At 74.5% G+C, this 56026-nt stretch carries 49 protein-coding genes (1 of these 49 only partly in view); 28 read left to right on the top strand and 21 right to left on the bottom strand.

Features of this window, described 5'->3' with window-relative positions:
• A protein-coding gene (locus ACFY00_RS17725; RefSeq protein ID WP_388032409.1) for a glycoside hydrolase family 11 protein crosses the window boundary here: on the top strand, positions 1-645 show its 3' portion. 453 nt of this gene lie to the left of the window's left edge; 645 of the gene's 1098 nt are visible here — the last part of the coding sequence; its start codon lies beyond the left edge, outside the window; it ends in the stop codon at positions 643-645.
• Positions 646-768: 123 nt separating this feature from the next.
• On the opposite strand, the gene ACFY00_RS17720 is transcribed toward ACFY00_RS17725, so the two are convergent.
• From ACFY00_RS17720 to ACFY00_RS17710, 3 genes are all read right to left on the bottom strand, one after another.
• On the bottom strand, positions 769-1935 hold the full coding sequence (locus ACFY00_RS17720; RefSeq protein ID WP_388032408.1) for a hypothetical protein: 1167 nt from the start codon (positions 1933-1935) through the stop codon (positions 769-771).
• A 14-nt stretch (positions 1936-1949) separates the two neighbouring features.
• Positions 1950-2552, bottom strand: a complete 603-nt coding sequence (locus ACFY00_RS17715; RefSeq protein WP_388032407.1) for a hypothetical protein — start codon at positions 2550-2552, stop codon at positions 1950-1952.
• A 443-nt stretch (positions 2553-2995) separates the two neighbouring features.
• Positions 2996-3385, bottom strand: a complete 390-nt coding sequence (locus ACFY00_RS17710; protein ID WP_388032406.1) for an ArsR/SmtB family transcription factor — start codon at positions 3383-3385, stop codon at positions 2996-2998.
• Between the two features lie 104 nt (positions 3386-3489).
• On the opposite strand from ACFY00_RS17710, the gene ACFY00_RS17705 reads away from it, so the two are divergent.
• The 3 genes from ACFY00_RS17705 (at position 3490) to ACFY00_RS17695 (ending at position 6684) form a co-directional block, all read left to right on the top strand.
• Positions 3490-5526, top strand: coding sequence for a heavy metal translocating P-type ATPase (locus ACFY00_RS17705; protein ID WP_388032405.1), 2037 nt, complete (start codon positions 3490-3492; stop codon positions 5524-5526).
• A gap of 190 nt (positions 5527-5716) precedes the next feature.
• Positions 5717-6136 carry a (2Fe-2S) ferredoxin domain-containing protein gene (locus tag ACFY00_RS17700; protein ID WP_388032404.1) on the top strand — a complete coding sequence of 140 codons (420 nt, stop codon included), beginning with the start codon at positions 5717-5719 and terminating at the stop codon, positions 6134-6136.
• Between the two features lie 56 nt (positions 6137-6192).
• Positions 6193-6684 carry an RrF2 family transcriptional regulator gene (locus ACFY00_RS17695; protein ID WP_388032403.1) on the top strand — a complete coding sequence of 164 codons (492 nt, stop codon included), beginning with the start codon at positions 6193-6195 and terminating at the stop codon, positions 6682-6684.
• Between the two features lie 55 nt (positions 6685-6739).
• Here the strand turns inward: ACFY00_RS17695 and ACFY00_RS17690 are convergent, their stop codons facing one another.
• Positions 6740-7525 carry a hypothetical protein gene (locus ACFY00_RS17690; RefSeq protein WP_388032402.1) on the bottom strand — a complete coding sequence of 262 codons (786 nt, stop codon included), beginning with the start codon at positions 7523-7525 and terminating at the stop codon, positions 6740-6742.
• A 262-nt stretch (positions 7526-7787) separates the two neighbouring features.
• Here ACFY00_RS17690 and bioB point away from each other — a divergent pair, with 262 nt between their 5' ends.
• The 4 genes from bioB to ACFY00_RS17670 all read left to right on the top strand — a co-directional run bounded on the left by bioB (position 7788) and on the right by ACFY00_RS17670 (position 12034).
• A complete protein-coding gene (gene bioB / locus ACFY00_RS17685; protein WP_388032401.1) occupies positions 7788-9014 on the top strand; it encodes a biotin synthase BioB in 1227 nt (408 codons plus the stop codon).
• The gene (locus tag ACFY00_RS17680; RefSeq protein ID WP_388032400.1) at positions 9014-10357 is read left to right on the top strand and encodes an adenosylmethionine--8-amino-7-oxononanoate transaminase; all 1344 of its coding nucleotides are present in this window, start codon (positions 9014-9016) and stop codon (positions 10355-10357) included. Before bioB ends, ACFY00_RS17680 begins: the two co-directional genes overlap by 1 nt.
• Before the next feature lie 217 nt (positions 10358-10574).
• The gene (gene bioD, locus ACFY00_RS17675) at positions 10575-11303 is read left to right on the top strand and encodes a dethiobiotin synthase (protein ID WP_388032399.1); all 729 of its coding nucleotides are present in this window, start codon (positions 10575-10577) and stop codon (positions 11301-11303) included.
• On the top strand, positions 11303-12034 hold the full coding sequence (locus ACFY00_RS17670) for an SMI1/KNR4 family protein (protein WP_388032398.1): 732 nt from the start codon (positions 11303-11305) through the stop codon (positions 12032-12034). Before bioD ends, ACFY00_RS17670 begins: the two co-directional genes overlap by 1 nt.
• 44 nt (positions 12035-12078) lie before the next feature.
• Here the strand turns inward: ACFY00_RS17670 and ACFY00_RS17665 are convergent, their stop codons facing one another.
• Positions 12079-12672 carry a Dps family protein gene (locus tag ACFY00_RS17665; RefSeq protein ID WP_388032397.1) on the bottom strand — a complete coding sequence of 198 codons (594 nt, stop codon included), beginning with the start codon at positions 12670-12672 and terminating at the stop codon, positions 12079-12081.
• Positions 12673-12865: 193 nt separating this feature from the next.
• Complete coding sequence (locus ACFY00_RS17660; RefSeq protein ID WP_388032395.1) at positions 12866-14260, bottom strand: glucose-6-phosphate dehydrogenase; 1395 nt, start codon at positions 14258-14260, stop codon at positions 12866-12868.
• 165 nt (positions 14261-14425) lie between these two features.
• Between ACFY00_RS17660 and ligA the strand changes: the two genes are divergently transcribed.
• Entirely contained in the window at positions 14426-16501 is a 2076-nt protein-coding gene (gene ligA, locus ACFY00_RS17655) for an NAD-dependent DNA ligase LigA (protein ID WP_388032394.1), read from the top strand.
• Positions 16502-16680: 179 nt separating this feature from the next.
• Positions 16681-18540, top strand: a complete 1860-nt coding sequence (locus ACFY00_RS17650; RefSeq protein ID WP_388032392.1) for an ATP-binding protein — start codon at positions 16681-16683, stop codon at positions 18538-18540.
• A gap of 24 nt (positions 18541-18564) precedes the next feature.
• Here ACFY00_RS17650 and ACFY00_RS17645 read toward each other — a convergent pair whose 3' ends face one another.
• The gene (locus ACFY00_RS17645) at positions 18565-19158 is read right to left on the bottom strand and encodes a TetR/AcrR family transcriptional regulator (RefSeq protein WP_388032390.1); all 594 of its coding nucleotides are present in this window, start codon (positions 19156-19158) and stop codon (positions 18565-18567) included.
• A 93-nt stretch (positions 19159-19251) separates the two neighbouring features.
• Between ACFY00_RS17645 and ACFY00_RS17640 the strand changes: the two genes are divergently transcribed.
• Both ACFY00_RS17640 and ACFY00_RS17635 read left to right on the top strand, forming a co-directional pair.
• Positions 19252-19830, top strand: a complete 579-nt coding sequence (locus ACFY00_RS17640; protein WP_285735543.1) for a dihydrofolate reductase family protein — start codon at positions 19252-19254, stop codon at positions 19828-19830.
• Positions 19831-19887: 57 nt separating this feature from the next.
• Positions 19888-20670, top strand: a complete 783-nt coding sequence (locus ACFY00_RS17635) for a dienelactone hydrolase family protein (protein ID WP_388032388.1) — start codon at positions 19888-19890, stop codon at positions 20668-20670.
• A 44-nt stretch (positions 20671-20714) separates the two neighbouring features.
• Here ACFY00_RS17635 and ACFY00_RS17630 read toward each other — a convergent pair whose 3' ends face one another.
• Positions 20715-21110, bottom strand: coding sequence for a hypothetical protein (locus ACFY00_RS17630; protein ID WP_388032386.1), 396 nt, complete (start codon positions 21108-21110; stop codon positions 20715-20717).
• 143 nt (positions 21111-21253) lie between these two features.
• Here ACFY00_RS17630 and ACFY00_RS17625 point away from each other — a divergent pair, with 143 nt between their 5' ends.
• The gene (locus tag ACFY00_RS17625) at positions 21254-21448 is read left to right on the top strand and encodes a hypothetical protein (RefSeq protein WP_388032384.1); all 195 of its coding nucleotides are present in this window, start codon (positions 21254-21256) and stop codon (positions 21446-21448) included.
• A gap of 7 nt (positions 21449-21455) precedes the next feature.
• Here ACFY00_RS17625 and ACFY00_RS17620 read toward each other — a convergent pair whose 3' ends face one another.
• Together ACFY00_RS17620 and ACFY00_RS17615 are read right to left on the bottom strand one after the other, a co-directional pair.
• Entirely contained in the window at positions 21456-21626 is a 171-nt protein-coding gene (locus ACFY00_RS17620) for a hypothetical protein (RefSeq protein WP_388032382.1), read from the bottom strand.
• A gap of 95 nt (positions 21627-21721) precedes the next feature.
• Positions 21722-24019 (bottom strand): SpaA isopeptide-forming pilin-related protein, encoded by a 2298-nt coding sequence (locus tag ACFY00_RS17615; protein ID WP_388032381.1) that lies wholly within the window; start codon positions 24017-24019, stop codon positions 21722-21724.
• Between the two features lie 935 nt (positions 24020-24954).
• On the opposite strand from ACFY00_RS17615, the gene ACFY00_RS17610 reads away from it, so the two are divergent.
• The 9 genes from ACFY00_RS17610 (at position 24955) to ACFY00_RS17570 (ending at position 36317) form a co-directional block, all read left to right on the top strand.
• Entirely contained in the window at positions 24955-25956 is a 1002-nt protein-coding gene (locus ACFY00_RS17610) for a TauD/TfdA dioxygenase family protein (protein ID WP_388032379.1), read from the top strand.
• A 54-nt stretch (positions 25957-26010) separates the two neighbouring features.
• Positions 26011-27270: an ROK family protein gene (locus ACFY00_RS17605; RefSeq protein WP_388032377.1), complete on the top strand. Its 1260-nt coding sequence runs from the start codon at positions 26011-26013 to the stop codon at positions 27268-27270.
• Positions 27271-27323: 53 nt separating this feature from the next.
• Positions 27324-28931 (top strand): ABC transporter substrate-binding protein, encoded by a 1608-nt coding sequence (locus ACFY00_RS17600; RefSeq protein ID WP_388032375.1) that lies wholly within the window; start codon positions 27324-27326, stop codon positions 28929-28931.
• Positions 28932-28934: 3 nt separating this feature from the next.
• Positions 28935-29879, top strand: coding sequence for an ABC transporter permease (locus tag ACFY00_RS17595; RefSeq protein WP_388032373.1), 945 nt, complete (start codon positions 28935-28937; stop codon positions 29877-29879).
• A gap of 7 nt (positions 29880-29886) precedes the next feature.
• A complete protein-coding gene (locus tag ACFY00_RS17590) occupies positions 29887-30738 on the top strand; it encodes an ABC transporter permease (protein ID WP_388032371.1) in 852 nt (283 codons plus the stop codon).
• 59 nt (positions 30739-30797) lie between these two features.
• Positions 30798-32435, top strand: a complete 1638-nt coding sequence (locus ACFY00_RS17585; RefSeq protein WP_388032370.1) for a dipeptide ABC transporter ATP-binding protein — start codon at positions 30798-30800, stop codon at positions 32433-32435.
• The gene (locus ACFY00_RS17580; protein ID WP_388032368.1) at positions 32432-34768 is read left to right on the top strand and encodes a sulfatase-like hydrolase/transferase; all 2337 of its coding nucleotides are present in this window, start codon (positions 32432-32434) and stop codon (positions 34766-34768) included. Before ACFY00_RS17585 ends, ACFY00_RS17580 begins: the two co-directional genes overlap by 4 nt.
• Before the next feature lie 101 nt (positions 34769-34869).
• Positions 34870-35445: a TetR/AcrR family transcriptional regulator gene (locus ACFY00_RS17575; RefSeq protein ID WP_388032366.1), complete on the top strand. Its 576-nt coding sequence runs from the start codon at positions 34870-34872 to the stop codon at positions 35443-35445.
• Between the two features lie 83 nt (positions 35446-35528).
• The gene (locus ACFY00_RS17570; RefSeq protein WP_388032364.1) at positions 35529-36317 is read left to right on the top strand and encodes an SDR family oxidoreductase; all 789 of its coding nucleotides are present in this window, start codon (positions 35529-35531) and stop codon (positions 36315-36317) included.
• Positions 36318-36361: 44 nt separating this feature from the next.
• Here the strand turns inward: ACFY00_RS17570 and ACFY00_RS17565 are convergent, their stop codons facing one another.
• From ACFY00_RS17565 to ACFY00_RS17555, 3 genes are all read right to left on the bottom strand, one after another.
• Positions 36362-36991: a DUF6000 family protein gene (locus tag ACFY00_RS17565; RefSeq protein ID WP_388032362.1), complete on the bottom strand. Its 630-nt coding sequence runs from the start codon at positions 36989-36991 to the stop codon at positions 36362-36364.
• Between the two features lie 114 nt (positions 36992-37105).
• Positions 37106-37852, bottom strand: coding sequence for a phosphotransferase family protein (locus ACFY00_RS17560; RefSeq protein ID WP_388032360.1), 747 nt, complete (start codon positions 37850-37852; stop codon positions 37106-37108).
• A 96-nt stretch (positions 37853-37948) separates the two neighbouring features.
• On the bottom strand, positions 37949-38395 hold the full coding sequence (locus tag ACFY00_RS17555; RefSeq protein ID WP_388032358.1) for a GNAT family N-acetyltransferase: 447 nt from the start codon (positions 38393-38395) through the stop codon (positions 37949-37951).
• A gap of 505 nt (positions 38396-38900) precedes the next feature.
• Between ACFY00_RS17555 and ACFY00_RS17550 the strand changes: the two genes are divergently transcribed.
• Positions 38901-39665, top strand: coding sequence for a hypothetical protein (locus tag ACFY00_RS17550; RefSeq protein ID WP_388032356.1), 765 nt, complete (start codon positions 38901-38903; stop codon positions 39663-39665).
• Positions 39666-39672: 7 nt separating this feature from the next.
• Here the strand turns inward: ACFY00_RS17550 and ACFY00_RS17545 are convergent, their stop codons facing one another.
• The gene (locus tag ACFY00_RS17545; protein ID WP_388032354.1) at positions 39673-40353 is read right to left on the bottom strand and encodes a class I SAM-dependent methyltransferase; all 681 of its coding nucleotides are present in this window, start codon (positions 40351-40353) and stop codon (positions 39673-39675) included.
• A gap of 351 nt (positions 40354-40704) precedes the next feature.
• On the opposite strand from ACFY00_RS17545, the gene ACFY00_RS17540 reads away from it, so the two are divergent.
• Complete coding sequence (locus ACFY00_RS17540; protein WP_388032352.1) at positions 40705-41859, top strand: ROK family protein; 1155 nt, start codon at positions 40705-40707, stop codon at positions 41857-41859.
• Positions 41860-41874: 15 nt separating this feature from the next.
• On the opposite strand, the gene ACFY00_RS17535 is transcribed toward ACFY00_RS17540, so the two are convergent.
• On the bottom strand, positions 41875-42561 hold the full coding sequence (locus ACFY00_RS17535; protein ID WP_388032350.1) for a hypothetical protein: 687 nt from the start codon (positions 42559-42561) through the stop codon (positions 41875-41877).
• A gap of 77 nt (positions 42562-42638) precedes the next feature.
• Positions 42639-43406 (bottom strand): GntR family transcriptional regulator, encoded by a 768-nt coding sequence (locus ACFY00_RS17530; protein ID WP_388032348.1) that lies wholly within the window; start codon positions 43404-43406, stop codon positions 42639-42641.
• A gap of 250 nt (positions 43407-43656) precedes the next feature.
• Between ACFY00_RS17530 and ACFY00_RS17525 the strand changes: the two genes are divergently transcribed.
• Entirely contained in the window at positions 43657-44448 is a 792-nt protein-coding gene (locus ACFY00_RS17525; RefSeq protein ID WP_388032501.1) for an exodeoxyribonuclease III, read from the top strand.
• A gap of 62 nt (positions 44449-44510) precedes the next feature.
• Here the strand turns inward: ACFY00_RS17525 and ACFY00_RS17520 are convergent, their stop codons facing one another.
• The 5 genes from ACFY00_RS17520 to ACFY00_RS17500 form a co-directional block, all read right to left on the bottom strand.
• On the bottom strand, positions 44511-45386 hold the full coding sequence (locus tag ACFY00_RS17520) for a geranyl diphosphate 2-C-methyltransferase (protein WP_388032346.1): 876 nt from the start codon (positions 45384-45386) through the stop codon (positions 44511-44513).
• A gap of 27 nt (positions 45387-45413) precedes the next feature.
• Positions 45414-46733, bottom strand: coding sequence for a family 2 encapsulin nanocompartment cargo protein terpene cyclase (locus tag ACFY00_RS17515; protein ID WP_388032344.1), 1320 nt, complete (start codon positions 46731-46733; stop codon positions 45414-45416).
• A gap of 342 nt (positions 46734-47075) precedes the next feature.
• Positions 47076-49532 (bottom strand): glycoside hydrolase family 9 protein, encoded by a 2457-nt coding sequence (locus ACFY00_RS17510; protein ID WP_388032342.1) that lies wholly within the window; start codon positions 49530-49532, stop codon positions 47076-47078.
• A 422-nt stretch (positions 49533-49954) separates the two neighbouring features.
• Entirely contained in the window at positions 49955-51037 is a 1083-nt protein-coding gene (locus tag ACFY00_RS17505; protein ID WP_388032341.1) for an LLM class flavin-dependent oxidoreductase, read from the bottom strand.
• Positions 51034-51786 carry a GNAT family N-acetyltransferase gene (locus ACFY00_RS17500; RefSeq protein ID WP_388032340.1) on the bottom strand — a complete coding sequence of 251 codons (753 nt, stop codon included), beginning with the start codon at positions 51784-51786 and terminating at the stop codon, positions 51034-51036. The genes ACFY00_RS17505 and ACFY00_RS17500 overlap by 4 nt, the downstream gene beginning before the upstream one ends.
• A 599-nt stretch (positions 51787-52385) precedes the next feature.
• On the opposite strand from ACFY00_RS17500, the gene ACFY00_RS17495 reads away from it, so the two are divergent.
• Genes ACFY00_RS17495 through ACFY00_RS17485 form a run of 3 tightly spaced genes read left to right on the top strand, consistent with a single transcriptional unit; the run spans position 52386 to position 55913 of the window.
• Positions 52386-53651 carry an LLM class flavin-dependent oxidoreductase gene (locus ACFY00_RS17495; protein ID WP_388032339.1) on the top strand — a complete coding sequence of 422 codons (1266 nt, stop codon included), beginning with the start codon at positions 52386-52388 and terminating at the stop codon, positions 53649-53651.
• Positions 53652-53673: 22 nt separating this feature from the next.
• Complete coding sequence (locus ACFY00_RS17490; RefSeq protein ID WP_388032338.1) at positions 53674-55083, top strand: NtaA/DmoA family FMN-dependent monooxygenase; 1410 nt, start codon at positions 53674-53676, stop codon at positions 55081-55083.
• A complete protein-coding gene (locus ACFY00_RS17485; protein WP_388032336.1) occupies positions 55080-55913 on the top strand; it encodes a DUF1684 domain-containing protein in 834 nt (277 codons plus the stop codon). Before ACFY00_RS17490 ends, ACFY00_RS17485 begins: the two co-directional genes overlap by 4 nt.
• Positions 55914-56026: the final 113 nt, after the last annotated feature.

Raw genomic sequence — 56026 nt, 5'->3', positions numbered from 1 at the left:
AGCACCTACGACCTGTACTCGACGCAGCGCACCAACGCCCCCTCCATCGAGGGCGACCACTCGAACTTCACCCAGTTCTGGGCGGTCCGCCAGTCGAAGCGCACCGGTGGCACCATCACCGTGTCCAACTTCTTCACCGCGTGGGCGAAGGCGGGCCTGAACCTCGGCACCCCGAACTACCAGATCCTGGCCACCGAGGGCTACGGCAGCAGCGGCAGCTCCAACATCACGGTCAGCCACGGGGGCGGCACCACCAGCCCGTCGCCCAGCCCGACCGGCGGCACCAGCCCCTCCCCCAGCCCGTCGTCCAGCCCGTCGTCCAGCCCGACCGGTGGCACCGGCAGCGGCTGCACCGCGACCTTCGCCAACTCGTCCGACTGGGGCGCCGGTTACACCGGCGCGGTGACCGTCAAGAACAACGGGTCGACCACCACCAACGGCTGGAAGGTCACCATGACCTACAGCGGGAACCAGACGGTCACCAACCTCTGGAGCGGCACCTACACCCAGTCCGGCAACGTCGTCACGGTGAACAACGCCGCCTACAACGGCTCCGTCCCGCCCGGCGGCACCACCAACTTCGGCTTCAACGCCAACTACAGCGGCAGCAACGCCGCTCCGGCCCTCACCTGCACCACCAGCTGATCGGGCACCACCGGCCGCCAGGACGGCGGAACGGGACGCACGCCGAACGCGTGCGTCCCGTTCCGTTCCGTCCCGTTCCGTTCGGTCCGTGGGGCCGCTCGGGCCCGTGAGCCCGTGGGCCCGTCAGCCGGTGGTGTGCGGCGGGGTGTTGCCTCCCCCGGTCGGGCTCGGCGAGGCGCTCGGCGACGCGCTCGCGGACGGGCTCGGCGACGCGGACGGGGCCGGGGTCGGGTCGAGCGAGACGTTCAGCCCGCAGACGCTGTTCAGGTCCGCGGTCAGGGAGGCCTGGGCGGCCGCCGCCTGGACCGCGGTGACCGTGGTGTCGCCGTTGTCGTAGGCGGCGAGGGTGGTCGCGTAGCCGACGGCGCTGCCGGTCGCCTTGCCCGCGAGGTCCTGGAGCAGGCTGCCGATCTCGAGACGGGTGAGGACGCTACCGGCGGACCGGTCGAACGGCGCCGCCAGCGAGCAGTAGGTGTCCTGCGGGGCGGTGGTGCCGACGACCGCCGCGAGGCGGGCCACCGGGTCCAGCGCGAAGTTCTGCTGGGCCACCGGGTCGGGTGCGGTCCCGGTGAGCAGCGCGGACACCGAGGTGCCGCCCTGGCCGACCACCTTGTCGAGCACGGTGGCCGGGGCGGTGTCGGCGGACGCGTCGGCGCCGGAACCCGGGTCGGCCGCGGTGGAGTTGGCCCCGGAGGCGGCGATCTTCATCAGCGAGTCCGGGGTGACCGCCGTCCCCTCGTACTCGCCGTTGCCGACCGTGTTGTTGTCGTAGGGCAGGCGGGCGCCGCCGCCGATCGGGGCCCACTCGCCGCTGGCGAAGCGGGCCAGGGTGAGCAGGTAGGTGTGGCCGACCTCCAGCCGCGAGCCCTCGGTCGACAGCGGGGTCCGGACCGAGCCGGTGAAGGCCCAGCCGTCCACCGTCAGGGTCAGGGTGGTGGGCAGCGCGGGGGCTCCGCTGCGGTCCCAGAGGGTCTGCTGGACGGACACGGTGACCGTGCGGCTGACGTAGCCCTCTCCGGAGGCCTGTTCCTCGGCGGACGGTGTGTCGGCGGTCTCGGCGGTGACCTTGGCGACGACGGTGTGGTCGCCGTAGGAGACCCAGTCCCGGGCGGTGCCCGAGGGGAGCCGCTCCTTGGCGTCGGCCAGGATGACCCGGTGCCCGGTGGCGGCGGGGGACGCGGCGGCCGCGGGGGCGTGGTGGGTGGTGGTGCCGAGGGTCACGGCGACGGTGACGGCGGTGACGGCGGTGGCCGCGGCGAGGGCGGCGGCGGTGCGGCGGCGAGTGGTCATGTCCGTGGTCCCCATCAGTACGTCGCGTTGATCTCGGCCCGGTTGTTGGCCCCGAGGTAGTAGGTGTCGATCTCGGTCATGCAGCCGACGATCGTGTTGTTCGGGTCCACCTTGGGGGAGGCGTTGTTGCCGTGGGTGAGGCCGACGGCGTGGCCGGTCTCGTGGCAGGCGTCGGACTTGTTGATGCTGAAGTGCTTGTTGAAGCGGACGTAGTGCTGGTCGCACTTGGTGCTGGTCACCGCGTCGTCGCACCAGGTCATGCCGATGTAGGAGTCCGACAGCGTGCCGGACTGGTAGATGATGTCGGTCTCCGACGAACCGGTGTACACGCCCGAGGACTTGACGGAGACGGCCAGGTCGGTGGGGCTGTAGTAGGAGCTGAGCGCCGACTTGATGGTGCTCTTCGCGCCGGAGCTGAGCGAGCCCTGCATGTAGACCGTCAGGTCGGCGTTGTCGGTCTGGCAGAAGTGTCCCTGCGAGAGGCTGCCGTCGTAGCAGGTCGGGTAGTAGTTGCCGGTCGGGTACATGTTGTCGATGGACTGCGCCTGCGCCACTGTGGGCGTGAGCATGACAGCAGCCGTCGCGAGGACGGCCGCCACCCGGTACGAGCGGGCCAAGGGGGACTCCCTGAGGGCGTGGGGGTGGATTGCGCGGAACCTTGAATGGTCACCGCCAAGCAGAGCCTGATGGAAATCCGACAGGGGGTCAAGCCCCTTTTGTTGTCGCCCTTTTGATGATTCGTGAGCACCTGGAAGGCCTTGGTGCGGACTGCGGCCAAAGACGGTTCGGTGCCACTGTCGGCCGTTCCGGACGGATATGTTCCAACGCCCTCACCAGCAGACCGGCGGAGTCGGCCCCGCCTCCGCGCCGTTCTGCGGCGTCGTGCGCAGTGAAATCAATTCCCTTGCCGCACAAGCACCTTGGCAATATTTCGAGCCCGCACCACGATGAAACCGACGGCCGGTCGGGTCGTTTCCGGCGAACGGGGGCGCGCACGAACGGGGCGGGACGCGCCGACGGGGGCCGTGCCCGACGGGTCCCGCCGGTACGGCCGGGCCGGTCAGGGGGCGTCGAGCTCGTCGGCGGCGGCGTCGGCGTCGGCGTCGGTGAGGCCCAGGCGGAGGTGCTCGGTGTGGTAGACGGCCTGGTCGAGGAGTTCGGCGACGTGGTTGTCGTGGAGGGCGTAGACGACGGAGCGGCCCCGGCGGGTGCCGACGACGAGCCCGAGGTTGCGCAGGAGGCGGAGCTGGTGGGAGCAAGCCGACTGCTCCATGCCGACGGCGGTGGCCAACTCGGTCGCGGCGCAGGGCCCTTCGCGCAGGCGGGCGAGGATCAGCAGGCGGGAGGGCGTGGCGAGGGCCTGGAGGGTGGTGGCAACGCGGGCAGCGTTGTCGGCGTCCAGGCGGATGCGCGGGACGGCGTTCTCGGCGGGGGCGGCTCCATGACCCATGCGGCAATACTACAGATGACGGATGAAGGAATGTTCATGTGTTCCTGTATCGTCGGAAGGGTCGTCCCTCCTGCCCCCGGCCTGCGTGAAGGGTCCCGTTCGCCATGCCCTCTTCCACCCTGATCGAGCGCCCCGTCCAGGCGCCGACCCCGGACGCCGTCGCACCCCGGCGGCGCACCCGGATCCTCGCGCTGCCGGAGGCCCGGTGGGCCGCGGCGTCGCTGGCACTGTTCCTGCTGGCGCTGCCGCTGCAGCTGGTCGGCGCGTCGGCGTGGGCGTGGGGGCCGCTGTACGCGCTGTCCTACGCCACCGGCGGGTGGGAGCCCGGCTGGGCGGGGCTGCAGGCGCTGCGCGAGAAGACCCTCGACGTCGACCTGCTGATGATCGTGGCGGCGCTGGGCGCGGCCGCGGTCGGGCAGGTGATGGACGGCGCGCTGCTGATCGTCATCTTCGCGACCTCGGGCGCGCTGGAGGCGATCGCCACCGCCCGCACCGCCGACTCGGTGCGCGGCCTGCTCGACCTGGCGCCCGCCACGGCGACCCGGCTGCTGGACGACGGCACCGAGGAGAGCGTCCCGACCGGGGAGCTGTCCGTCGGCGACACGGTCCTGGTGCGCCCCGGCGAGCGGATCGGCGCCGACGGCCGGGTGCTGGACGGGGCGAGCGAGGTCGACCAGGCCACCATCACCGGCGAGCCGCTGCCGGTGGCCAAGCGGGTGGGCGACGAGGTGTTCGCCGGGACGCTGAACGGCACCGGTGCGCTGCGGGTGAAGGTCGAGCGGGACGCCTCGGACTCGGTGATCGCCCGGATCGTGAAGATGGTCGAGGAGGCGTCGGAGACCAAGGCCCCGACGCAGCTGTTCATCGAGAAGGTCGAGCAGCGCTACTCGCTGGGCATGGTGGCCGCCACGCTCGCGGTGTTCGCGGTGCCGCTGCTGGTCGGCGCGGCGTTCACGGACTCGCTGCTGCGCGCGATGACGTTCATGATCGTGGCCTCGCCGTGCGCGGTGGTGCTGGCGACGATGCCGCCGCTGCTGTCGGCGATCGCGAACTCCGGGCGGCACGGCGTGCTGGTGAAGTCCGCGGTCGTCATGGAGCGCCTGGGCCAGGTCGACGTCGTGGCGCTGGACAAGACCGGCACCCTCACCGAGGGCACCCCCCGCGTCACCGACGTCCGCCCGCTGACCGGCTCCGGCCTGGACGAGGACGGGCTGCTGGCCCTGGCCGCCGCCGCCGAGCACCCCAGCGAGCACCCGCTGGCCCGCGCCGTCGTCGACGCCGCCCGCACCCGCGGCCTCGGCCTCGCCCCGGCCGAGGACTTCACCTCCACCCCGGGCGTCGGCGTCCGCGCCACCGTCGCGGGCCGCACCGTCGCGGTCGGCACGCCCGCCCGCCTGCTCGACTCCGCCGCTCCGGCCGCCGCTCCGGCGGCCACGACGACCACCGACCCGGCCGCCGCGACGAGCGGCGCCGCCCGCGCCGCCGCGGTGGCCGCCGAACTGGAGGAGGCGGGCCGCACCGCCGTCCTGGTCGAGGCGGACGGGGCGCCGGTGGGCGTGCTGGGCATCGCGGACCGGCTCCGGCCGGACGCCGCCGCCACCGTCGGCGCGCTGGCGGCCCTGACCGGCGCCGCCCCGGTACTGCTGACCGGCGACAACCCGCGCGCCGCGGGGCGCCTGGCCGCCGAGGTCGGCATCACGGACGTCCGGGCCGCCCTGCTGCCGCAGGACAAGGTCGCCGCGGTGCGCGAGCAGGAGGCCGCGGGGCGCAAGGTGCTGGTGGTCGGCGACGGCGTCAACGACGCCCCCGCCCTGGCCGCCGCGCACACCGGCGTCGCGATGGGCCGGGCCGGGTCCGACCTCGCCCTGGAGACCGCCGACGCGGTGATCGTCCGCGACGAGCTCGCCACCGTCCCCGCCGTGGTCGCCCTCTCCCGCCGGGCCCGCTCCCTGGTGGTGCAGAACCTGGTGATCGCGTCGGCGTTCATCACCGTGCTGGTGGTGTGGGACCTCGTCGCGACCCTGCCGCTGCCGCTGGGCGTGCTCGGCCACGAGGGTTCCACCGTCATCGTCGGCCTGAACGGCCTGCGCCTGCTGCGCGACGCCGCGTGGGACCGGGCCGCGGCCGGGGGACGGCGGTGAACGGCCGGGCGGTGAACGGCCGGGCGGCGACCGGGGGGACGGCGATGAGCGGCCCGGGGACGGCGGTGAGCCGCCGGGACGGGAGCGCCCCGGCGCTGCGGGGTAGGGTCACCGCCGTGACCACCATGATCGAACCGGGGGCCGCCCGCCCCGTCCGCGTTGCCCCCGCCGCTGCCGCGGAGGGCGTCCGATGAGCCGCCGTTCCCGTACCAGGGCGGCCAAGGTGCCCGCGCAGGGGGGCGCGGCCGCCCGCTGCACCGTCTCGGTCTGCCGGGGCTGCTGCTGCGGCACCCCGAAGGTGCCGCGGCTGGACCACGCCGCGCAGCTCGCCGAGTTGCGCGCGGGCCTCGCGGAGGTCGCCACCGTCCGCCCGGTGCCCTGCCTGGACTCCTGCGAGCACGCCAACGTGGTCGTCGTCCAGCCCTCGGCGGAGGGTCGGCGGGCGGGCGGGCGACCGGTGTGGCTGGGGCTGGTCAACGACCGCGACGCCTCCGCCGACATCACCGCCTGGATCGCGGCGGGCGGGCCGGGCCTGGCCGAGATGCCCGCCATCCTCGACCTGTACGTCTTCTCGCCCTCCCGCCGCGTCCGGGAGCAGCTCGACTCCTGAGCCCTCCCCCGGGCGGTGTTGGCGCGGCCCGGTCCGGGATGGCTACCATCCCGAATATGCGGACGAGCGAAGGCGTGGAGTGGGGCCTGCACTGCTGCCTCGCCCTGCTCTGGGTGGGCGGCGCGGAGCCGGTGTCCTCGGCCCGGCTGGCCGCGATGTTCGAGCTGTCGCCGACGTACCTGAACAAGGTGCTGCAGCGGCTGACCCGGGCCGGGCTGCTGAGCTCCACCCCCGGGCCGCGCGGCGGGGTGCGGCTGGCCCGGGAGCCGGAGCGGATCACCATGATGGACGTGGTGGCGGCCGTCGAGGGGCCGGACCCGCTGTTCGCCTGCGCCGAGATCCGGCAGCACGGCGCGGGCGCGGAGGGCGCGGCGGCCCGCGAGTTCGCCCGGCCGTGCGGGGTCTCCACCGCGATGCGCCGGGCCGAACTGGCCTGGCGCCGCGAGCTGTCCGGCCGGACGGTCGCCGACCTGGCGGCGGCCACCCCGGCCGCGTCGGTGGCCCGGTTCCGCACCAACTACGCCCGCCTGGCGGGCACTTCCGCCTGAGCCCGGTCCTCCGGTCGGTACGGCGCCGCGCCCGGCGGCGCCGTACCCGGCGGCGCTACATCCACATGAACGGCATGCCCGCGACGGCCGCGGCGGAGCGGTTGCTGAGCGCCAGCACCTCGTCCGCCTTGTCCGCCTTGTCCGGGGAGGCGGCCGCCCGCTGGTCGACGTAGCGCGAGACGGTCAGCGTGATGTGATGGCCGACCAGTTCGACCCGGGTCACCGACATCGGCTTGACGCCCTCGGCGGGGGCGGACTGCCCGTCCGGATAGGTGAATTCGAAGTCCGCGGCCTTCTCCCGGACGGTCTGCAGGGCCTTGGCCGCGGCGCCCGCGTCGAGGAAGCGCAGCACCGTCACGCTGGAGACCACCGGCTGGTCGCCGCGGGTGAGCGCGACCCCGATCCAGCCCTGGCAGCCGAGGTCCGCCAGCACGTTGCGGGTCTTGTCGTTCTGCACGGCCGCGCAGTCCGCGCCCTCCCGGGAGGCCGAGCGGCGGGCCCGGTAGCCGTCGTACTCGTAGGTCCGCTGCGCGGGGAAGTACCGTTCCGCGACGAAGGACTGGGACTCCGTCAGCGGCGGCGCGGGGTGGCCCGCCACGGCCGCGGCGGTCTGGAGCTTGTCCCCGGACGGCACGCCCGTCGCGCTCTCCCCCCGGTGCGGCAAGGTCGCCACCACCCAGACCCCGCCGGTCGCGAGCACCGCGACGACGCTCCACAGCAGGGCCAGCCGCCGCCGCTCGCCGACCGCCCGGTGCCCGGTCGGCGGGTGCTCGTCGTCCGCGCGGTGCCCGGTCGGCTGCTCGTCGTCCGCGCGCGCGGGCGCTCCCCGCTGGATGGTCATGGCGCAGATTGTAAGCAGTTGATCGGACGGTCGTTCCTTCGGGTCGGACGCACGCGCACTTCGGACCGTCCGCGCGCCGTTCCGGACCTCCCCGCTACGCTGTGTGACGCATCTCTCCCCGTGCCCCGGCGTTCGTACGACCGGCCGACGGTCGGCGAAACGGCAGGTCGGGGCCGTGTTGTGACAACCGGCACAGCCTGCGGGCGATCTTCTGGCGGGTTCCCTCTGGCGGACGTCGGGGCGGCCCGGGCAGGATCGGGCCATGGACCTCCTCGACATCCTGACCGACAAGGGCCTTCGCCGGGAACTGCCCACCCGGGAGGAGGCACTGGCCGTGCTGGCCACCACCGACGACCAGTTGCTGGACGTGGTCGCGGCCGCCGGCCGGGTGCGCCGACAGTGGTTCGGCCGCCGGGTGAAGCTCAACTACCTGGTGAACCTGAAGAGCGGGCTGTGTCCGGAGGACTGCTCGTACTGCTCGCAGCGCCTCGGCTCGAAGGCGGAGATCCTCAAGTACACCTGGCTGAAGCCGGACCAGGCCGCCGAGGCGGCGGCCGCGGGCGTCGCGGGCGGGGCCAAGCGGGTCTGCCTGGTGGCGAGCGGGCGCGGCCCGACGGACCGCGACATCGACCGGGTCGCGGACACCATCGCGGCGATCAAGGACGCGGACGCGAACGTCGAGGTCTGCGCCTGCCTGGGCCTGCTCTCCGACAACCAGGCCGAGCGGCTGAAGGCGGCCGGGGCGGACGCGTACAACCACAACCTGAACACCTCCGAGTCCACCTACGGCGACATCACCACCACCCACACCTACGCGGACCGGGTCGACACCGTCACCAAGGCGCACGGCGCGGGCCTGTCCGCCTGCTCGGGCCTGATCGCGGGCATGGGCGAGAGCGACGAGGACCTGGTCGACGTGGTGTTCGCGCTGCGCGAGCTGGACCCGGACTCGGTGCCGGTGAACTTCCTGATCCCGTTCGAGGGCACCCCGCTCGCCGAGGAGTGGAACCTCACCCCGCAGCGCTGCCTGCGGATCCTGGCGATGGTCCGGTTCGTCTGCCCCGACATCGAGGTGCGGATCGCCGGCGGCCGCGAGGTGCACCTGCGCTCGATGCAGCCGCTGGGCCTGCACATCGCCAACTCGATCTTCCTGGGCGACTACCTGACCAGCGAGGGCCAGGCCGGGCAGGCCGACCTCGACATGATCAAGGACGCCGGCTTCGAGGTCGAGGGCGCCGAGCAGACCACCCTCCCCCGCCACCGCGCCCACGCCGCCGCGGGCGGCGGCTGCGGCGGCCACCAGGAGGAGGGCGCCTGCGGGACGGACGCCTGCGGGACGAGTGGCGGCGCCGGTTGCGGCAGCGTCTGCGGCGGCCACGGCGAGGCGCCGGAAGCCGTCCAGACCGAAGGCGTCGAGGACGAGGCGCGCACCGACCTGGTCCGGGTGCGCCGCCGGGGCGCCGGTACCGAGCTGGCGCCGAACGCCTGATGGAACGTCAGCAACTCCTGGACGCCGCGCAGTTGATCGACCTGGACCGGGCGCACGTCTGGCACCCGTACGGTCCGATGCCCGGGACGGCCCGTCCGCTCGTGGTGGAGTCGGCCGCGGGCGTGCGCCTGCGGCTGGCCGAACCCGTGGGCGGGCACCGGGAGTTGGTCGACGGCATGTCGTCCTGGTGGGCGGCGGTCCACGGCTACCGGCACCCGGTGCTGGACGCCGCGGTGCGCACCCAGCTCGACTCGATGAGCCATGTCATGTTCGGCGGGCTGACCCACCGCCCGGCCGTCGAACTGGCGGTCAAACTGGTCGAGTTGACGCCCGAGCCGCTGCAGCACGTGTTCCTCGCCGACTCCGGTTCGGTGTCGGTCGAGGTCGCGCTGAAGATGTGCCTGCAGTACTGGCGCTCGCTCGGCCGCCCGGAGAAGCACCGGGTGCTGACCTGGCGCGGCGGCTACCACGGCGACACCTTCCACCCGATGTCGGTGTGCGACCCCGAGGGCGGGATGCACCACCTGTGGGGCGGGGTGCTGCCCCGGCAACTGTTCGCCGCCGAGCCGCCCGCCGGGTACGACGCCCCCGCCGACCCGGCGTACCTCGCGCACCTGACCGGGCTGATCGAGCAGCACGCGGGCGAACTCGCCGCCGTGATCGTCGAACCGGTCGTCCAGGGTGCGGGCGGGATGCGCTTCCACAGCCCCGAGTACCTGCGCGCGCTGCGGGAGTTGTGCGACGCGCACGACGTGCTGCTGGTCTTCGACGAGATCGCCACCGGCTTCGGCCGCACCGGCGAGCTCTTCGCCGCCGACCACGCGGGCGTCTCCCCCGACGTGATGTGCCTGGGCAAGGCGCTGACCGGCGGCTACCTGACCCTCGCCGCGACGCTGTGCACCGGCCGGGTCGCCGAGGGCATCTCGCGCGGCGAGGTCCCGGTGCTGGCGCACGGCCCGACCTTCATGGGCAACCCGCTGGCCGCGGCCGTCGCCAACGCCTCGATCGACCTGCTGCTGCAGCAGGACTGGCGCGCCGAGGTGCGGCGGATCGAGACCGGCCTGCGCGCCGCGCTCGCCCCGTGCGCAGGACAGCCCGGGGTCGCGGACGTCCGGGTGCTGGGCGCGATCGGCGTGGTCCAACTGGACGCGCCCGTCGACATGGCGGCGGCCACCGCGGCCGCCACCGAACAGGGCGTGTGGCTGCGGCCGTTCCGCGACCTGATCTACACCATGCCGCCGTTCGTCACCGGGGACGAGGACCTGGCCGCGATCGGCCGGGCGGTCGCCGCCGCAGCGGCCGCCTCGACCGCCGCCACCGCCTCGATCGCCGCTACCAGCTAGGCCCCGCGCCCACGCCTGGTGGGCCCGCTGCTCTGACGCCTCACCGGGCCACCGGGCCACCGGGCCACCGGGCCACCGGGCCACCGGGCCACCGGGCCACCGGGCCACCGGGCAGGATGGATCGGGCGGTCCGCCGCTGTCGCCGACCTGCTCCCCCTCCCCCGTCACCCGTCCCCTCCCCCACCACCCACACCACCCCAGCCAGGAGCACCGCACCATGTCACCCGTCCTCTTCGTCACCGGCACCGGCACCGAGGTCGGCAAGACGCTCACCACCGCCGCAGTCGCCGCGCTCCGCTCCGAGCCGGTCGCGGTGCTCAAGCCGGGCCAGACCGGGCTCGGGCCGGACGAGCCGGGGGACGCCGACGAGGTCGCCCGGCTGGCCGGGCCGCTGGTGCGCCCGGTCGAGCTGGCGCGCTACCCGGAGCCGCTCGCCCCGGAGACGGCGGCCCGCCGGGCCGGGCTGCCGCCGCTGGCCCCCGCGGACGTCGCCAAGGCCGTCGCCGGACTCGCCGCCGAGCACCGCACCGTCCTGGTCGAGGGCGCGGGCGGGCTGCTGGTCCGCTACGACGAGCAGGGGCACACCCTCGCCGACTTCGCCCTGGCCTGCCGACTCCTGGGCCTGGACGTCGAGTTCCTGCTGGTCGCGGCGGCGGGCCTGGGCACCCTGAACGCCACCGCGCTCACCGCCGAGGCCCTGCGCCACCGCGGCCTGCCACTGCGCGGCACGGTCATCGGCTGCTGGCCCGCCGACCCCGACCTCGCCACCCGCTGCAACCTCGCCGACCTGCCCACCGCCGCCGGAGCCCCCCTGCTCGGCGCCCTCCCGTCCGGCGCCGCCGCCCACACCCCCGCCACCTTCCGCCCCTTCGCCGCCGCCGCCCTGGCCCCGTCCCTGGGCGGCCGGTGGGACGCCGCGGCCTTCGCCGCCGCCCACCCGGCCTGATGGACGACCCCGCCCCCGACGCCTCCCACGCCCTGCGCGCGGGCCTGCACTCCCCCGCGCAGGCCCTGGACTTCGTCCGCTGGCTGGCCGCCGCCTGGACGGACCGCCCGCTCAGCCCCGCGGACGGCTGCCCCGAAGCCGAACTCGCCGCCGCCGAAGCCCGGTTGGGCTTCCCGCTGCCCGCCGCCCTGCGCTCCGGCTACGCCCTGTTCGGCCGCCGGGACGACCTGACCCGTACCCAGGACGCGCTGCTCCCGCCGTCCGGGCTGTACGTCGACCGCGCCGACGAGGCGGCGGACGGGATGCTCGTCTTCCGCGAGGAGAACCAGAGTTGCGCGTTCTGGGGCCTCCCGCTGTCCGCCCCCGACCGGGACGACCCGCCGGTGCTGGTGGACGCGGGCGACGGCTGGTTCCCCTTCCTGCCGCGGATGTCACTGGCCTGGGTCGAACTCGTCCTCACCGAGTTCCTGCTCGGCTCCCCGCACTACGACGCCTGCGAACTCCCGCCCGCCCTGCTGCCCGCCCTGCACGCCCGGCACGCCCGCCTCCCCCTCCCCGACCACCCGATGTGGGCCAGTTGGGCCGACTCGCCGATCCGCTGGTACGCCGCCCCCGGCCGCCTGCTCCGCCACGACGGCCCCGGCCCGCGCTCCTGGCTGCACGCCACCACCCGCACCCCGGCCGAACTCGCCGCCCTGCACGCCGACTTCCCCACCCGCTGGGTGCGCTGAAGGCCGCCCGGTGGGCCCGGGCGGCCTTCGGCGGGGCGGGGCGGTCAGCCCGCGTTCTTGCTGCTCTTGCGGACGGCCTTCTTCGCGGCCCGCTCCTCGGTGGGGGCGTCCGCCGTGGCGAGGGTGCCGCTGGAGCTCTCCAGGTGGGCGCGGACGAACCACTGGTACTGCTCCAGGTCGCGCAGCTGCTCGATGAGCAGGTCCTCGGTGGCGGGGTCGATCTTCCCGGCCTGCTCGACGGCGTTCCGCAGGTCGGTGATGACGCCGGTGTAGACCAGGTCGAGGGCGCCCAGGTGGGCGATGGCGTCGGCCCGGCCGACGCTGTAGTCGTCCCAGCCGCGCTCGGCGACCAGGCGTCCGGGCGTGCCGTGCGCGACGCCGCCGAGGGTGGCGATCCGCTCGGCGACGTCGTCGGCCATCTCGCGCACCCGGTCGACCTGGGGGTCGAGCATCTCGTGGACGGCGATGAAGTGCGGGCCGACCACGTTCCAGTGGATGTGCTTCAGAGTGAGGTGCAGGTCGTTCAGTGCGTGCAGCCGCCCCTGCAGAGCGACGATCAGCTCCGCTCCCTGCTCGGTGGTCAGACCGGGAACGGTGTAGGCGGGGCGGCGGTCGTCACGGTTGGTGCTGCGGGCCATGGCGGGTTCTCCTCATCACAGGGTCGGTGCTGAACAGTGCTGGACAACGCCTTCCCGATTCCGCACCGACCATGAGCCCCGATCCGCCGAACGGGTGAACGCCTCCCCCGTCCGCCAGGACGGACGGCGGGCGGACGGGCGCCCGGAGCCGAGCACCGGCCCGTCCGCGCCCCCTCCCGGGCGTCGCGCACGCTCAGCCCGTCCGGTCCGGCGCCGGAACCTCCGGCCCGGCCGAGCCCTGCGGGTAGGGCACCGCGGGCGGCGGGTCCGCCAGGACCGGTGCGGCCAGCTCCCAGAGTCGCTCGACCTCGGCGGCCGTGGTGAACACCCGGTGGTCGCCGCTCAGGGCGTGCCGGAAGACCTGCGCGTAGGCGCCGAGGGAGTCGGCGGCGCCGGGCAGCGGCTCCAGGCCGAGCACCCCGTCCACCGTCCCGGGCCGGGGCCCGGGGCGGCTCAGCCGGACGTCGAGCCGGACGTCCGCGGCGGCGCCCAGGCCCACCGCCAGTTCCGGGCCGGGTCCGTCCCCGTCCCGCGCCGGGCGGAAGCGGACGGTGAGCCGGTGGTCGGCCGAGTCCAGGGCCTTGCCGGTGCGCAGCAGGAAGGGGACGCCCTGCCAGCGCGGGTTGTCGATCCGGACCTCGACGGCGGCGAAGGTCTCGGTGGCCGAGTCGGCGGGGACCCCGTCCTCGTCCCGGTAGCCCTCGTACTGGCCGAAGACCGTCCGCGCCGGGTCGAAGGGCCGGGTCTGTTCGAACAGGCGGAGCCGGGCGGCCCGCTCGGCCCCGGGGTCGTCGGAGCCGGGCGGCTCCATCGCCGCGGCCGCCAGGACTTGGCACAGGTGGGTGGGGACCATGTCGCGGAAGGTGCCGGTGTGTTCCATGAAGGAGGCCCGGCCCTCGATGCCGATCTCCTCCGGGACGTCGATCAGCACCGAGGCGACGTGGCGGGCGTCCCAGGACGCGGCGAGCCAGGGGTTGGCGGTGCGCAGCGCCAGCAGGGCCCGGACCGACTCCTTGGCCAGGAAGTGGTCGATCCGCAGGACCCGCTCCTCGGGGGCGAGGGAGGCCAGCAGCGCGTTCAGCGCGCGGGCGGTGTCGACGTCCTCGCCCACGGGTTTCTCCACCATCACGGTGGCCCCCTCGGCGAGGCCCTCGCGCCCGATCATCCGGAGCATGCCCTCCGCCTGCCCCGGAGGCACGGACAGGTAGAGGAGGACCCGGCAGTCCGCGCCGAGCCGGGTGCGCCGCTCCCGCACCGCCGCCGCGAGGCCGGAGCCGTCCTCGGCGGACGCCGTGGTGAAGCCGACCTGCTCGGCGAAGCGCTCCAGCGCCCCGTGGTCGGCGGCGTCGGTGGCGTCGGTGGCGTCGGCGACCGCCTGGACGACCTGGCGGCGGAAGTCCTCGTCCGTGCCGGGCGAGTGGCGGCCCGAGCCGACGACCGCGAACCGTTCGGGCAGCAGGTCGCGTTCCCAGAGTTCGAACAGGGCGGGGAAGAGCATCCGTCGCGCGAGATCACCGGTCGCCCCGAACAGGACGAGGAGGACCGGCGCGTCGTCGGTGCGGGCTGCGGCGGCGGGCGAGGCTGTCACGTCAACGGCTCCGGTGATCGGTGCGGGGATCGGGGTGCGGGGGTCGCTCGCCCTGCCTTCCCCGCTTTCGCGCTCCCACTCTCGCCCGAACGGGTTTCCCGCCCGTCCTGACGTTGCGCCAGGCACCCGGTCGGCAACGGTCGGTTGTCAGTACCGGGCGGAAGGATGACGGTCATGAACAACGCCGCCCTGCTCACTTCCGGCGACTACGCCGACGCCGTCGCCACTGCCACCCGGGCCGCCGCCGCCTACTACGCGGACGGGACGACGACGCTCGGGGACGACGAGTACGACGCGCTGGCGCGGGCGATCGCCGCGTACGAGCAGGCGCACCCGGAGGAGGTGTCGGAGCAGTCGCCGACCGGCAAGGTCGCGGGCGGCGCCGCGGAGGGGGACGTCACGCACTCGGTGCCGATGCTCTCGCTCGACAACGTGTTCTCGGGAGAGGAACTCGCGGACTGGGCGGCCTCGTTGGAGCGGCGGCTGGGCCGGTCCCCGGCCGGGTGGTGCGTGGAACCGAAGCTGGACGGGCTGGCGATCGCAGCCCGGTACGAGGGGGGTGCGCTGCGGCAGGTGCTGACGCGCGGCAACGGCCTCGCGGGCGAGGACATCACGCACACCGCGGGCGACGTGCTGGGCCTGCCGGCCGTCCTGACCGAGCCGATCGACGTCGAGCTGCGCGGTGAAGTCCTGCTGACGCACGCCCAGTTCGAGCTGGCGAACGAGATCCGCACGGCGCACGGCGCGGTGCCGTTCGCCAACCCGCGCAACGGCGCGGCGGGCACGCTGCGGGCCAAGGACCGGCCGTACCGGATCGAGTTGACGTTCTTCGCCTACGACGCGGTCGGCCTGGCCGGGGCGGACGGAGCGCTGGCGCACAGCGCGCTGCTGGAGCGGCTCGCGGCGCTCGGGGCGAACACGGCGGCGTCGACGGCGGCCGCGCCGCAGCGCTGCGAGAGCGTCGAGGAGGTGCAGCGGCGGGTCGAGGAGATCGCGGGGATGCGGGCGGCGCTGCCGTTCGGCATCGACGGCGTGGTGGTGAAGGCGGACGACGCGGCCGACCAGGCGCAGGCCGGTTCCGGTTCGCGGGCGCCGCGCTGGGCGGTGGCCCGCAAGCTCGCCGCCGAGCACAAGGTGACCAGGCTGCTGGCGGTGGAGTGGGCGGTCGGCCGGACGGGCGTCATCGCGCCGCGCGCCGTGCTGGAGCCGGTGGTGATCGACGGCGTGACGGTGTCGTTCGCGACGCTGCACAACCCGGCCGACATCACCCGCCGCGGCCTGATGCTGGGCGACCGGGTCTTCGTCTACCGCGCGGGGGACGTCATCCCGCGGGTGGAGGCGCCCCTGGTGGAGGAGCGCACCGGCGCGGAGCGGCCGATCGTCTTCCCCTCGGCCTGCCCGCGCTGCGGGGAGGCGATCGACACCGGCGAGCAGCGCTGGCGCTGCGTGCGGGGCCGCAACTGCCAGGTGGTGGCGTCGATCATCTACGCGGCGGGCCGCGACCAGCTGGACATCGAGGGCCTGGGCTCGACCCGGGCGGTGCAGCTGGTGGAGGCCGGGCTGGTCCGCGACCTGGCGGACGTGTTCACCCTGACCCGCGAGCAACTGCTCTCCCTGGAGCGGATGGGCACCACCAGCACCGACAACCTGCTCGCCGCCATCGAGACCGCCCGCACCCGTCCGCTGGGCCGGGTCCTGTGCGCGCTGGGCGTGCGCGGCACCGGCCGCAGCATGTCGCGCCGGATCGCCGCGCACTTCGGCTCGATGGCCGCGATCCGCGCCGCGGACGCCGAGACCCTGGCCGCCGTCGAGGGCATCGGCCCGGAGAAGGCCCGCCTGGTCGTCTCCGAACTCGCCGAACTCTCCACCCTGTTGGACCGCCTGGCCGCCCTCGGCGTCGGCACCCAGGTCACCGCACCCACCGCCCCCGTCACCGCCCCCGCCGTGGGGACCAGCGAGGACGCGGAGGTCCCCGCCGCGGGTCCGCTCACCGGCGAGGCCGTGGTCGTCACCGGCTCGATGACCGGCCCGCTGGCCGCCCTCTCCCGCAACGAGATGAACGAACTGATCGAGCGCGCCGGCGGCAAGGCCTCCTCCTCCGTCTCCGGGCGCACCACCCTGCTGGTCGCGGGCGAGAAGGCCGGCTCCAAGCGCGCCAAGGCCGAGGAGCTGGGCATCCGCATCCTCGACCCCGAGCAGTTCGCCACCCTGCTCGCCGCCCACCTGCCCGTGGCGGCCTGAGCCGGGGCTGCTGTCGGCACGTCGACGCCCGGACCTAGACTCGGGACGCGGGCTACGGCCTCGGCGAGTGAGCGCGCGGGTGTGCGAGCCGAGGAGCGGGAGCTGCACCTGGCCGGTGCCGGCCTGCGGCGGCCGCGTCCGCCCCGCTTCCCCGATCGCCCTGCACCGGAGCCCTCGACGTGACCGACTCCACGACCACCGTCCGCCCGCCCCACCAGCCCCATCCGTACGTGGGCGGGCGGGCGGTGGCGTTGCGGGCCCTGGCGGCATGGCGTTCCGGCGGGGGCGGCGCGCCCCGGACGGTGCTGGTCACGGGTGGTTCCGGCAGCGGCCGTTCCCGGTTGCTGACCGGGTTCCTGATGCTGTGCGAGCCGTCCGAGCGGGAGCGGTTCGACCTCGCCGCGCTCGATCCGGCCACCGTGCCGCCGGGCGGGCTGCCCGCGCCGCCGGTGTTCGACGCCGCCGGGCGGACGGCGCTCCAACTGCGCTGGCTGGTGGCGGACCACTTCGCGCCCGGTGCCGTGCGGGCCGACGAGCTGGCCGGGCGGCTGGCCGGGATCGGGGCGCCCGAGCGGCCGGTGGCGGTGGTGGTCGCGGACGTGGACCGGGCAGGGGTGCTGGCCGGGTCGGGTGAGCCCGCGCTGGTCGCCGAGCAGGTGCTGCGGCCGCTGGCGCTGGCCCCCGGGGTCCGGCTGCTGGCGGACGTGGACCGGGCCGAGGCGCAGTGGTTGGCCGAGCAGCTGCCCGGTGACCAGCTGCTGGTGATGGACCTGGACCGGGAGCCGTGGCGGGACGAGGAGGGGCTGCGGCTGCAGGCCGAGTACTCCCTGCGGGACCCGGGCGGTGCGGCCGAGCTGGCCCGGACGGCGGACGGTCCGCTGGTGGTCCGGCTCGCCGCCTGGTCGTCCCGCAGCAGGCCGGGCGGGCCGGGCGGGCCGGTGCCGACGCCGTTGCCGTTGCCGTTGCCGCGCACCGTCGGTGACGCGCTCGACCTGCAGGCCCGGCTGCACGGCGCGGACGAGCTGACGCTGCGCCGCCTGCTGGCCCCGCTGGCCCTGGCCGGGCCCGGCGAACCGCTGCCGCTGGAGCTCTGGGCGCCGCTGGCCTCGGCGGTCGCGGGCAGGGACCTCGGTCCGGCGCTGGCGGGTGGGCAGCACCTGCTGCTGCCGTTCTTCGACCTGGCCTCGGCGGAGGGGGAGCCCCCGGCCGTCCGGATCGTGCACCCGGCGCTCGCCGCCGAGCTGCGCGAGCGCTTCGGCGGCACCGTCCACGAGGTGCAGCGCCGGTTGACCGCCGCCCTGCTGGCCACCCTCGACGGGGACGGCCCCGGGCGGTGGGCGCGGGCCGCGCCGTACGTCCGGGAGCAGGTGGTCGGGCACGCGCTGGAGGGCGGCGTGCTGCCGGATCTGATGGCGGACGGCGGGTTCCTGGTGCACGCCGAGCAGGTCCGGCTGCGGGCCGCCGCCGAGCGCCTGGTCGCCGCCGGTACGGAGCTGCCGCCGCTGGGCCGGACGTGGCTGCGGCTGGCGACGCTGTTCGTCCGCCAGCAGCTGGAACCTCGGTTGCGGGCCGCCCTGCTGGAGCACGGCGCCCGCCAGGACGGCCTGCCCGCGCCGGAGTTCGGCGTGGAGCTGCCGTGGTGCACGCTCTGGGCCCGGCCGTTGGCGGGGGTGCGCGGGGTCACGGCGGCGATCGGACCGACGGGCGCGAGCCTGCTGGTGGCCTACCGACCGGGCGCGGAGCCGGAGTTGACGGCCTACGAGGTGCTGACGGGCACCCCGGCGGGGTGCGACCCCGAGCGGGTGGTCCGCCCCGGCGAGGAGCAACGCGCCGCCACCCCGCTGGGGATCAGCACCGGCGCCGACTACCTGCGGCTGTGGACGCGGGGCGCGGACGGGCGACCGAGCGAGCAGGTCGCGGTGTTCGTCTCCGGTGCCCCGCTGGGCGGCGCCGACCTGACCCCGGACGGCCTGCTGCTGCTCGCCGACGCCCGGGGTGTCGCGGTGCTGCGGCCGTCCGCGCTGCCGGTCCGGCCGTAGCGGGCGACTCCCCCTGACGGCCGGTCAGTCCCCGGTGGTGGGTTCGCCCGCAAGCAGGCGGGCCACCAGGGCGTCGACGAGGTGGGTGCGCTGTTCGGGGGTGTGCAGGTCGGGGAGGGTGAGCCGTTCCAGGGTCAGCCAGTTGAGGGCGAGGACCAGCAGCTGGACGGTGGTGGTGTCGCCGGGCAGGCCGGAGGCGAGGTGGTAGTCGGTGTTGAAGCGGAGGTCGGCGGCGACCCGGCGGGTGAGGACGTCACGGAGTTCGGGGCGGCGCAGGGCGGCGAGGCGCAGTTCGAGCAGGGCGAGGAAGCCGGTGGGGTAGGCGGCGACCCGGTCCAGGACCTGGTGCATGAGGGCGGTGAGCCGAGCGGCGTCGCGGGGGCCCTCGAAGCCCCGGGCGAGGGTGTCGGCGCCGGGGTCGAGCCGTTCGTAGACGCGGTCGGCGCACTGGGCGAGCAGGGCGTCCCGGTTGGCGAAGTAGTTGGAGACGGTGCCTGCGGGGACGGCGGCGCGCTGGTCGACGGCGCGGAAGGTGAGGCCGCGGGCGCCCTCCTCGGCCAGCACCTCCAGGGCGGCGTCGAGCAGGGCCGTCCGGCGTTCGGGGTTGCTGCGTGCCATCGCTTGTGACCACTCCAGTCGTAGTGCTACGGTCTTACCACTCCATCCAGAGTACTACGGATGGAGTCCTGTTCCCCGCCGAGAGGTTCCTGGATGCGAAAGCTCGTGTACTACGTCGCCGTCTCCGTGGACGGCTTCATCGCCGGCCCGTCCGGCGAGTTCGACTTCTACCCCGCCGCCCCCGACATGGCGGAGCACCAACTGACCGAGTTCCCCGAGACGATCCCGGTGCAGGCCCGCCCGCACCTGGGCCTGACCGACACCCCGAACCGGCGCTTCGACACCGTGCTGATGGGTCTGGGCGCCTACCGCCCGGGGCTGGACGCGGGCATCCCCAGCCCCTACCCGCACCTGGAGCAGTACGTGGTCTCCAGCTCGCTGCCCGCCGTGGACGACCCCGCGGTGCACCTGGTGCGCGCCGATCCGCTGGGCCTGGTGCGGGAGTTGAAGCAGCAGCCCGGCAGCGGCGACCTCTGGCTGTGCGGCGGCGGTCGGCTGGCCGCCGAACTGCTGCCGGAGATCGACGAGTTGGTGCTCAAGCGGTACCCGGTGGTGGCGGGCGGCGGCATCCCCGCGTTCGCCGGGCCGCTGCGCCCACGCCCGTTCGCCCCGGTGGAGACCCTGACCTTCAGCCACGGCGGCACCGTCACCACCTACCGCCCCGCCGGGTAGCGTGGGCCCCAGGAGGCCCGGCCCCGCGCCGGGCCGTACGAGGGGGATCGACGGAGCATGGAAGCAACAGAACTGACGACCCGTTGGGTGCGGCCGGAGGACGGCGGCCCGGAGGTGTTCCTGGCGGCGCCCGCGGGCGCCGCACCGGCGGCCACCGTGGTGGTGGGCCAGGAGCTGTTCGGGGTCACGGCCTGGGTGCGCGGGGTGTGCGAGCGGCTGGCCGCCGCCGGGTACGCCGCCGTCGCACCGGACTTCTACGGGCGCGAGACGCAGCGCGCCGACCTGCCGTACGACGACGCGGGGCGGGTCGAGGGGTTCGCCCTGCTGGGCACCCTGACCACCGAACGGGTCGTCGCCGACACCGCCGCCGCGCTGGCCGTCGGCGCGTCCCTGGGCGGGGGCCCGGGCCGGGCGTTCGTCGGCTTCTCGGTCGGCGGCCACCTCGGCCTGCTCGCCGGGGCCCACCTGCCGCTGGACCTGGTCGCCGCCTGCTACCCCACCTGGACGCTGGAGGGCGGCACCCCGCTCGCCGACGACCACCCACCGCTCGCCGAACCGGGCGCGGCCGCGCTCGCCGCCCACGGCACGACCGTCCTCGGCCTGGTCGGCGCCGAGGACCACGTCGTCCCGCCCGAGCAGTGGGCCCGCATCGGCGAGCGCCTCGCCACCGCGGGCGTCCCGCACGACCTGGTCGCCTACCCGGGCGTCCCGCACGGCTTCCTGTGCGACCACCGCCCGGCCACCCACCGCCCCGAGGAGACCGCGGACGCCTTCGCCCGCATCCTCACCGCCCTGTCCACCCTGCCCACGCTGCCCTCGCTGCCCGCTCGGCAGGCCTGACCCCCGACCACCCCGGCCCCGCCCGAGACCCGCCGGGCGGGGCCTCACGCCTCCCCGCCGTCCCCGTTGCCCTCGTCGCCCTCGTCGAGCCGCTGCAGCACGGTCGTCAACTCCCCTGACGCGTACAGCCCTTCCAGCACCGCGATCATGCCGTCGATGCCCGCGTCCCGGACGATCAGCCCGTCGGAGCACCAGAAGTACCGCCCGCCCAACTCCTCGCCGGTGCGGGCCCACCGCTCCATCAGCCGCCCGACCTCGGCGTGGGTGAAGACCGTCGCGCTCCACCGCGACCCGTCCGCGGCCAGCCGGACCTCGACGTCCACGTTGCAGAGCTCCGCCAGCGGCTCCCCCGGGTCGGGCAGGAACACGGCCGTGAACCCCGCCCTGCGCACCCGGTACCACGGCCCGTCCCAGCCCTGCCCGAACTCCGCGCCGTCCATCCCCGCAGCATCCCGAACCGGCCCGCCCGGCTCAACGCCTTTTTGCCCGTACGCCGAACGGGCGCCACCGCGTCACCCACCCGCCCCGCGGCGCGTTGGACCACCGTCAGCCCGCCCCCTCCCCAGCCCGAGGACCCCGCCCCATGCGCACCGCACTCGCCACCCTCGCCCTCGCCGCCGCCCTGCTCTCCCCCGCCGCTCCCGCCCTCGCCGAGGAAGCGGCCGCCCCCGTCCCCAACCAGGGCTACAGCATCCCGGTCGGCGCCGTCACCGACCTGGGCGCCCTCCCGGTGCTGGGCGGCCTGGGCAACGACTTCGCCCACCTGCTGGGCCAGTAGGCCGGTCTCAGAACTGCAGCGCCCAGCGGTCGAGGTGCCGCTCGAAGTACTCCGATCCGCCGGTCACCCACAACCGCCGCACCCCGTTGGCGACCCTGGCGGAGGCGTCCACGCCGTGGAGCCGGTGGACGTCGTCGGACGGGCCGCTGAAGTTCTCGTCCTTGAGGCACCGGCCCATCCGCCATCCGACGTGGGCACGGCAGCCGAAACACAGAACGGGGTGTCCGGGGCCGCTGTCGCGGTCCCGGACACCCCGGGGCTGAGCAGGTGCGCCTACCTCCCCGTGTGCACGGGACGGTCCCACGGCTCGGACGGCCCGTCACCGTGCGGCGGGCACGGCTTGGGCGGGCACGGCTTGGGCGGACAGACCCGGGTGTCCTGCACGGTGATCTCCGAGCAGGGGTGGTCCTCGGTCAGCACGACCGCGTTCACCGGCTCGCGCGGCAGGGCGTAACCGTCCGGGGCCGACACCTCCTGCCAGTAGTACGTGCCGAGCGGAAGGTCCCGCGCCGAGCAGACGCCGTCGGCGGCGGTGGTGCAGGGCTGCCCCACCTTGGTGTCCGCATTGGCACCGAGGGTCTGCAGGCCCGGGATCCCGTTGGTTTCGCGCCAGAGTTGGAAGACCGCTCCGGCCAGCGGCTCACCGGTCTCCGCGTCGACCTTGGTCACCTGGGTCGCACCCGACCCCTTGCTCGGCGTCCTGCTGTCCTTGACGACGACCGGCACGCTCTGGCCCGCACCATTGATCACCACGGTGCTCACCGGCTGAGCCGGGAGGTCGTAACCGGGCGGGGCAACGGTCTCCTGCCAGTAGTACGTCCCCAACGGCAGATCGCTCGCCCGGCAGACACCACCAGCAGGCGTGGTGCACGGCGCACCCACCACGGTGTCAGGATCGGCACCCGTGGCCTGGAGCCCGGGAACACCATTGCTCTCCCGCCACAACTGGAACACCGCACCCGCCAACGGCTGCCCCCGCTCCGCGTCCAGCTTGATGACGCTGGTGGAGCCCGTTACGGCCGGCGTCCTGCTGTCCTTGACGACGACCGGAACGCTCTGACCATCCGCATCCAACACCACAGTGCTCACCGGCTGAGCCGGCAGGTCATAACCGGGCGGGGCAACGGTCTCCTGCCAGTAGTACGTCCCCAACGGCAGATCGCTCGCCCGGCAGACACCACCAACGGGCGTGGTGCACGGCGCACCCACCACGGTGTCAGGATCGGCACCCGTGACCTGGAGCCCGGGAACACCATTGCTCTCCCGCCACAACTGGAACACCGCACCCGCCAACGGCTGCGACGTCACCGCATCCACCTTCGTCACCGACGTCGAACCCGTCGGCACCGCGGACATGGTGTCCCCAACCGTCACCGGCACACTCTGACCATCCGCATCCAACACCACAGTGCTCACCGGCTGAGCCGGCAGGTCATAACCAGGCGGAGCAACGGTCTCCTGCCAGTAGTACGTCCCCAACGGCAGACCACCCACCGAACAGACACCACCAACAGGCGTGGTGCACGGCGCACCCACCGCCGTGTCGGGATCGGCACCCGCGGCCTGGAGCCCGGGAACACCATTGCTCTCCCGCCACAACTGGAACACCGCCCCCGCCAACGGCTGCGACGTCACCGCATCCACCTTCGTCACCGAGGTCGAGCCGGTGGGGGTGGGGGTGCCGCATTCGGGCAGGTCGCCGTTGAAGGGGTAGGCGTGGATTTCCGTGCCGGTGCCGCCCGAGCCTCCGGAGGTGTGGTCCAGGGTTCCGGTGGTGAAGAACCGGCCGTTCAGGCCGGGGAGGTTCACGGTGGTGGTGCTGGCCGGGTTGCCCACCAGGATGCTGCCCTGGAACTGGCCGGTGCCGGTGAAGGTCACGGACGACGCGGTCGGGACGTTCCACAGCAGGCGTTCGCGGAGCTGGTTGAGGGGGTCGCTGTCGTCGATGCCGCCGCTGAAGGTGCTGACCGTGCGGGCTCCCCCGAGCAGGTTGACCAGGACCGTCGCGCCGGGCGGGATGTTCTCGAACACGATGCCCTGCTGGGCGCCACTGCTCGTGGTGAGGTCGAAGTCGACGTTGAAGACCTGGAGCGCGGAGGTGCCGTCGCCGGTGAACAGCGTCTGGTAGCTCTGGTTGACGGCGGTGCCGGTGGCGGGCCGGGGTGATCCGGCACCGGCGTAGCACTCGCTGGCCGTCTGCAGCTGGCCGCGCAGCGGTGCGTAGGGGGCGGCGGCCTGCGGGTCCTGGACGAGGGTTCCGAGGACGGTGCCGCTGACCGTTCCGGCGTGGCGGACGGTGCCGCCCTCGGCGACCAGCCGCTGGTCCTGGGCCACGGTGATGTTGCCGCCGGTGGTGAGGAAGTCCGAGCCGTCCGGCGGGGGGACGCGGGATCCGACACCCGCGATTCCGACGTTGTAGACGGCGCTGACCCCCTGGGCCTTGTTCTGCGAGAAGTTCCCGAGGGTGACCACCTTGCCCTCGGCCTCGGCCGCGGACCCGCTGACGTTGAAGTCGCCGCCGACGAACACGTTGATGTTCGCGTCGCGTCCGGCGAAGGGCCCGTTGTTCACCGGGGGGAACGTGGCCGGGCACTCCGCTCCCAGGCAGGGTCCGAGTCCGCCCGGGAGTCCCGCCGCCCGGGCGGCGGGGGCGACGGCGGTCAGGCCGAGCGGAATGAGCGCTGCGACGAGGGTGGCGCTCAGGGCCCGTCCCAGTCGTCGCCGTCTCCGTCCAGGGTCGGCGTGCTGATCTGGCTTCACCTCGGTCCTCTCCGCGTTCAGAACGATGGGAGGTCCGAGTCTGCTCAGGGCCGGTGGCCCGGGGTTCCGCGACGCGCTGATCAGGCGTCAAGTGGCCCTGAGTTGCCCACCGATGGCCGAAGGGGGGAGGCCGACGGTGGACCGTCTTCGCCACGGCCGCCCGCGCTCATCTGACCGTCATACGGATGCGGGGCTCCGCGAAGAGGCCGGAGCCGCTCGAACGCCGGCGCTGGTACCGGCGGCGCCGACCGGGCGTCGGCCCCGGGCGTCGACTCCGGGCGTCGGCCCCGGGCGTCGACTCCGGGCGTCGGCCCCGGTTGTTTCCGCTCCGAAAGTTTTCCTCGGCCGGGGCCCGGCGACAAGGGGCGACGGGGGTTCGTCGCGGGGTCGTCACCGGCCCGCAACATGTCGCAATACTCCGCAACACCCGCCCCCAGCTGGGAAGATGGCGATTGACAGCGGGCGTACGGGCCGAGCACGATGAGCGCCGAGCCCAGTCGCAGCGAACCGGAAGGAGGGCCGATGCGTACCGTCGTTGTCGTCTGTTGTCCGTCGTGCCCGGCCCCGGTGGGCGTGCGTCGTGGTGGCTGCTGTCGGCGCTGCGCGTAGGCCTCGGCGCTCTTCCCTTCCCTCCTCCCCGTCACGGCGGTGCGCCCTCCGGGCTGCCCGATCGCCGTGTCGCGTCCGGCTGTTGTGGCGACGCCCGTGCGCTGTCGCCGTTCCCGTCCTCCCGAAGGAGTTCCACCATGTCCGTTTCCACGTCCACGTCCACGTCCGCCCCCACTCCCACTCCCACCGAGCTGCGGCTGACCCCGGCGGCGGGCCGGATCGGCGCGGTCGTCCACGACGTCAAGCTGGGCGGCGACCTGCCCGCGGAGACGGTGGCGGCGCTGGAGGCCGCGCTGTACGAGCACAAGGTGCTGTTCTTCCGCGGCCAGGGGCACCTGGACGACGCCGAACACGAGGCGTTCGCACGGCTGTTGGGGCAGCCGGTGTTCCACCCGACGGTGCCGAGCGCGGACGGCCGGTACATCTTCGAGCTGGACGCCACCAAGGGCGTGCGGGCGAACAACTGGCACACCGACGTGACCTTCGTGCCCTCGTACCCGAAGGCGTCGATCCTGCGGGCGCTGGAGCTGCCGCCGGCGGGCGGCAGCACGGTGTGGGCGAACACCGCGGCCGCGTACCAGGACCTGCCGGCGCCGCTGAAGGCGCTCGCGGAGAGCCTGCGGGCGGTGCACACCAACGACTACGACTACGCGGCGAACCTGGCACTGGCACCGGAGTTGGCGGACAACGCCGAGGTGGCGAAGCTGTTCCGGCAGGTGTTCGTGTCGACCGCGTTCAAGACCGAGCACCCGCTGGTGCGGGTGCACCCGGTGACGGGCGAGAAGCACCTGCTGCTGGGGTCGTTCGCGCAGAAGATCGTGGGCGTGTCGGGCAAGGACAGCCGGGCGCTGATCGAGCTGTTCCAGCGGTACGTGGAGCGGCTGGAGAACAGCGTGCGCTGGGACTGGCAGGTCGGCGACGTGGCGATCTGGGACAACCGGGCCACCCAGCACTACGCGGTGAACGACTACGGCGACGAGCCGCGCCTGGTGCGCCGGATCACCCTGGACGGCGACCTGCCGGTGGGCGTGGACGGGCGGCCGAGCCGCCTGCTGGAGCCGGCCGACCCGCCGCGGGTGGCAGGTCTGGTCCCGGCCGTGGAGCTGGAGGCCGAGTCGCTGGCCGGTGCCGTCTCCTGACGCACCGCCCCGCACAACAGGCCGACCATCCGCCAGCACACAGGAGTTGAATCCGTGACCAGCACTGCCCGCACCCACCCGGGCCCCGCCGCCCCGCGTCCGGCCTCCCGGGCCGGGGACGACCGGCGGGAGGCGAACGCGGCCACCGTGCTGCGGGCGGTGCTGGACCACGGGCCGGTGGCGCGCAGTGCGGTGGCCCGGTTGACGGGGCTGAGCGCGGCGGCGGTCTCCCGGCAGGTGGTGGATCTGCTGCGGCTCGAACTGCTGGCGGAGCGGCCGGAGTTGGCGGTCGGTGCGCCGGGGGTGCGGGGCCGTCCGCAGCTGCCGCTGGAGGTGGACGCGGAGCGGCTGGCGGTGGCCGGGCTGCACGTGGGCCTGCCGTACAGCACCTTCGCGCTGCTGGACCTGCGCGGCCGGGTGCTGTTCCGGCAGGAGCTGCCGCACGGCGGGCGGCGCGGGTCGACGGTGCTGAAGGCGCTGCTGGCCCGGGTGCCGCGGCTGCTGGCGGCGGCCGCGGCCGATCCGGCCACGGCCGGGCGGCGGGTGCTGGGGCTGGGTGCGGTGACCGGTGGCGCGGTGGACGCCGAGCGCGGGGTGACCGTCCGGCACGAACCGTTGGGCTGGCACGAGGTGCCGCTGCGGGAGTTGCTGGAGCGGGCGACCGGGCTGCCGGTGCGGGTGGACAACCACGCGCGGGCGCTGGCCGCGGCGGAGGTGCTGTTCGGTGATCCGGCGGCCCGGCGGTCGATGGTGCAACTGTTCGTGGGCCACGTGGTGGACGCGTCCATCTCGGTGGCCGGGACGGTGCACCAGGGTCCGCCGTCGGTGACCGGTGACGGCGGGCACCTGCCGGTGCCGGGCAGCACCGCGCGATGTCACTGCGGCCGCCACGGCTGCCTGTCGGTGGCCGCGTCGGACGACACGCTGTTCGACGCGGCCGTCGCGCAGGGCGTGATCGCCCGGCCGGACCGGGGGCTGCTGCTGGCGGCCGTCCGGGCCGGGGACGGGCGGGCCGACGCGCTGGTGCGCGAGCGGGCCCGGGTGGTGGGCGGGGCGCTGGCCCTGCTCGCCGACGTGGTCAACCCGGACCTGCTGGTGCTGACCGAGACCTTCGCACTGGCCGATCCCACCTACCTGGACGTGGTGCGCGAGGAGTTCGCGCTCCGTTCGCACCTGCACCGGGACGCCGGGCTCCTGGTGGCGCAGCGCTTCGGCGCGAACGCGCTGGCGGTGGCGGCCTGCGCGCCGGTGCTGGGCGAGTTGTACGCCCGTCCGCTGGACGAGTGGCACGCCCGCCCGTTCGCCGCCCGCTGACTCCCTCTCCTCCCTCCCTATTCGAACTCGCTTCTCCCGAAGGACTGTTGACGATGACCGTGTTCCCCGCCGGCTCCGGTGGCCCGCTCCCCCTGCCCGCGATCTCGCGCCGTGCGCTGCTGCGCGGCTCCCTCGCGGGCGCCGGCCTGCTGGCGCTGTCGGCCTGCCGTTCGGCGGCGGACTCCTCGCCGGGGGCGGAGGCGGCGGGCGGTGCGGCCTCGCCGCGCCGGGGCGGGGTGCTGACGGTGGGCGTCGGGATCGACTTCACGCCCGCCCTGCTGTTCGCGCAGAGCGCCAACTCGCTGCTGCAGCGGCTGGTGTTCAACACGCTGACCCGCTACGACGACCAGCTGCGCCCGCAGCCGGAGTTGGCGAAGAGCTGGGAGGTGGCGGCGGACGGCCTGAGCGTGACGCTGAAGCTGCGCGACGACGTCACGTTCCACAGCGGGCGGAAGTTCACCGCGGACGACGTGGTGTTCGCGGTCAAGAACCTGCAGAACCCGGCGCGTTCGGCGCAGCTGCGCTCGACGGCGCTGACCGTGGCGGACTTCCGCAAGAACGGCGACTTCGAGTTGACGCTGGTGCTGGCACACCCCGTGTCCAACCTGTTCGACCTCTTCGAGTTCATGATCATCCCGGATTCGCAGTCCGTGGAGGACGCGGTCGCGGGCACCAGGCTGATCGGTACCGGCCCGTTCACCTTCACCGACCGCAAGCCGGGCTCCTCGCTGAGCTTCGCCCGCAACGAGAAGTACTGGAACCCGGGCCGCCCGTACCTGGACGGGGTGGAGATCAAGGTGATCCCGCAGGCGGAGACGCTGCTGTCCTCGGTGAAGACCGGCCAGACCCACCTGACGTACGCGGTGCGCGGCAAGGACGTGGCGACGCTGAAGGACGACAAGCGGTTCCGGATCACCCAGTACGACACCGGCGCGGGCGCGTTCTACATCGGCGCGAACCTGTCCTTCCCGGAGGTGCAGGACAAGCGGGTGCGGCAGGCGATCGCCTGGGCGATCGACCGGGACCGGCTGGTGCAGCAGGCGCTGGGCGGGTACGCGACGGTCTCCTCGGTGCCGTGGCCGAAGTCCTCCCCCGCGTACCGGGAACAGGACGCCACCCGCTACCACCACGACCCGGAGAAGGCCAAGGCGCTGCTGAAGGAGGCCGGGGTGACCTCGCTGTCGCTGCCGCTGGCGCACCAGTCGGACGCCGGGTCGACGGCGATAGCGCAGATCCTGCAGTACGACCTGAAGCAGGTCGGGATCGAGGTGCAGCTGCAGCCGGTGGACTCGCCGACCATGCAGAAGCAGCTGATCTCGCAGTCCATGCCCGCGCTGTGGACGCTCAGCCACGGCTTCGCGCAGGCGCACCCGGCGACGCTGGCGGTCAGCGCGTACCCGTTCAACGAGGCGAAGAACACCTCGAAGTTCTCCTCCCCGGCGTACACCGAGGTGGTGCAGAAGGCCTGGAACCGCTCGGACGCGGACAGCCCGGAGGCGAAGGCGCTGTACCAGCAGGTCACGGACATCCTGCTGGACGAGCAGTTCATCATCGACCTGGCGATCGCCGGGCTGGTGGAGGTCGCGGGCGCGCAGGTGCGCGGCGCGACGCTGAACAAGTACTCGTACCTGAACCTCGACGACGCGTACCTGGCGGGCTGAGCCGTGCGGACCTTCCTGTTCAAACGGCTGCCGAGCGCCCTGGCGGTGCTGGTGGCCGCCTCGTTCACGGTGTTCCTGATGCTGCGGCTGATCCCGGGCGACCCGGCGACCACGCTGGCGGGGCCGGACGCCTCGCCCGCCACGATCGCGGCGATCCGGGAGCGGCTGGGGCTGGACGCGCCGCTGCTCTCGCAGTACGTGCACTGGCTGGGGCAGGTGCTGACGGGTGACCTCGGGCCCAGCTACGCGATCGGCGGGCAGGTGTCCGGGCTGATCGGGGACGGCCTGGCCGCGACGTTCCAGCTCACGGTCGCGGCCCTGCTGCTGGTGGTGCTGCTGGCCGTGCCGACGGCGCTGTACGCGGTGTCGGGGCGGCGGCGGGCCCTGTCGGGGGCGCTGCGGGCGCTGACCACGGGGGCGCTGGCGGTGCCGCCGTTCGTGACCGGCGTGGTGCTGGTGCTGGTGTTCGCGGTGGGCCTGGGCCTGCTGCCGGCCGGCGGGCACGCCTCGCTGTTCGACGCGCCGGACCTCGCGGTGCAGTACCTGGCGCTCCCGGCGCTGTGCCTGGCGCTGCCGAGCGCGGCGATCCTGGCCCGCTACCTGCAGGACGGGCTGGAGCGGGCGCTCGGCGAGGACTACGTGCGCACCGCGACGGCGCTGGGGGTGCCGCGGCGCCGGATCCTGTGGCGGCACGCGCTGCCGAACGCGCTGCCGTCCGCGGTGACGGTGCTGGGCCTGCAGATCGGGCAGCTGATCGCGGGCGCGGTGGTGGTGGAACGGATCTTCGCCTGGCCCGGCCTGGGCCAGCTGATCGAGCAGGGCGTCTCGCGCCGCGACTACCCGGTGGTGCAGGACCTGCTGCTGCTGGTGGTCGCCGGGTACGTGGCCGTGCAACTGCTCACCGACCTGCTGTACTCCTGGCTCGACCCGCGCGTGCGGTGGGAGTGACGACACGATGACCACGATCTCCTTTCCCCTGGCTGCCGGTGCGCGCAGCCGCAACCGCTACGTCGCCGGGCTGCGGACCTGGCGGGGCGTGACCGGCCTGGTGCTGGTCGGGACGGTGGCGCTGGCCGGGCTGCTGGCCCCCTGGCTGACCGACGCCGACCCGGACGCGCAGGGCGCGCAGGCGCTGGCCGCACCGAGCGGGGACCACCCGCTGGGCACCGACGACATCGGGCGGGACCTGCTCAGCCGGGTCCTGCACGGCATCCTCACCGACCTGTCGATCATCCTGACGGCCGTTCCGGCGGGCGCGCTGATCGGTGCGGCGCTGGCCCTGCTGGCGGGCACCTCGCGGGCCGCCGACCTGGTGGTGCAGCGGCTGTTCGACCTGGTGCTGTCCTTCCCCGGGCTGATCCTCGGCCTGGCGGTGACGGCGATCCTCGGGCCGGGCCGCTGGCCGGTGGTGATCATCATCGCGCTGGCCGAGATCCCGTACTTCGGACGGCAGTTGCGGGCCGGCGTGCTGGTGCAGCGGGAGCGCGAGTACGCGCTGGCCGCCCGGGTGGGCGGTGCGGGCCGGGCCCGGGTGCTGCTGCGGCACGTGCTGCCGAACGCGGTCGACCCGCTGATCGTGCAGGGCGCGGTCGCCCTGTCGGTGGGCGTCTTCATCGAGGGCGCGCTCAGCTTCCTCGGCCTGGGCGTCCGCCCGCCGGAGCCCACCCTGGGCAGTCTGATCAGCGGCTCGGTCGCCTACCTGGACACCCACCCCGTCCTGGCGGCCGCCCCGCTGGCCGTCACCACCGCCCTCGTCCTCGGCTTCACCCTGCTGGCCGAGGCGCTGAACCGCGGGGCGCGCTCATGAGCACGGGAGCCCGACCCCAGCCGACTTCCCGGCGACGTCCCGAACCGGAGGGCCGCACGATGACCGAACTGATCGACCGCCCGCCGCTGGCGGAGCAACCCCCGCCCCCCACCGCCGAGTTGCTGCGGGTGCGGGAGCTGGGCGTGGCGTTCGGGGAGCGGGCGGTGGTGCGCGGGGTGGACTTCGCGCTGGGGGCCGGGGAGAGCCTGGGGATCGTGGGCGAGTCCGGGTCGGGCAAGTCGACGACCGCGCTGGCGCTGCTGCGGATGCTGCCCGCCGGGGGCCGGATCACCGGCGGGGCGGTGGAGTTGGACGGGCAGGACCTGGCGGGGCTGCCCGAGGAGGCGCTGCGGGCGGTGCGCGGCAGGCGGATCGCGATGATCTTCCAGGACCCGATGTCCTCGCTGAACCCGGTGCTCCCGGTGGGCCGCCAGTTGGACGAGGCGCTGCGGGCGCACGGCGAGCGCCGCCCGAAGGCCGAACGAGCCGCCCGGGCGGTGGAGTTGCTGGAGCTGGTGGGCGTGCCGAAGGCGGCCTCCCGGCTGGGCGACCACCCGCACCAGTTCTCCGGCGGCCAGCGCCAGCGCATCATGATCGCCCTGGCGCTGGCGCACGACGCCCAGGTGCTGGTCGCGGACGAGCCGACCACCGCGCTGGACCCGACCGTGCAGCGGCAGATCCTGCGGCTGCTGGCCCGGATCAACCGGGAGCGCGGCACCGCGCTGGTGGTGATCAGCCACGACCTGGGCGTGATCGCCGAGACCTGCTCGCGGCTGCTGGTGATGCGCGACGGCGAGGTGGTCGAACAGGGCGCCACCGCACGCCTGTTGACCGCCCCGCAGCACGCGTACACCAGGTCGCTGCTGGCGGCGGTGCCGCGGCTGGACGCCCCGTCCCGGGCGGCCGGGAACAGCACCCCGGGGGCCGAACCGCTGCTGGTGGTGCGCGGGTTGGCGAAGGCGTACGGTCCGCGGCGGCGGCGCAGCCCGGCGCTGGAGTCGGTCGACCTCGACCTGCACCCGGGCGAGACGCTGGGCCTGGTCGGCGAGTCCGGTTCGGGCAAGTCGACGCTGGCCCGGGCGCTGGTGGGCGCGCACGCGCCCGACGCGGGCAGCATCAGCTTCGCCGGGCAGCCGCTGGACGGCCGCCGGGCCCGCCGGGAGATCCAGATGGTCTTCCAGGACCCGTACGCCTCGCTGAACCCGCGGCTGACGGTGGGCCGGATCATCGCCGAACCGCTGATCGCCCACAAGGTCGGCGACCGGGCGCAGCGGCAGGCCCGGGTGGCCGAACTGCTGGAGCAGGTGGGCCTGGAGGCGTCGGCGGCGGCCCGTTCGCCGCGCGAGTTCTCCGGCGGCCAGCGGCAGCGGATCGGCATCGCCCGGGCACTGGCGCCCCGGCCGAGCGTGCTGGTGTGCGACGAGCCGGTGTCGGCGCTGGACGTGTCGATCCAGGCCCAGGTGATCGACCTGTTGGCGCGCCTGCAGCGGGAGTTGGGCCTGGCGGTGCTGTTCATCGCGCACGACCTGGCGGTGGTGCGGCAGGTCAGCCACCGGATCGCGGTGCTGCACCGGGGCCGGATCGTGGAGAGCGGCCCGGCCGACCGGGTGGTCACCTCCCCCGAACACCCTTACACGGCCGAGCTGCTGGCGGCCGTCCCGTCCCTTCCCACCCCTACTTCCGGGAGCCTGTTGTGAGCGAGAGCGACGAGAGCGGCCACCGCCGCGACCCCTACGCGGGCTTCCCCGGGCGGGTGGGGCGGACGTTCGGCGAGTCGGTGCCGTCCTGGCCGCGGCGGGTGCGCCCGCGCGAGGGGGCGCCGAACGTGGTGGTGGTGCTGGTCGACGACCTGGGCTACAGCGACATCGGGCCGTTCGGCTCGGAGGTGCCGACGCCGACCCTGGACGGCCTGGCCGAGCGGGGCGTGAAGCTCGCCAACTACCACACCATGCCGCTGTGTTCACCGGCCCGGGCGGCGCTGCTGACCGGTCTGAACCCGCACCGGGTGGGGTACTCCTTCGTGGCCAACGCCGACCCGGGCTTCCCCGGGTACGGGATGGAGATCGCGGACGACGTCCCCACCCTGGCGCAGACCCTGCACGACGCCGGGTACGCGACGTACGCGGTCGGCAAGTGGCACCTGACCCGGGACTCCGCCTCCTCGGCGGCCGACGACCGGGCCAACTGGCCGCTGCAGAAGGGCTTCGACCAGTACTACGGGGTGCTGGAGGGGCTGACCAGCCTGTTCCACCCGCACCAACTGGTGCGCGACAACTCGCCGTTGGACATCGACGAGTTCCCGGACGGCTACTACTACACCGACGACATCACCGACCAGGCGATCGGCATGGTCAAGTCGCTGCGGGCGCACGACGCCGACAAGCCGTTCTTCCTCTACCTGGCGCACAACGCGGTGCACGGCCCGCTGCAGGCCAAGCCGGAGGACCTGGAACGGCACCGCGGCCGCTACGACGGCGGCTGGGACGAGCTGCGGGCGCAGCGCTTCGCCCGGCAGTTGGCGGCCGGGCACTTCCCGCCCGGCACCGAGCTGCCGGAGCGCAACGGCGAGGCCGGGTACGAGGTCGGGGCGTGGGACGAACTCGACGAGGTGCAGCGGAAGTTGTACGCCCGCTACATGGAGGTGTACGCCGCGATGGTCGACAACGTCGACCGGAACCTGGGGCGGCTGACCGCCGTGCTGGAGCAGCTCGGCGAACTCGACAACACCATCGTGGTGTTCACCTCCGACAACGGCGGCACCGGCGAGGGCGGCGCGGAGGGCACCCGCAGCTACTTCAGCCGCTTCGTCCACCACCCGAACCTGCCCGCGGACTGGAACCCGGACGTGCAGCGGGAGATCGACCTGATCGGCGGTCCGCAGTCGCTGGTGCACTACCCGCGCGGCTGGGGCATGGCCTCCAACACGCCGTTCCGGCTGTACAAGGGCCAGACCTACGCGGGCGGCGTGCGGGTGCCGTTCGTGCTGTCCTGGCCGGCCGGGCTGCCGCGCGCGGCGGGCGACGACGGGGTGCGCGACCAGTACCAGTACGTCACCGACCTGCTGCCCACGCTGCTCGAACTCACCGGCGTGCGGCGGCCGTCGGAGCGCGGCGGGGTGCCGGTGCAGGAGCTGGACGGGGTCTCCTTCGCGTCCGTGCTGCGGGAGGCCGGGGCGCCGTCCACCCACCCGGAGCAGTACTGCGAGATGACCGGCAATCGCTCGTACTACCGGGACGGCTGGAAGCTGGTGACCCTGCACCGGCCCGGGGCGCCCTACGACGACGGCGAGTGGGCACTGTACGACCTGCGCACCGACCCGACCGAGATCCACGACCTGTCGGCCGAACACCCGGAGCTGGTCAAGGAGTTGGCGCAGGCCTGGGAGGACGCGGCCTGGCGCAACGGGGTCTTCCCGCTCTCCGACGCCTCCGGCGCGTTCGCGCTGCGCAACCCGGAGGAGGAGGCGCTGCGCCGCCCGGTCACCCTGCTGGCCGGAACGCCGGAGCTGGAGCGCTACCGCTCCTCCCGGCTGGTGGCGTTCCGCTCCTTCACCGCCGAGGTGGCGCTGGACCACCACGGCGCCGACGACCAGGGCGTGCTGCTCTCGCACGGCGACCAGGGCGGCGGCTACAGCCTGTACGTGGAGGACGGGCGGCTGCACCTGGCGTACAACCAGTACGGCGAGCTGTTCGAGGCCGACGCGGGCGAACTGCCGCCCGGGGCGCACCTGGTGGCGCTGGAGGCGACCGCGGTGGCCGACCTGAAGTGGACGTTCGAGGTGCGGGTGGACGGGGTGGTGACGGGCGCGCTCGGCCCGGTGCACCAGCTGATCGGGATGGCGCCGTTCCAGGGCATCAGCGTCGGCGTGGACCGCAAGTCGCCGGTGTCCTGGCCGCTGTGGGAGCGCCACCGCTCCTTCCGCTACACCGGGGCGCTGCGCTCGGTCACCTACCTGCCGGGCCCGGCCGCGCCGTACGACCCGGAGACGGTGGTGCGGGCGCTGCGGGAGGCGGCGGCGGCCTTCGAGTAGGCCTTCGAGCAGGCCTTCGCGTAGGTCTCCGAGCAGAGGCCCGGGGGCGGCGACCGGAAGGTTGTTGACCCCCGGGTCAAATATGTCGTAGCGTCAGACGCATGGGAAGGCCGAAGCAGTTCGACGAGGAAACCGCCGTCGCGCAGGCGATGGAGGTGTTCTGGACCAACGGCTACGCCGGGTCCTCCCCCGCCGAACTGGCGGAGGCTGCCGGGATCGGCAAGGGCAGCCTCTACCACGCCTTCGGCTCCAAGCGGGAGCTGTTCGGACGGGCGCTGGACCTGTACGACCGGGCCGGCACCGCGTTCGCCGAGGAGTTCCTCGCCGCCCCCGGCAGCACGAAGGAGCGCGTCCGCGCCTACCTGCGCCTGCTGGTCGACGTGGACTTCGACGCCCCGGTGCGGCGCGGCTGCCTGGCCGTCAACACCGCGCTGGAGCTCGGCGGGCGCGACGAGGGCGCCACCGCGGCGGTGCGCCGCGCGGTGGAGCGCAGCGCCGACCTGCTGGCCGCCCGGATCGAGCGTGGCAAGCTGGACGGCGACGTGCCCGCCGCGGTGGACGCCGCCGAGCAGGCCCGCTTCCTGATGGTGACCCTCGCCGGCCTCCGGGTCACGGCCCGGATCTTCGACCGGGAGACGGTGCACGCGGCCATCGACACCGCCGTCGCCCACCTCTGACCTCCCCCGCCCCGCCCGGCGGGGGCGCTGCACGCCCACATATTTGACCTCTGGTTCAAGAACTATTCGGAATGAGGACTGCCATGGATCTCGGACTCGACGGACGCACCGCCCTGGTCACCGGCGCCGGGCGCGGCATCGGCCTGGCCGTCGCCCGCGCCCTCGCCGCCGAGGGCGTCAAGGTGGTCGGGGCCACCCGCTCCGCGAGCCCCGAACTGGCCGAGGTCGCGGCGGCCGTCGCCCTGGTCGACCTGGGCACGGCGCAGGGCGCGGCCGAGGCCGTCCGGCAGGCCCTGGACGCGGTCGGCGGGATCGACCTGCTGGTCAACAACGTCGGCGCGGGCGACACCGACCGGATGGTGCTGGGCAGCGTGCTGGACGTCCCCGACGAGCAGTGGCAGTCGCTGCTGGAGCTCAACCTGTTCAGCGCGGTGCGCACCACCCGGGCCGCCCTGCCGAGCCTGCTGGAACGGGGCGGGGCCATCGTCAACGTCTCGTCCATCAACGGCCGCACCCCCCTCGGCTCCCCGGTCGGCTACGCGGAGGCCAAGGCCGCGCTCAACCAGTTCGGCAAGCGCCTCAGCGAGGAACTGGCCCCGCGCGGCGTCCGCGTCAACACCGTCTCCCCCGGCCCCACCGCCACCGCCATGTGGACCGACCCGACCAGCTACGGCGGCCACTTCGCCGACTTCCTCGGCGTCCCCCACGAGGCGCTGCTGGCCGACCTCCCCGCCCGGATCGGCAGCGCCTCCGGCCGCCTGACCACCCCCGAGGAGGTCGCCGACCTGGTGGTCTTCCTGCTCTCCGACCGCGCCGCCAACATCCACGGCGCCGACCACGTCATCGACGGCGGCACCCTCAAGGCCGCCTGAACGCGGCCGCAGCGGCGGGGCCGGGGCCGCCCGGCCGCCGCCGGTCAGCGCTCCCGCACCGCGCAGTGCCGCGCGCTCTCCCCGACGAGGGCGCGCAGCTCGTCGACGGCCCCCCGGTGGCGGTCCGGCGTGCTGTGGTGCTCCTCGCGGGGCGGGCCGCCGATCCACTGCTCCCAGAGGCCGCCCGGGGCGAGGAACCGGGCGGCCCGGTCCGCGCCGAGCCCGGCGTCGAGGCGCAGGAGCGCGCCGATCGCGGCCGGCTGGTCGTAGCAGAGGTCCGGACGGCGCAGGTAGCGGTCCAGGTAGGCGACCAGCAGGTCCGCGTCGGCGGGGGTGCCGAGGACGGCGAGCGCGAGCGCGTACGCCGTCCCCGCGTAGCAGACCTCGCTGGCCAGCAGCAGTTCGCCGAGCCGCTCGCGGAACCCGGCCCGCCCGGCGACCGCGATCAGCCAGGCCGCCGTCGTGCGCTCGCGCCACCCGCCCTCCAGCAGGACGGCCAGCTCCGACGGGGTGATCGCGGCGGCGTCGCGCCCCAACTCCCGCAGGAACGCCTCGCGTTCGGTCGCCTCCCGGCGCAGCAGGCCGGCGCCCAGCTTGAGGTACCGGCGGTCGGGCGTCACGTAGCGGCGGACCAGCTCCCTCAGTTCGGGGTCGTTCTCGTCAGGACTGCGCATGCCCGCATCCTGCCCGGTGCGCACCGTCCCGCCCAGCGCTTTTCCCACCCGGCACTTTTCCCGGACGACCTGCTGCGGCCCGGGTCTCACGCCCGGACCCTCACGCCCGGGTCCTCACATCCGGGCCCGCAGTACGTCGACCTCGCAGCCGGGCGCGAAGGGGTCGAAGCCGTGCCCGGCCAGCCAGCGGACCACCAGCAGGCTCCGCAGCGACCACCAGCCGCGGATCGCCTCGCGGTCGACGTCGCCGCCGTAGCCGGCCAGGAGGTCGTCCAGGCGCTCCTCGTGCCCGAGCGTGAAGGTGGCGAGGTCGTACAGGGCGTCGCCGCGGCCCGCCTCGGACCAGTCGATGACGCCCGTGACCTCGTCGTCCGCGACGAGGACGTGCGCGATCTGCAGGTCGCCGTGCGTGAACGCCGGGGTCCACGGCCGGAGCGCGGCCTCGGCGACCCGGCGGTTGCGGGCGACCAGGTCGGCGGGCAGCAGGCCGCTCGCCACCAGCAGCCCGCACTCCTCGTCGAGTTCCACCGCCAGTTCCTCGGCGCTCCGCCCGGCCCGGCCGGGCCTGGGCGGCAGCGGCGCGTCGTGCAACTGCCGGATGGTGGCGCCCGCCGCGGCCCAGCCCGCCCGCGACCCGGTCGACGGGCCGCCCAGGTGCCCCAGCGGCGCCCCGGGCAGGGCGGCCAGTGCGAGCACCGGCGGCTCGCACCACAGCACCGCCGGGGTCGGGACCGGCGCCAGCGACATCGCCGCGACCTCGGCGTCCATCCGGGCCCGGTCGGCGTCCACCTTCAGGAACACCTCGCCCACCCGGAGGGTCGCGCGCTCGGAGTGGGCGACCACGACTTCGACCTCGTCCATGGCCACCAGTGTCCCGGGGAAGGGCGCGGCCCAACAGCCTTCGGCGACGGTCGACTTGACGCCGGACCAGGAGGGCCCGGGAGGCGCCGGGAAGCGTCAGGAGGCGTCGGGAGCGGCGGCCGACGGCAGCGGCCTGGTCCAGCGCCGCCACTGGTCCTCGCGGCCGTAGCCCGCGGCCTGCCAGGCGGACCGGCCGAGGTCGTTGTGCTCCAGCACCATGGCGTCGGCCCGGCGGCCGCCGACCGCGGTGAAGCGGGCGTGGGCGGCGTCCAGCAGGGCGGTGCCGATGCCGCGGCGGCGGGCGGCGGGGTGGACGGCGAGGCGGTAGAGGTGGCAGCGCCAGCCGTCCCAGCCCGCGATGACGGTGCCGAGGATCGCGCCCTCGTGCTCGGCCAGGATCAGCGCCTGCGGGTCGCGCTCCAGCAACCGGGCCACGCCCGCCCGGTCGTCGCTGATGCTGGTGCCCTCGGCGGCCTCGGCCCAGAAGGCCAGCACGGCGTCGATGTCCTCGGGGCGCGCGGCCCGCAGTTCGTACTCGTTCATGCGGACGTTCCTACCAGGCAGGTCAGCAGCCCCGCCAACGCTTTCCCCCGGCCCCTCCCCCGCCCCTCGACGGCACCGGGCACGGTCCGTCAGACCCGTCAGGCCCGCCAGGACCGCCAGGACCACCGGCCGACCGCTGGGCAGTGCCCGCGCCGCAGCCGCGCCGACCGCCGTGGTCGCGCTCGGCCCGGGCGGCCCGGCCGTCGCGACCCCGCCGACCACCCGGCTGATCCCGAACCCGCGCTTCGAGTCGGTGCCGTGGATCCGGCCGTGCGGGCCCGGCACCCCGCCCCACCCGTGCGGCACCACCCTCCCGCCCGGCAGCAGCCCGTTCCGCAGCCGCATCCGATCGGCTTCCGACCCTCCGTCAACCTCCGTCCCGCGCACTGCCGTCGGCGGGTCGGAGGCGTCCTTTACCCGGTCTTGACGCGCACCCGCGGCGTCCCCCATGGTGTGCTCACTCCCTCGCACCGCTGCCCGTCCACCTCCCCCACCCGGAGCCGGCATGCGTGCACCCCTGCCCCACCACTCCCGCCCCCGCCGTCGTCACCGCGAGCGCGTCCCGCTCGGCGCCCTCGCCTCCCTCGCACTGCTGGCCGCCACCGCGGGCTTCGCCCTGCTCGGCACGGGCAGCGCCGCGGCCGCCCAGGAGGCCGTCCGGGACGGCTCGTTCCTGCAGCCACTGGCCGACAACTGGACCTGCGACGGCGACGTCCGCCGCCTGGAGCAGGGCGTCGAGGGCCGACCGGGCGGCTACGACTTCGCCGGGTGCAGCCAGCGGGTGACGGTCCGGCCGTACACCAGCTACGACCTGACGGCGGACGTCTCCGGCGCGTACGCCTTCGTCGGCGTCACCGGCAACGAGGCCGAGACCACCTACCTGTGGGCCGACGGGCCGGAGCGGACCAGGCTGCACACCGTGGTCCGCACCGGCGGGACGACCCGGACGCTCACCGTGTACTTCCACGGCTGGTACGGGCAGGGGCCCTACCAGGTGCGGCGGGTGTCGCTGTACGACAGCAGCACCGGCCTGCCGGCCTGCCCGGACATGACCGGCGCGCCGCCCAGTTCGCCCCTGCCCGGCCCGCCGACCCCGAGCTCCTTCGCTGCCGCCACCACCACCGCCACCGCCCTGACGACTCCCCCGGTCAGCCCGTCGGCGAGCGCCTCCTCACCCGGCCCGACCTGCCTGGTCCCGCCGTCGGCACCGCCCTCGGCACCGCCCTCGGCGTCCGTCAGCCCGCCCGCGCCGCGCCCGACCGGGACCTGACGCCGTGTCAGCCGCGCAGCGTCCACACCGTGGTGGCCTTCTCGGCCGCGTCCTCCAGGTCGGCGGCGACCGGGACGGTGTACTCGGCGAGCGCGGTGAAGCGCCCGCGCGGCAGGTAGGCCCGTCCGGGGTCGCCGACCACCACGGTCGCGCCCCGGGCGGCGGCCCGCTCCAGGAACGGCAGGAAGCGGGCGGCCATCGAGCGTTCGTAGAACACGTCCCCGGCCAGCACCACCTCGTCCGGGGCGCCGTCGCCGTCCAGCACGTCGGCCAACTCGGCCGCCACCGCGACGCCGTTCAGCTCCGCGTTCACCTCGATCGAGGCCACCGCGTACGCGTCGATCTCGGCGGCCCGCACCGCGGCCGCGCCGCCGAGCGCCGCCGCGACGGCGACCAGGCCGGAGCCCGCCGCCAGGTCCAGCACCCGGCGGCCGCGCACGAGTTCGGGGTGGTCGAGCACGTACCGGGCCACCGCCACCCCGCCCGCCCACGGGAACGCCCAGAACGGCGGCGGCAGCCCCTCCTTCCCGCGGGCCCGCTCGGTGGTCTCCCACAGCACGATCGCGTCCTGCGCCATCCGCAGCCGCACCTCCGGCACGAACGGCACCGGCCCGGGAGCGGTGTGGGCCCGGACGAACTCGGTGTCGGTGGGCGCGGACTGACGCACCGCGGCGGTGTTGTTCCCCATGGCACCCAAGCCTAGGGCCAGTGACCGGCGGCCCCGGCCCGGTGACCGGCGGCCCGGAGCCGGTGACCGGCCCGGGCGCACCACGGCGCCGCCGCCGACGGGTCACCCCCCGGTCACGGACGACGTACCGTTTCGATACCGAAGCCGTTATGAGCTGCGGAAACGCTCGCCCCGCCGAGGGCCGCGCGAGTACGATCCGGGCAGACGCCCAGGTCGCGGCACCCCACGGTGCCGGTCCGCGGGCGGCGGCTCCGCGCGGGCCCGCACCCGCCCGACCACGGCGGGAGGGGCGACCCCGCGCTCCACGGCACCGCGCGCCAGGGCGATCGCGCGAAGCGGAAGGGCAGCGACTTGACGGACCGGCTCACCGGAGGGGACTCCTCACTGCTGCGGCGCATCAACGCGGCGGTCACCCTGCGGTCGTTGCGCGACGGGCAGGCCGTCACGCTCACCCAGCTCGTCGGCGACACCGGCCTGTCCCGGCCGACCGTCGAGGGCGTGATCGAGGGGCTGCTGGAGTCCGGGCTGGTCGCCGAGGTCGAGCACGGCCAGGAGACGGGGCGCCAACGCGGCCGCCCGGCCCGCTGGTTCCGCTTCCGCGCCGAGGCCGGGCACGTGCTGGGCATCGAGATCGGCGTCCACGACCTGCGGGTCGTGCTGGCCGACCTGGCGGGCGAGATCCTGGCCAGCCACGCCAAGACGGTGGACGAGGCGCTCGAGGCCGAGGACCGCCTCACCCTGGTCCGCACCACCGTCGCCGAGGTGCTGCGCAAGGCCGGGGTCTCCCGCGACAGCCTGTGGGAGGTCGCCGTCGGCACCCCCGGCATCGTCGACCGCGACGGCACCGTCCGGCTCGGCACCGCGATGCCCGGCTGGACCGGCCTCGACCTCGGCGCCCGGCTGCGCCGCTCCTTCCGCTGCCCGGTGGTGATCGAGAACGACGCCAACCTGGCCGCCATCGCCGAGCACTGGAAGGGCGCGGCGGTCGGCAAGGGCGACGTGGTGTTCGTGATGGCCGGGCTCAGCCCCGGCGCCGGTTCGCTGATCGGCGGGCGCCTGCACCGCGGCCACGGCGGCGCGGCGGGCGAGATCGGCGCGCTCCACCTGCTCGGCCGACAGGCCACCCCCGAACGGCTGTTGTCCACCACCGGCAAGCCGCTCGACCCGCTGGACGAGGCCGCGGTGGCCCGCGTCCTGCGGCTGGCCCGGGAGGGCGACCAGGTCGCCCAGGTCGCCATGGACCGCTTCCTGGGCCGCCTCGTCCACGACGTCACCGCACTGGTCCTCGCCCTCGACCCGGAGCTCGTCGTGGTCGGCGGCTGGGCGGCCGGACTGGACGGCGTCCTGGAGCCGCTGCGCGAGCAGCTCGCCCGCTACACCCTGCGCGCCCCCGAGGTCGCGCTCGCCGCGCTCGGCTCGGACGTGGTCGCGATGGGTGCGCTGCGGGTCGCCCTCGACCACGTCGAGGAGCAGTTGTTCGCCGTCGACCCGCCCGCCGCGCGGTAGCGGTGGCGGTGACGGTCACAGGCAGAGCAGCTCGTACTCGCCCTTGAGCCGCCCCCGGGCGTGCGCCCGCATCCGGGCCGCGTACCGGGGGTCGTGCCTGAGCCGGTCGTAACCGGGGCGGTCGTGGCCGGGGCGGTCGTCGGACGGCAGGACGCCCGCGGTCTCGGCGAGGTAGACGTCGAAGCCCGGGTGCATCAGGACGGCGTACGGCAGGTCGTCGACGTCGAGCGCGAACACCGGGTACTCGCCCAGCTCGTCGCGCTCGCCGTGCGGGCCCACCGACAGGACCCGGCGCGAGTCGGAGCCGCCGGGCAGCAGGAAGCACTCGCCGAACAGCGCGGAGAACGGCTCGTAGCAGGAGCCCCACAGCTCGCCGTACTCCTCGACGGCGATCTCCCCGAGGGTGCGCGGCGCGAGGGCGCCGCCGCGGTCGAACCAGCCGTGGCGCTCCAGCATGCCGCTGTCGTACGCCAGCCAGGCGCGCAGGCTGGGCGGCAGCGGGTGGCCGCTCGGGAACGCCGTCAGGTCGGGGCGCGGGCGGAGCGGGCCCTCGACCCACGGCCCGGCGAACCGGTCGTGGGCGAGCACCTGGCGGGACGGGTCGGCCCGGACGCGGGCGAGGACCCGCTCGGTGAGCGCCCGGCCGTGGTCCGGCGACTCCGTCCGTTCTCCCCGCCTGCCCTGCTCGACCTGCTCGGTCATGGTGCCGCCCCCTGTCCACCGTCCGCCAGTGGGAAGGAGCGTAACCGGGGCCGCCGACAACCCGGTCTGACGGGCCGTCAGGAGACGGCGGCGGCCTTGACGTTGGCGGCGACCTTGACGGCCGCGCCGGACTCGCCGAAGGTCAGCTTGCAGGTGTCGGCCCGGTAGGTGGAGACCGCGACCGCCGCCAGCCGACCGGCCGCGGCGTACTGGGTGGTGACCACCAGCACCGGGGTGCCCGGGGGGCGCTCCAGCAGCGCGGCCTCGACGGTCTCGGCGACGCCCAGCTCCACCGAGCGGGACTCCCCGTCGACGCCGATCCGCTCCAACTGGCGCAGCACGCCGCGGGCGCGGTCGTTGTCGTCGACCACGACGGCGAGGTGCGGCAGCGCGGCCGAGGGGACGTGCAGCGACTCGACGGCGACCGTCACGCCCTGGGCGGTGCGCAGGCGGCGGACGGTGTGCACCTGGTCGCCCTCGGTCAGGCCGAGGGTGCGGGCCAGCGCGGCGGAGGCGGGGCCGGTGGTGCAGTCCACCACCTTCCAGTCCTGGCCGCCGTGGACGGCGCCGGAGCGGCCGGACTCGCGCCCGGCGACCTGGATGCCGACCCGCGGGGCGGCGACCAGGGTGCCGATGCCGCGGCGGCGGACCAGGCGGCCCTCCAGCTCCAGCTGGTCCAGCGCCTGGCGGAGGGTGGCCCGGGCCACGCCGAAGCGCGCCGAGAGCTCGCGCTCGTTGGGCAGCACCTGGCCGGTGGAGAACTCGGTGTCCATGGTGCGCAGCAGCACCGTGCGCAGGTGCCAGTACTTCGGCTCCGCCACCGCCGCGAGCGTTCCTTGCCCCACCGTGTCCTCCACCCTGAGGGACGACAGGCCCACCGCGGCTCCCCGTTTCAGCAGGTGGGGGAGGCGGGCTTTATCCGTCCTTCTTTATTAAAGGTCTTTGCAGTAAGTGACAGTAGGGGGTGCCCGGCGAGATGGTCAAGACCAATGGGGAAGGTTCCTTGCGCATCGCCCCCCGACCCGCTATGGCGCCCCGCTTCGCCCGGAATGCCGGGTTCCGGGGGCGGACCGGTACCCTCGCTCCGTGCAAAGCATCACGACGATCAACGTCAACGGGATCCGGGCGGCCGCCAAGAAGGGCTTCCTGGAGTGGATGGACGACACCAAGTCCGAGGTGGTCTGCCTGCAGGAGGTGCGCGCCGAGGCCGGGCAGTTCGCCGACGTGCTGGCCCGCCTCGACGGGTGGCACGCCGTCTGGGCGCCCGCCGCCGCCAAGGGCCGCGCCGGGGTCGCCGTGCTCTCCCGCCGCGCCCCCGACGCCACCCGGGTCGGCTTCGGCTCCGCCGAGTTCGACGCCTCCGGCCGCTACGCCGAACTCGACCTGCCGGGCCTGACCGTCGCCTCGCTGTACCTCCCCTCCGGCGAGGTCGGCACCGAGCGGCAGGACGAGAAGGAACGCTTCATGGCCGAATTCCTCGTCCACCTCGGCGAGTTGCGCGCCCGCGCCGCCGCCGGGGGGCGCGAGGTGCTGGTCTGCGGCGACTGGAACATCGCCCACCGCGAGGCCGACCTGCGCAACTGGAAGGCCAACCAGAAGAAGGCCGGCTTCCTCCCCGAGGAGCGCGCCTGGTTCTCCCGCGTCCTGGACGAGCACGGCTACGTCGACGTCCTGCGCAGCCTGCACCCCGACCAGGACGGCCCCTACTCCTGGTGGTCCTACCGCGGCCGCGCCTTCGACAACGACGCCGGGTGGAGGATCGACTACCACCTGGCCACCCCGGCCCTCGCCGCCCGCTGCGCCGAGGCCCGCGTCGAGCGCGCCGCCACCCACGCCGAGCGCTGGTCCGACCACGCGCCGGTCACCGCCGTGTACGACCTGGGCTGAGGCCCGCGGCACCGCCGACGCCCCCGCCCCCGTGATCGGGGACGGGGGCGTCGGCCCGGGTGTCAGACCCGGTCGGCGGCGATCAGCACGTACTGGAAGGAGCCGTCCTTGTAGGACTCGATGAACGCCTCCTCGATGCCGGTGACCAGCGAGGAGGTGGCGCGCAGCTCCCAGTAGGGGAGGGTGTCGGGGGTCAGGTCGATGACGGCCTGCGGGACGAGGCGGTTGTCGGCCATCGCGCGCAGGTACTCGCGGCGGGAGTGGATGTTGCACTCGAAGTGCGCGTTGATCTGCGAGACCCACTTGGAGGGCTGGCCGTAGCGCGGGTTCCAGCAGCCGGTGATGGTGACGTAGCGGCCGCCGACCTTGAGCACCCGGGCGTGCTCGGCGAACAGGTCGTGCAGGTCGACGTACATGCTGGACTCGTTGTTCCACGAGCCGGACATCTGGCCGTTGGCGAACGGGGTGTCGAGCATGTTGCAGACCCGGGAGCGGACGTGGTCGGCGATGCCGAGCTCCTGGGCGCGGCGGTTGCCGAAGTCGGCCTGGGTGCTGGAGAGGGTGACGCCCTCGACCTTGCAGCCGAAGCGCTGGTGGGCCATCACCATCGAGCCGCCGCGGCCGCAGCCCGCGTCCATCAGGGTGTCGTCCGGCGTGATCGGGCCGAGGTGGTCGAGGAGCACCTCGGCCTGGGCGGACTCCAGCCGGTGCAGCTCGGTGATCAGCTTCTTCTCGTACTCGCTGTCCTCGGGGGTGCCGAGGGACTCGGTGTCGATCGCGCCGATGCCGTAGTGGTGGTGGTAGAGCCCGTCGACGTCGCCCAGGCGCAGGTTCACCGGGCGGGCCTCGTTGTTCCAGTAGCGGGCGATGTCGCCCTGGTAGGCGGTCGCGGGTGCGGGCGCGGGGACGAACGCGGTGGCGGTGCCGGTGCTGGTCATCTGCAAGTGTCCGTTTCTTACCGGTGGTTACCAGAAATTGGGGAGGCTGTAGCGGTACGTGTTGGTCTGGTGCCAGTGGTGGTTGCCGTCGACCCAGGCGGCGACGCCGCGCAGGAAGCGCAGCAGCGGCGGGGCGGGGCAGGCGGCGGCGAGGGCGGCGGCCTCGGCCTCGAAGGCGCGCATCAGCTCGTTGTGGACCTCGACGGCCTTCAGGTAGCCGTCCTTGTCGGAGAGCCCCTCGCGCTCGGAGATCACCACCGGCAGGTTGAGGTGCCGACCGGGGCTGGCCAGTTCCTTGGTGTAGGAGTACAGGTCGTTGACGATGGTGGTGGCGTTGCTCGCGAGCGCGATGACCCGCTGGGTGCCGGGCAGCGCGTGCAGGTCGGCCGGGAGCTCGTAGCCGCCCACGGTGTCGGTGATGGTCGGGCACGGGCGGAAGTTGTTGAACTGGCGCATCGCCAGGTACTCCCACACCTCGGGCACGTGGTCGGTCTCGGCCCAGGCCGCCTCGGCCAGGTAGCCCAGGTGCAGCCGCGCCATGTCGTGCCGGAACCGGTCGGCCTGGGACGGGCTGGCCGCCTCGGTGAAGTACTGCATCGCGGAGCGGTAGGCCCGGCGCGGCGCGTCCGCGCCCAGCGACTCGGCCCAGCCCGGCGCGTACTCCGCCGTGGTGTGCAGCGGGTCCAGCGCGGTGTGCGCGAGCAGCAGGCGGCTGCCGAGGCCGACCGGGGAGCCGCCGTGGTCCTCGCAGTAGCAGTCGTCCACCGCGTTCTCGGCCACCATCAGGCGGGTGGCCAGCATCAGGTGGTCGACCGTCGGGGCGTCCGGGTGGCAGGCCACCATGTAGCGGCCGACCGAGAAGCCGTCGAACTGGCCCTCCCACTCGTCCGGGAAGAGGTCCACCTCGTCGACCGCCCAGTCCTTGATCCGGCGGCTGACCTCCGCCACCCGCACCGGGTCCGGCTCCGGGACGGGGTGGAAGTACAGGCCCGGCACCGGGACGCCCTCCACCGGGGCGGCCGCATCCACCGGGGCGGTCGCGGGAGCCGGTTCGGGGAGCCGGGAGGGCAGCAGGAGGCCGCCGGTCCCGAGCCCGCTGGGGCCGCGCAGGATCCGCTCCAGCCCGGCCGCTCCGGGGTCGGCCGCGGCGGGGACGGCTCCGGGTGCGGGATCGGCGGGCTCGGCGGGCACGTCGACGGCGGACGCATCGACGGCGGGCGCGGCCGCCGCGACCTCCCGGGCCGCGGCCTCCAGCACCGCGGTCAGGGCGGACAGGAACGGCGGTTCGTCGGACGGGCCGGTCGACGGGGAGAGCGCGGACGGAGAGGAGAGCCCTGGCTCGGGCATCCGTGGCTCCTAACTGGGGGAAGGGGAAGGGCGGGTCCGCCCGGGCGTGCGGACGGTGGCGAACGGCCTGCGGCCGCCCGCCACGAGGGGGATCGCGGCGAACTCTCCTCGGAGGTCGGAAGGATGACGACTCGTCAGGACGGGTGGCCGAACCGGCCGGATCTTGAGGAACGCTAATGCCCCACCCGGACGCTTCGCCCGCACGGCAGGGGGTATTTACCTCGATACGGTGATCTTGCGGAGCAACATGTTTACCCGCGCCACCGCGCCGCACCGCCACGCGCGAACGCCCCCGCCCCCGCGGGGAGGCGGGGACGGGGGCGTTCAGGTGCCGGGAGCGGATCAGGCGGTGCTGCAGGCCCGGCCGTTGAGGGTGAAGGCGGGCAGCGCGGCGGGGGTCCCGGTGGCCTGGAAGCCGAAGGAGGCGGTGCCGCCCGGTGCCAGGGTGCCGTTCCAGCCCGCGTCGGTGGCGGTGACGGCCGCGCCGCTCTGGACGACCTTGGCGTTCCAGGCGTTGGTGACCACCTCGTTGCCCCGGTACGTCCAGGCGAGGGTCCAGCCGGAGACGGTGCTGCTCCCGGTGTTGCGGACCGTCACGTCGGCGGTGAAACCGCCGCCCCAGCTACTGCCCACGGTGTAGGCCACCGCGCACCCTGCGACCGGCTGGCTCGGGCTGCCGCTCGCACTGGGCGACGGGGACGGGGACGGCGAGGCGGACACCGAGGCCGAGGGCGACGGGGACGGCGACGGCGACGGCGAGGGCGAGGACGAGACCGAAGCCGACGGGGACGGGGACGGGGACGGCGAGGGGCCGGTGCCGCCCGGTTCGGCGCCCCACTGCGGCGCTCCCCCGTCCAGCAGCCGGATGTTGGCCGCGTCCACCGGCGTCGAGCCCGGGACGAGCGAGATGCCCTGGTACGACCAGTCGTTGGTCGGGTCCCAGGCGCCCGCGGAGGCGATCCGGAACTGGACCTCCTTGCGGTAGGCGGACTGCCCGGCCGGGGCGATCACGGTGTTGGAGCAGTCGACCGTGACGTAGTAGGTGGACCCGGAGTACGGCGTCGGGCCGCTGACCGTGCCGCACTGGTTGTAGTTGGTGGTGAGGGTGATCTGGCTCGGGCTCACCCCCGGGTCCAGGGTGAAGTAGTAGCGCAACGAGGCGTTCTTGAGCGCGCGGGCCGGCCAGGCCGACTTGTTGATCAGGTAGGCCTTGATCTCGGTGAAGTTGGTGCCGGAGGCGTTCACCGAGGCCTGGACGGACATCTCCGGCCCGTCCGGGGTCTCCTTGGGCGGGAAGTTGGCGAGCGGGGCGCCGCCGTACTCGCCGTAGAGCCGGGCCAGCGCGCCGGTGAAGGCGGCGTTGTAGTCGGTGGCGACCTCGTTGTTGACGTAGTTGGAGCGGTCGTCGGTGTAGGAGTCGTCGGCCGAGCTGGGGCCGCCGACCAGGGCGCCGATCAGGGTGTGGCGGCTGTTGACGGGGTTGGTGAGCTGGTCGGTCCAGGAGCCGTGGGCGGTGCGGTGGTGCGGGTTCTTCGGGGAGTTGGCGCCGAAGCCGATCAGGTAGCTGGACTTGCGGGGGTTGTCGCCGAGCGCGTAGTCGATCTGGCGGACCGCGAAGTCGTGGTAGCGGGCCTTGCGGACGGGGTCGCCGGTGAGCGTGTCGGAGTAGACCAGGGCGACGAAGGAGGTGTTGGCGGCGTAGCGCAGCGACCCCCAGGAGTCGAGCACGGCCTCGCCGCCCGGGGAGTACTTGACCTGGCTGCCGTTGACGCCGACGGTCCACCAGTCGAGCCAGCGGTTGGCGTCGTCGAGGTACTGCTGCTTGCCGGTGAGCTGGGCCAGCAGCACGTAGGCGCCGTAGGACTTGTCGTCCCAGGCGATCGTCCACTTGTAGGACTTGGTCGTGGACTGCGGCTCGGTGGAGAGGTTGGCGTAGTAGCTCTCGGCCTTGGCCAGGTAGCTGCTGTCGCCGGTGGCCTTGTAGAGCCAGATCGCGCCCCAGACCAGCTCGTCGTTGTAGCCGCTCCAGGAGTTGTAGTAGCCCTGGGCGTCCTTGATGCAGTCGCTGTACTTGCCGCGGTAGGTGTCGGCGAAGGAGTACAGCTGCTTGGCGTGGGTGAGCAGCGTCGCGGAGTACGTCGGGTCGCTGTCGGCGAAGACCATCGAGGAGGAGGCCAGCGCCGCGGCCGTCTCGCCCGCCAGGTCCGAGCCCGGGCAGGAGGCGTCGATCTTGTACGCGGGCCGGGCCATCGGCAGCACCTCGGCCGGGCCCCACCAGGCGTGGTCGGCCGAGCCGCTGCCGACCTGGCCGTAGAGCACGTTGGGGGCGGGGTGCGCCTTGATCAGGTAGTCGTCGACGAAGCGCAGGTTGTTCTTCAGGTACGGCATCTGCCCGGAGGCCGTGTAGCCCGCCTTCTCGGCGATGCCGCCCCAGGCCAGCATGGTGGTCGAAGCGGCCATCGGCAGGCCGAACTTGACGTGGTCACCGGCGTCGTACCAGCCGCCGGTGAGGTCGAGCCCGACGTCCTTGCCGTCGTCCAGCGCGGAGTCGCCCCGCCAGCTCACCCGGTTGGTGGCGGGCAGCTTGCCGGACTGCTGGGCCTCGTAGAACAGCAGCGACTTCTGCAGCGCCTCGCCGTAGTTGTACGGGGGCGCGGCGGTGGCGTCGGCGGCCGCGCTGTGCAGCGGCAGCAGCGCACCGGCGGTCACGGCTCCGGCCGCGAGCAGGCCGAGGAGGGTGCGGCGGGTGCGGCGGGCGGAGCGCGACGGGCGGGGTGGGGGTGCAGCGGGACGGGACATGGCGTCCTTCCGGGGCGGCGGTGGGGGCGACGACGGGAGTGGGGGATGCCGATCGGATGGCCGGTGACCTGCCCAAACATCGTGGGAGCGCTCCCAATCCTGATCGGTCGGGAACGGTGTCGGCAGGCCGCGGGCGGCGTCCATGGTGTCCGCGCCGCCGCAGCCGTGTCAACGCGCAACGTGGAAGTTACACGCCGGAATTGACGCCCCGACGGCAGTCTCCCGCGGCTCGGCGGCCGTCCGGCCGGACGTCGGTCGCGACCCTGCCACCGTCCGGGGGCCACCCCGCGCCCGGTGGGCCGACGGGGTGTCACGGCCCCGCCGGCCCGTCCTACGGGTGAGGCTCCACGGTACGGCGCGGCAGGGCGGCGGGCGCAGGGGCCGAACGTCCCTGACTGCGGGAGGTCCGGCCCCAGCGGGGGTCAGAGCAGCGGGCGGACGTGTTCGGCGAAGGTGTAGGCCTCTTCGAGGTGGGGGTAGCCGGAGAGGACGAACTCGTCGACGCCCGCGGCGCGGTACTCGGCGAGGCGGTCGGCGACCTCGCGGTGGCTGCCGACCAGGGCGGTGCCCGCGCCGCCGCGGACCAGACCGATGCCGGCCCACAGGTTGGGGGCGATCCAGAGGCGGTCGCGACGGCCGCCGTGCAGGTCCAGCATCCGGCGCTGGCCGACGGACTCCAGGGCGCGCAGCCGCTGCTGCCCGGCGGCGATCGCGGTGTCGTCGAGCCCGGCCAGCAGCGCTTCGGCGTCCGCGCGGGCGCGGGCGGCGGTGGCCCGGCTCAGGACGTGCACCCGCAGGCCGAAGCGCGGGGAGCGGCCCTGCGCGGCGGCGAGCTCGCGCACCCGGGCGATCTTCTCGGCGACCTGGGCGACGGGTTCGCCCCAGGTGAGGTAGGTGTCGGCGTGCCGGGCGGCGACGGCGAGCGCCGGGTCGGAGGAGCCGCCGAAGTAGATCCGCGGCACGGGCTCGGGCGGCTGCCGCAGGTGTCCGCCGTCGATCCGGTAGTGCGGGCCCGCGTGGTCGTACGGGGTGCCGCGCCAGGCGGTGCGGACCACGTCGAGGAACTCGTCGGCCCGGGCGTAGCGGGCGTCGTGGTCGAGCCGGTCGCCGTAGCCGCGCTGTTCGGCGTCGCTGCCGCCCGCCACCACGTTGAGCAGCAGCCGTCCGCCGGAGAGGCGTTGGAAGGTGGCGGCGGTCTGGGCGGCGAGCGCGGGTTCGACCAGGCCGGGGCGGAAGGCGACCAGGAACTTGAGCCGCCGGGTGGCGGCGATCAGGGCGGCGGTGGTGATCCAGGCGTCCTCGCAGTGCGCGCCGGTCGGGGTGAGGACCGCCTCGTAGCCCAACTGATCTGCCGCCTGCGCGAGTTGGGTGAGGTAGCCGAGGGTGGCGGGGCGGTCGGCGGGGGCGGCGGCGGAGGGTCCGCCGATGCCGGTGCCGTGGGCGGCGCCGCCCAGGTCGCGGGCGTCGCCGCCGGTCGGCAGGAACCAGTGGAACGCGGCGCTCATCGCTCCCGTCCTCCGTCCGGCGTGGGCCCGGCCGGGGTGGGCCCGTCCGGGGTGCGGACCAGCAGGAACGCGGTGTGGCGGCGCAGCGTGAAGCCCAGCGACTCGTACAGCCGGATCGCCCGGGTGTTGTCGGCGGCGGTGTGCAGGAACGGGGTGTCGCCGCGCTGTTCGATGCCGTGGGCGACGGCGCGGACCAGGCGGGTGGCGTGGCCGCGGCCGCGGTGGTCGGGGTCGGTGCAGACGGCGCTGATCTCGGTCCAGCCGGGCAGGCGCAGGCGTTCGCCCGCCATCGCGACCAGGCGGCCGCCGTGGCGCAGGCCGAGGTAGCGGCCGAGGGCGACGGTGCGGGGCAGGAACGGCCCGGGCTGGGTGCGGGCGATCAGGTCGAGGATCTCGGGGACGTCGGCGGGCCCCAACTCGACCGCCTCGGGCGCGGTTTCGGTGCGCAGGTCGGTGGCGACCAGCTGGGTGCCGCGGCCGGACTGCAGGACCTCCCAGCCCGCGGGCGCGGTGTCGGTGGCGGTGACGGGGGTGGTGCTGCCGGGCGGCCCGGCCAGGGCGGCGAGGTCCTGCCAGGCCCGCGGGTCGGCGGGGTCGGCGAGCGCGGTGAACGGGGAGACGTCGACGGGGTAGCGGGCGGCCCGGCCGACGCGTTCGGCGAGGTGGGCGTGCGGGCCGGTCAGGGCGGCCCAGGCCGGGTTGTCGAGGAGGTCGACGTCGGAGGCGGGCAGGGCGGTGCGCTGGCTCATGGCGGTGCGGCTCCTGTGCGGCGGGTGGCACGCGGCGTGCGGCGGGTGAACGGCGGTACTGCTGCGGGTTCAACCGGCCGGACAGAGCGCGCTGCTGACGCGCTGGAGGTCGACGGGCCGGTCGAGGTACACCGCGCGTTCCGCTGCCCGCACCGCCGTCCACCTCCCGGATCGTCCCGTCGCGGTCAAGCTAGGCCGCTCCCGAACCGAATGTCAACGGCCGTCCGCGGGGCCCGAGTCGGCGGTTCGTTACCGCTGTATGAACAGCGTTGTGCCGGGCCGGGGTGCGGGGTTACGGTGCGAGGACGGCGGCACCCGGGCGGTGCCGCGAGAGGCGGACGGGGAGGTGGCGGCGGTGCGGTCCCAGGAGCGCGAGGTGTACCTCGACCGACCGGTCGACCTGCTGCGGGTGAGCACCGCGCTCTGTCCGGCCTGTCCGGCCTGCTGAGCCGAACCCCGCAGCCGCCCCTCCCCCTCCCTCTTCCTCCGTCGCCGCGTCCCGGCCGCGCCCCCGTGCGCACCCCGGCGCGTCCGTACGCCCCTCCCCCGCGAACTCCCGCGCACTTCCGCGAACTCCCGTGAACAGGAACCGGTCCGCCATGCCCGCATCCCCAGCAGCACCCCCGTCCTCCTCCGCCGCCTCCCCCCTGCACCTGGCCGTCGCGCTGGACGGCGCCGGTTGGCACCCCGCCGCGTGGCGGGAGCCGGAGGCCCGGCCGAAGGAGTTGTTCACCGCCCGGTACTGGGCGGACCTGGCGGCGGAGGCGGAGCGCGGCCTGCTCGACCTGCTGACCATCGAGGACGGGCTGAGCCTGCAGTCGGAGCACCCGTTCGAGCCGGACGCGCGGACCGACCGGGTCCGGGGGCGGCTGGACGCGGTGCTGGTGGCGGCCCGGATCGCGCCGCTGACCCGGCACATCGGGCTGGTGCCGACGGCGGTCGTGACGCACACCGAGCCGTTCCACCTGTCGAAGGCGGTGGCCACGCTGGACTTCGTGAGCCAGGGCCGGGCCGGGCTGCGGGTGAAGGTGTCGGCCCGGGTCGACGAGGTCGCGCACTTCGGCCGCCGCGAGCCGCTCCCGCTGCGGCTGGAGGAGCTGGACTCCCCCGCCGGGCTGGCCGCGCTGGCCGAGTCGTTCGGCGAGGCCGAGGACTACGTGGAGGTGCTGCGCCGGCTGTGGGACAGCTGGGAGGACGACGCGGAGATCCGGGACGCGGCGACCGGCCGGTTCATCGACCGGAACAAGCTGCACTACATCGACTTCGTGGGCTCCCGGTTCTCGGTGCGCGGCCCGTCCATCACGCCCCGCCCGCCGCAGGGCCAGCCGCTGGTCGCGGCGCTCGCCCACCGCGGCGAGCCGTTCCGGCTGGCCGGTCGCTCCACCGACCTGGCGTTCGTGACCCCGCACGACGCGGACGGGGCCCGGGCGGTCGTGGCCGAGATCCGGGCCGCCCAGCGGGCCGCCGGGCGGGAGGCGGAGACGGTGCACGTCTTCGCCGACCTGGTGGTGTTCCTGGAGGAGCGGCCCGGCTCGGCCGCCGAGCAGCTGGCCCGGCTGGACGAGACGGCGAGCTCCGAGTACACCAGCGACGCCCGGGTGTTCACCGGCACCTCCGCCGAACTGGCCGATCTGCTGGTGGAGTTGGCGCAGGCGGGGCTGTCGGGCTTCCGACTGCGGCCGGGCCGGCTGCCGTACGACCTGGAGCGGATCACCCGCGGCCTGGTGCCGGAGTTGCAGCGCCGCGGCCTGTTCCGCACCGCCTACGAGGCGTCCACCCTGCGCGGGCTGCTGGGCCTGCCGCGCCCCGCCAACCGCTACGCCGCGCCCGCCGTCGCCGCCTCCCCTGCCGCCGTCGGCGCCTGAACTCCGAAGGAAAGCACGCGAGATGAGCAACGAGAGCAGCAGCAGCGGTAGCGGTAGCAGCAGCGGCAAGCCGCTCAAGCGGATCCACCTGGCCGCGCACTTCCCCGGCGTGAACAACACCACGGTGTGGAGCGACCCGCAGGCGGGCAGCCAGATCGAGTTCAGTTCCTTCGCGCACCTGGCGCGGACCGCCGAGCGCGCCAAGTTCGACTTCCTGTTCCTGGCCGAGGGCCTGCGGCTGCGCGAGCAGAACGGGCTGATCTACGACCTGGACGTGGTCGGCCGGCCGGACACCTTCACCGTGCTGGCCGCGCTGGCGGCGGTCACCGACCGGCTCGGCCTGGCCGGGACGATCAACTCGACGTTCAACGAACCGTACGAGGTGGCACGGCAGTTCGCCTCGCTGGACCACCTCTCGGCGGGCCGCTCGGCGTGGAACGTGGTGACCTCCTGGGACGCGTTCACCGGCGAGAACTTCCGGCGCGGCGGCTTCCTGCGCGAGGAGGACCGGTACGCGCGGGCGCAGCAGTTCCTGGAGGCGTCCTGGCGGCTGTTCGACTCCTGGCGGGGCGACGAGGTGCTGGCCGACCGGGTCTCCGGGGAGTTCCTGGGCGATCCGAAGGCGGGTGAATTCGCGTACCGCAGCAGCGAGTTCGACATCGCCGGTCGGTTCGACGTGCCGCGCTCGCCGCAGGGTCGGCCGGTGATCTTCCAGGCGGGCGACAGCGAGCAGGGCCGCGAGTTCGCCGCCGCCTCGGCCGACGCGATCTTCTCCCGGCACGGCACGCTGGAGGCCGGGAAGGCGTTCTACGCGGACGTGAAGGGCCGCCTGGCCAGGTACGGGCGCTCGGCCGACTCGCTGAAGATCCTGCCCGCGGTGACCTTCGTGCTGGGCGACACCGACGCGGAGGCGCACGAGAAGGCCGAGCTGGTCCGCCGCCAGCAGGTCAGCGGGCAGACCGCGATCCGGCTGCTGGAGCAGGTCTGGAACCGGGACCTCTCCGACCTGGACCCGGAGGGGCCGCTGCCGGAGGCGGACCCGCTGGTCGGCGAGCACACCGTGGCGCGGGGCCGGGCCTCGGTCCGGATGAACCGGGACCCGCTGGCGGTGGCCCGCGAGTGGCGGGCGCTGGCCGAGGCGAAGAACCTCTCGATCCGGGAGCTGGTGATCGAGGTGACCGGTCGCCAGTCCTTCATCGGCACCCCGGCCCGGGTCGCCGAGGAGCTGAACCGCTTCGTCCAGGAGGACGCCAGCGACGGCTTCATCCTCGCCCCGCACCTGACCCCGGGCGGCCTGGACGAGTTCGCCGACACCGTCGTGCCGCTGCTCCAGGAGCGCGGCGTGTTCCGCACCGAGTACGAGGGCAGCACCCTGCGCGAGCACCTCGACCTGCCGCCCCTGACCAACGCCCTTACCGAGGAAGCGATATGACGACCACTCAAGAGCCTGTCGACACCGCCGAGTTCACCCGTGAGTGGGAGGAGTGGCACGCCGCGAGCCAGCGCGCCCTGGCCGACCCGCACGGTTTCCTCGCCGTCACCTCCCTGCACTGGCTGGACGCCGAGCCGACCCGCTTCCCGGACGCGCCGGGCGCCTGGTGGACCGCCCCGGACGGGGTGTGGGTCGAGCTGGACGAGGGTGAGGAGCTGCTGCTGGACGGCGAGCCGGTGCGCGGACGGCACGGCTTCGGCGTGCTGCCGGAGCGGGCCAGCCTGTACGCGACGGCGGGCGAGGCGGTGATCGAGGTCGCCAAGCGCGGCGGCCACGACATCGTCCGGCCCCGGCACCCCGACAACCCGCTGCTGCGCGACTTCACCCGCACCCCCGCGTACGCCCCGGACCCGCGGTGGGCGCTGACCGGCCGCTACCTGCCGTTCGAGCAGCCGCGCCCGGTGACCGTCGGCGCGGCCGTCGAGGGCCTGCAGCACGTGTACGACGCGCCGGGCGAGATCGAGTTCACGCTGCCCGGCGGGGGCGGCACGCACCGGCTGACCGCGTTCAACGGCCACCTGCCGGGCAGCCTGCAGGTGCTGTTCACCGACGCCACCTCGGGCGTCACCACGTACGCCGCGAACCGGGCGCTGAGCGTCCCGGCGCCGGACGAGCAGGGCCGGGTCACGGTCGACTTCAACCGGGCCACCAACCTGCCCTGCGCCTACACCGACCTGGCGACCTGCCCGCTGCCGCCCGCCGAGAACCGCCTCCCGGCGGCGGTCGAGGCCGGGGAGCGGATCCCGCTGGAGCGCGGCGGGCAGCCGTAGCGCGCACCGCGGGGGGGGCCCGGCGGGGCGGGGGGCCCCCCCCGCCCCCCCCCGGGGGCGGGCGCCCCCCCCCCCCCCCCCCCGGGCCGGGCCCCCCCCGGGCCCCCCCCCCG

The organism is Kitasatospora sp. NPDC001540 (assembly GCF_042894345.1).
In the GTDB taxonomy this organism is placed as follows: domain Bacteria; phylum Actinomycetota; class Actinomycetes; order Streptomycetales; family Streptomycetaceae; genus Kitasatospora; species Kitasatospora phosalacinea_C.
This window is presented reverse-complemented; position numbering and strand designations above follow the sequence as displayed.

Excerpts from the sequence above, each read along its gene's own strand:
- ACFY00_RS17610 (WP_388032379.1), top strand. The coding sequence starts at position 24,955 with ATGTCCGTTTCCACGTCCACGTCCACGTCCGCCCCCACTCCCACTCCC.
- ACFY00_RS17510 (WP_388032342.1), bottom strand. The coding sequence starts at position 49,532 with ATGTCCCGTCCCGCTGCACCCCCACCCCGCCCGTCGCGCTCCGCCCGC.
- ACFY00_RS17535 (WP_388032350.1), bottom strand. The coding sequence starts at position 42,561 with ATGACCGAGCAGGTCGAGCAGGGCAGGCGGGGAGAACGGACGGAGTCG.
- ACFY00_RS17575 (WP_388032366.1), top strand. The coding sequence starts at position 34,870 with ATGGGAAGGCCGAAGCAGTTCGACGAGGAAACCGCCGTCGCGCAGGCG.
- ACFY00_RS17500 (WP_388032340.1), bottom strand. The coding sequence starts at position 51,786 with ATGAGCCAGCGCACCGCCCTGCCCGCCTCCGACGTCGACCTCCTCGAC.
- ACFY00_RS17720 (WP_388032408.1), bottom strand. The coding sequence starts at position 1,935 with ATGACCACTCGCCGCCGCACCGCCGCCGCCCTCGCCGCGGCCACCGCC.
- ACFY00_RS17555 (WP_388032358.1), bottom strand. The coding sequence starts at position 38,395 with ATGAACGAGTACGAACTGCGGGCCGCGCGCCCCGAGGACATCGACGCC.
- ACFY00_RS17495 (WP_388032339.1), top strand. The coding sequence starts at position 52,386 with ATGCCCGCATCCCCAGCAGCACCCCCGTCCTCCTCCGCCGCCTCCCCC.
- ACFY00_RS17550 (WP_388032356.1), top strand. The coding sequence starts at position 38,901 with ATGCGTGCACCCCTGCCCCACCACTCCCGCCCCCGCCGTCGTCACCGC.
- ACFY00_RS17695 (WP_388032403.1), top strand. The coding sequence starts at position 6,193 with ATGCGGACGAGCGAAGGCGTGGAGTGGGGCCTGCACTGCTGCCTCGCC.
- ACFY00_RS17570 (WP_388032364.1), top strand. The coding sequence starts at position 35,529 with ATGGATCTCGGACTCGACGGACGCACCGCCCTGGTCACCGGCGCCGGG.
- ACFY00_RS17620 (WP_388032382.1), bottom strand. The coding sequence starts at position 21,626 with ATGGGCCGGTGCCTCAAGGACGAGAACTTCAGCGGCCCGTCCGACGAC.
- ACFY00_RS17700 (WP_388032404.1), top strand. The coding sequence starts at position 5,717 with ATGAGCCGCCGTTCCCGTACCAGGGCGGCCAAGGTGCCCGCGCAGGGG.
- ligA (WP_388032394.1), top strand. The coding sequence starts at position 14,426 with ATGACGGTCATGAACAACGCCGCCCTGCTCACTTCCGGCGACTACGCC.
- ACFY00_RS17625 (WP_388032384.1), top strand. The coding sequence starts at position 21,254 with ATGCGCACCGCACTCGCCACCCTCGCCCTCGCCGCCGCCCTGCTCTCC.
- bioB (WP_388032401.1), top strand. The coding sequence starts at position 7,788 with ATGGACCTCCTCGACATCCTGACCGACAAGGGCCTTCGCCGGGAACTG.
- bioD (WP_388032399.1), top strand. The coding sequence starts at position 10,575 with ATGTCACCCGTCCTCTTCGTCACCGGCACCGGCACCGAGGTCGGCAAG.
- ACFY00_RS17680 (WP_388032400.1), top strand. The coding sequence starts at position 9,014 with ATGGAACGTCAGCAACTCCTGGACGCCGCGCAGTTGATCGACCTGGAC.
- ACFY00_RS17560 (WP_388032360.1), bottom strand. The coding sequence starts at position 37,852 with ATGGACGAGGTCGAAGTCGTGGTCGCCCACTCCGAGCGCGCGACCCTC.
- ACFY00_RS17640 (WP_285735543.1), top strand. The coding sequence starts at position 19,252 with ATGCGAAAGCTCGTGTACTACGTCGCCGTCTCCGTGGACGGCTTCATC.
- ACFY00_RS17665 (WP_388032397.1), bottom strand. The coding sequence starts at position 12,672 with ATGGCCCGCAGCACCAACCGTGACGACCGCCGCCCCGCCTACACCGTT.
- ACFY00_RS17585 (WP_388032370.1), top strand. The coding sequence starts at position 30,798 with ATGACCGAACTGATCGACCGCCCGCCGCTGGCGGAGCAACCCCCGCCC.
- ACFY00_RS17565 (WP_388032362.1), bottom strand. The coding sequence starts at position 36,991 with ATGCGCAGTCCTGACGAGAACGACCCCGAACTGAGGGAGCTGGTCCGC.
- ACFY00_RS17545 (WP_388032354.1), bottom strand. The coding sequence starts at position 40,353 with ATGGGGAACAACACCGCCGCGGTGCGTCAGTCCGCGCCCACCGACACC.
- ACFY00_RS17705 (WP_388032405.1), top strand. The coding sequence starts at position 3,490 with ATGCCCTCTTCCACCCTGATCGAGCGCCCCGTCCAGGCGCCGACCCCG.
- ACFY00_RS17490 (WP_388032338.1), top strand. The coding sequence starts at position 53,674 with ATGAGCAACGAGAGCAGCAGCAGCGGTAGCGGTAGCAGCAGCGGCAAG.
- ACFY00_RS17670 (WP_388032398.1), top strand. The coding sequence starts at position 11,303 with ATGGACGACCCCGCCCCCGACGCCTCCCACGCCCTGCGCGCGGGCCTG.
- ACFY00_RS17635 (WP_388032388.1), top strand. The coding sequence starts at position 19,888 with ATGGAAGCAACAGAACTGACGACCCGTTGGGTGCGGCCGGAGGACGGC.
- ACFY00_RS17630 (WP_388032386.1), bottom strand. The coding sequence starts at position 21,110 with ATGGACGGCGCGGAGTTCGGGCAGGGCTGGGACGGGCCGTGGTACCGG.
- ACFY00_RS17600 (WP_388032375.1), top strand. The coding sequence starts at position 27,324 with ATGACCGTGTTCCCCGCCGGCTCCGGTGGCCCGCTCCCCCTGCCCGCG.
- ACFY00_RS17485 (WP_388032336.1), top strand. The coding sequence starts at position 55,080 with ATGACGACCACTCAAGAGCCTGTCGACACCGCCGAGTTCACCCGTGAG.
- ACFY00_RS17505 (WP_388032341.1), bottom strand. The coding sequence starts at position 51,037 with ATGAGCGCCGCGTTCCACTGGTTCCTGCCGACCGGCGGCGACGCCCGC.
- ACFY00_RS17520 (WP_388032346.1), bottom strand. The coding sequence starts at position 45,386 with ATGACCAGCACCGGCACCGCCACCGCGTTCGTCCCCGCGCCCGCACCC.
- ACFY00_RS17690 (WP_388032402.1), bottom strand. The coding sequence starts at position 7,525 with ATGACCATCCAGCGGGGAGCGCCCGCGCGCGCGGACGACGAGCAGCCG.
- ACFY00_RS17710 (WP_388032406.1), bottom strand. The coding sequence starts at position 3,385 with ATGGGTCATGGAGCCGCCCCCGCCGAGAACGCCGTCCCGCGCATCCGC.
- ACFY00_RS17590 (WP_388032371.1), top strand. The coding sequence starts at position 29,887 with ATGACCACGATCTCCTTTCCCCTGGCTGCCGGTGCGCGCAGCCGCAAC.
- ACFY00_RS17515 (WP_388032344.1), bottom strand. The coding sequence starts at position 46,733 with ATGCCCGAGCCAGGGCTCTCCTCTCCGTCCGCGCTCTCCCCGTCGACC.
- ACFY00_RS17645 (WP_388032390.1), bottom strand. The coding sequence starts at position 19,158 with ATGGCACGCAGCAACCCCGAACGCCGGACGGCCCTGCTCGACGCCGCC.